The sequence below is a fragment of the Segatella baroniae DSM 16972 = JCM 13447 genome, from assembly GCF_000426585.1.
Lineage (GTDB): Bacteria > Bacteroidota > Bacteroidia > Bacteroidales > Bacteroidaceae > Prevotella > Prevotella baroniae.
The window spans coordinates 288357-346027 of record NZ_AUFQ01000001.1; the positions used below are offsets into that span (position 1 = coordinate 288357).

A 57671-nucleotide genomic window follows, 5' to 3' on the forward strand; every position below is an offset into this window, starting at 1 on the left:
GCTCGTTCGCATCACCACATTAACCTGAAACAGACCTTCATCGCTGCTCCAGCCCACATCCATCTTGCTGATGCGATAGTCGCATGCGGCCAACAACGTTCCACGCCGGGTCTGCGCAATGGCGGGAATGCGGTAGGGCACAGGACTGTCGGCATTGTCAAAGACGACCACTTCTTTTGCGGACAGTCTCTGGCCCGAAGCACCGAGAGGCTGCAACACGCCCAGCCCCGCTACGAATAACATAGAAAAGATTAATTTACAATTCATCTTATTTTGGTTTAAAAGTTAGTATTTCTCTTTTGTTCGCAAGCACAGGATGGCATGCCACCCGTCCTCCCGTCACGCCACGTCAGCTCCACGTTCCATCGACATCTTCATGCCTTCATCTTTCAAATGCCGTGCTTTCAGCCCTCAAAAGCATAGCCGTCAGCCGCTAAAAGCTACCCTTTTGCACACCCAAAGCAGTGCTTTCACCTGCTCAAAGCTATGCTTTTTAAGCGAGGTGGTGGCCCTCACACACGCAACAACAACATAACACATTGATTACCAGTCACTTATTACCCCCCCTATCAACCTTTAAACAGGCTGACACTGCAAAGATAATCAATTTTGTGGCACTTTTACTTGTTGCTTAACGATTATTTTCCTATCTTTGCACAAGGGTGGACGGGAGGTCTATAGAAGGAACAAAATCTCTTGCACAATCGGTTCTCGCCGACTCGTGCCCCCGCACAGAAATCAAGTTAGAAAATGACACATCAATCAATGCATACTGCGGCTGCGAAAGATGCGATCATTGCCATTGGGCGCACTGCGATATCGGGAATAAGTCGTCACGACTGATTATCGATTTACCCCAGTTTTCTCCATAAGACAAAGGCATTATGACTTTTTCCAGCACAGAAACGCACTGGTTTCTCATCTCTCCCAACTATCGGCGAGAGCTGAAAATCAAGCAGCACCTTGAATCGAAAGGGCTGAAATGCTTTGTCCCCATGCAACAGACACTGCGCGTCATCGCCGGCGAAAGGCGTCTGGTGGAAGTGCCCGTCATCTCCAACTACCTGTTTGTCAAATCCAACTACGAGTGCCTGAAGGCCGAAAAGCAGACACTTAAGGCCATCGGCATGCCCTTTAAGTTTCGCATGGACACCACAGACCGAAGCCGCCCCGTCGTCATCGCCGACAAGTTGATGGACAATTTCATCAAGGTGTGTGAAAGCCGGTTCGTGAAATACCTTGGATGCGACAAGCAAGAGAACATCAAGAAAGGCGATTTCGTCGAAATCATGTCGGGGCCCTTCGCCGGCATACAAGGCTACTACGCCCGCCCGTTCAAGGACAAATGCGTCGTGGTGCTCATCGAAAACGTTGCGGCAGCCTGCACAACCTACATTCCACCGTCCGCCCTGCGGCTGGTGGATGGCGCGAAGACGTAGAAACAAACTCATGCTCGAACCTGCATTGCACAATGAAAGGAATAGAAAACACCACCACCACTAATTTTGGTGACATCATAGGAAACAACAGAAAATATGTCGTTCCACTCTTCCAAAGGGACTACTCTTGGGAAGAAGAGCAGTGGGACGATTTATGGCAGGACATCATGGCCATGACAGAAGACCGGAGCGACCACTATATGGGCTATCTGGTACTCCAGTCATCCGAGTCCATTCCTGGCAAATACAAGATTATAGATGGGCAACAGAGGTTTACGACTATAACCCTTATTGTCCTCGCCATCATCAAAGCCATCAAGGCCTTGGGGGAAAGAGGAGTTCATCCCAAGGACAACCAACTCAGATACAGCACTTTGATGCAGACCTATATCGGCCGGCAAGACCCTGTGAGTCTGGAATATGACAACATCCTGGAATTGAACAAGAACGACAATCCATATTATAAGGACTACATTGTCAAATTGGGCGATCTACGCATCCGGGGACTCATAGCCTCTCAGAAACTTCTCAAAAATTGCTTTGAATGGTTTGAAAATAAAGTAAACGCCCTCAAACTGAAAGATGAAGAGTACGCAGAGTTGATTGTCAACATCGTCAACAACCTTTATTTTACGGTCATCACCGTCAATGACGAAATGAACGCGTTCCGTGTCTTTGAAACGCTCAATGCGCGCGGTGTGCAGTTGTCCTCTGCCGATTTGCTGAAAAACTATCTTTTTTCACTTGTTGATGACGGCGGATCAGGAGTTCGATTGGCCAGTTTGGAACATAAATGGAACCAGCTGATTGACAATGTCAAATCAGAGAAGTTGCCCGATTTCATCCGATATTTCTGGAATACACGCAATAAAAACATACGGTCGGCCGAACTTTTCAAGGCCGTGAGGAAACAGATATCAGACGCCTCACAGGTTTTCCGCTTCGTTGACGACATGATGGCCTACAGTGATATCTACATGGCTTTGAAGGATCCTCATGACGCATTGTGGAATCATGACAGGGAAGTCACCGGCAATATTGAACTGCTGAATCTCTTCGGACTCCGTCAGCCCTACTCTTTGCTGATGGTTGCCTACAAGCAGCAGCCATTCGACTTGTTCAAGAGGATACTGAAGAGTATCATCATTGTCAGTTTCCGATATAACGTCATTTGCAGCAAGAATCCCAACGATATAGAGAAGGTATTCAACGATTTGGCTTTAGCTATCAGCAAGGGCTCACAACCAGACTTGTCCCTGCTCAACAAGATTTATATATCCGACAACGAGTTTGAAAATTCCTTTGCCATCAAAAGCTTTTCCGCAACCTCACGGAACACCAAGGTGGTCAGATATATTCTCGGCAAAATAGAAAGTCAAGCTGCCCGCTCGTCCATGCTTGACATTCATGATGACGAAAACTCCATAGAACATATCCTGCCTCAGAATCCCGACTGCCAATGGAATTTTGATGAATACAAGATCGACCAGCTTGTCAATCGGCTCGGCAACCTTTGTCTGCTGAAGAAGTCTGCCAACAAGTCGTTAGGCAATGCTGACTATGAGACCAAGAAAACGATGTATGCACATGCCAACTATCAAACTACGCAAAGCATTCCTGAACATTATAATGAATGGACGGAATCGAGCATCAACAGCAGGCAGTTGAGTATGGCCAAGAAAGCGACGGCCATCTGGAGACTGAATTTCTGACCAACACCATTTCGGCATAGTATCAAGACATAAATAACATAATCAAGACACAGGAAACATGAATATAGTCAAGAAAGTCTGCAACTGGTATTTCTCCAAAGGAGCGCTTCCCTATTGGGGCATTCTTTTCCTGGACTGCTCCGCAGTGTTCTTTTCAGGCCTGACGGTCTACTACTTCCGACACGGCGGCATGGGACTGGCCCAGGACTTCTGGCAAGTGACGAACGGCCTGCTGCTCAGCCTCGTGCTCTATGTGATGGCCTTCTTCGTCTTCCACACGTTCCGTGGCGTGATGCGCTACGCATCGTTTGTAGACCTGCATGGTGTGGTCTACTCCACCGCCACGGCCGGAGCCGCGGTCTGCCTGCTCCATCAGGTCGAAATCCGGTTGGGGCTCACACCATACATCATCATGCCGCGTCTCGAAAGCGCCATCCTCATCTTCATCATTGCCACCATGATGATGTGGGCGTTGCGCATTCTCGTCAGAACTCTGCACGACCTTTACCGCGGTGCCGACGACATTCAAAAGGTATTCGTTTACGGTTGCATGCAAGGCGGCATAGCTCTTGCCAAAAGCATACGCGAAAATACTACCTCCAAATACAGGCTGGGTGGCTTCGTTTCGAGCGACAAGTCGCTCAGCGGAAACTGGCTCTTGGGCGTTCAAATCTATTACGACGACGACAACCTCGTGAGTCTCATGCAGAAGAAGCGGGCCAAGGCCATCTTCGTGTCGCCCTTTGTCGTGGAACATTTCACAAGGCGCACGGCACTCATCGACGAACTTATCAATGCCGACATCAAGATATTCATGATGTCGGACGCCGAAGAATGGGATGGCAAATCCGACCTTTCCCATCACCAATTGCGCGAGGTTGAAATCGAAGACCTCCTTCCTCGCGAGAAAATAGAGGTCGACTTGGTTGCCATCGGCTCGATGCTCCGAGACAAGAGGATTCTCATTACGGGCGCGGCCGGCAGCATTGGCTCGGAAATGGTGCGCCAGATAGCCAAATTCTCACCGGCAGAATTCATTCTGGTAGACCAGGCGGAAACCCCCATGCACGACGTGCGGCGGTATATGGCGCGCAACTATCCCTCACTGAAGGCCTGGACAATCGTAGGCTCCATCACGAACAAAGACCAGATGGAAGAGATTTTCCGTCACCACCATCCCGAATACGTGTTCCACGCGGCAGCCTACAAGCACGTGCCCATGATGGAAGACAACCCTGCGATGGCCGTGCAGAACAACATCTACGGCACACGCGTCATCGCCGACCTGGCCGTCAAGTATGGAACGAAGAAGTTTGTGATGATTTCCACCGACAAGGCCGTGAATCCCACAAACGTCATGGGCTGTTCCAAACGCATTTGCGAAATCTATTGCCAGTCGCTCAACAAGAAACTCGAAGAGGAAGCAAAAGTTACCGGCAAGCCCGCCACCCAGTTTATCACGACCCGCTTCGGCAACGTGCTGGGTTCCAATGGTTCCGTGATACCCATTTTCAAGGAACAAATCAAGAAGGGCGGCCCCGTCATGGTGACACATCCCGACATCATCCGCTATTTCATGCTGATTCCCGAGGCCTGTCGTCTGGTGCTGCAAGCGGGCACGATGGGCAAAGGTGGTGAAATATTCGTATTCGACATGGGGGCTCCTGTCAAGATTGTCGATTTGGCAAAGCGCATGATCAGACTGTCCGGAGCACAAAATATAGAAATCAAGTTTTCAGGATTGCGCGATGGCGAAAAACTGTATGAGGAAGTGCTCAACGACAAGGAGGTGACCAAGGGCACCACCAATCCCAAGATCATGGTGGCCGCCGTCCGCGAATATCCCTACGACCTTGCAGTCCGCAACGAAAAAGAGCTCTACGACCTCTCCTTCACCTTCGACGACATGCAGATTGTCAAGAAAATGAAAGCCATCGTTCCGGAATACAAGAGCCAGCACAGCAAGTATCAGGAACTGGATGAATAAAAGAAGGAAAAAGGGGAAATACTTATACTTGTGATTTTCATAACCAACATATATGACACAACTTGACAAAGACGCCCATGACACCCAGATGGCCGACATGAAGTCGTTTGCGGAAGAGATGCCAGCAATCGGAATCTTCTGGTATGACCCCACAGACAACACTTTCTTTGGTGTTTGCAAATCCGAGCTCACACCCAAGATGGTAGAAGAAGCTGCCAATAAAGGGTTGCTCATAAAAGAAATAAAACATAATTACTATGCGTGAATTTAAAGACATTAAGGTTGCAGTAGCCGGTACAGGCTATGTAGGACTTAGTATCGCTACACTCCTAAGCCAACACCATCACGTGACAGCCGTCGATGTAATTCCCGAGAAAGTAGAGAAACTCAACAACAAGATTTCCACGATTCAAGACGAGTATATTGAAAAGTTCCTTGTGGAAAAGGAACTGAATCTTACCGCTACTCTCGACGGGGCGACAGCCTATAAGGATGCAGACTTCGTGGTCATAGCGGCACCAACCAACTATGACCCAAGCAAGAACTACTTCGACACATCCCATGTGGAAGAAGTCATCGACTTGGTGCTTGAAGTGAATCCCGACGCCGTCATGATCATCAAGAGTACAATCCCCGTGGGATATACACGCAACCTTTACGTGAAGTATGCAGCCAAAGGAATAAGGAAGTTCAATTTGCTTTTCTCGCCGGAGTTCCTTCGTGAGAGCAAGGCTCTTTACGACAATCTTTATCCCAGCAGAATCATCGTGGGCTATCCCAAGATCATTCCGGGCAAAGACGAGGAAAACAAAGCTATCCTGCAAGTTACCGACCCCGACAAGATGAAGGAAGCGGCCAAGACTTTTGCGGCATTGCTTCAGGAAGGTGCCATCAAGGAGAATGTTCCCACCCTCTTCATGGGCATAAAAGAAGCGGAAGCCGTGAAGCTCTTTGCCAACACCTACCTTGCCCTTCGCGTCAGCTACTTCAACGAACTTGACACCTACGCGGAGGTAAAAGGGCTTGATACGCAATCCATCATCAACGGCGTAGGGCTCGACCCGCGTATCGGCTCGCATTATAACAACCCGTCATTTGGTTATGGCGGCTACTGCTTGCCGAAGGACACCAAGCAACTCCTTGCCAACTATGCCGACGTGCCTCAAAACATGATGTCTGCCATCGTCGAAAGCAACCGCACACGCAAGGACTTCATTGCCGACCAGGTTCTTCATAAGGCAGGCTATTACACCGCCAACAGTTCTTGGGACAAAGCTGCAGAGAAAGAAGTCACGGTTGGAATTTTCCGTTTGACGATGAAGAGCAACTCCGACAACTTCCGCCAGTCTGCCATCCAGGGAATCATGAAACGCATCAAGGCCAAGGGCGCAAATGTAATCATCTATGAGCCGACCCTCGAAGATGGCACATCATTTTTCGGCAGCAAGGTCATCAACAATCTCGAAGAGTTCAAGAAACAGAGCAATGCCATCATAGCCAACAGATATGATGCGGTCTTGGATGACGTCAGAGAGAAAGTTTATACAAGAGATTTATTTCAACGCGACTAACCATTCCCTATCGATTCACCCGCATACACGCGCTATGAGGTCGAGAGAAAAATAGCCCAAATAAACTATGAGTAAACAGAACATAGCCCTCATCACGGGCATTACGGGCCAGGATGGTTCATATCTGGCGGAATTATTGTTGGAGAAGGGTTATGATGTACATGGTATCATACGCCGGTCGTCGGTAGACTATCGCGAGCGCATTGCACACCTTGAGGGTAAGCCGCACTTCCATTTGCACTATGCTGACATGGGCGACTCCATGAGCATCGTCGGTGTCGTCGGTGAAGTACGCCCGACGGAAATCTACAATCTTGCGGCACAAAGCCATGTGCAGGTCAGTTTTGATTCGCCGGAATTCACCGCGGATGTAGACGCCGTGGGCGTGTTGCGCATCATCGAGGCCGTTCGCAAGCTCGGACTCACGAACACTTGCCGCATCTATCAGGCTTCCACCTCCGAACTCTATGGCAAGGTGGAAGAGGTTCCACAAAACGAGGACACGCCATTCCACCCGTTCTCTCCTTATGCCGTGGCCAAACAATACGGCTTTTGGATAATGAAGGAGTATCGTGACGCATACGGCATGTTCTGCTGCAACGGCATTCTCTTCAACCATGAGAGCGAACGTCGTGGCGAAACTTTTGTCACCCGCAAGATCACCTTGGCTGCAGCCCGCATCAAACAAGGATTGCAGGAGCGACTCTACTTGGGCAATCTGGATTCATTGCGTGACTGGGGCTATGCTAAAGACTACGTGGAGTGCATGTGGCTGATATTGCAGAACAACAAACCGGACGACTTTGTGATTGCGACAGGTGTCCAACACTCCGTCCGCGAGTTTGCGCAACTCGCTTTCCACTACGTGGGTATAGAACTGAAGTGGGAAGGTAAGGAAGATAAAGAAAGAGGAATCTGCGTATCGGGGCCGGATAATCTTGTCGGAAAGACGCTCGTCGAGGTATCACCCGACTTCTACCGCCCCACCGACGTCGTCAATCTTCTGGGCGATCCGGCCAAAGCCAAAGCCAAACTTGGCTGGAATCCCAACACCACTTCCTTTGAAGAGCTTGTCAAGATCATGGTAGACCACGACATGGCTAAGGTGGCAGCGGAAGGCGCAGCCGCAAAGGTGCGAACAAACCTGGCCGAATACCTCGAAAAAGGTATCGTCAAGTAACACGCTGGCTATGACTGCATTCAAGACCGCTGCCTAAGAACAAAGCAACCCATGCTATCTAGAAAATCAAAAATATACATTGCCGGGCACCACGGGCTCGTAGGCTCGGCCATCTGGAACAACCTCAAGGCTCGCGGCTACAACAATCTGGTGGGGAAAAGCCACAGGGCGCTCGACCTGACCGACCAACAAGCCGTCAAGGCTTTCTTTGATGAAGAGCGGCCCGACGCTGTCGTATTGGCGGCGGCCTTCGTCGGCGGTATCATGGCAAACTCGTTGTATAGAGCCGACTTCATCATGCAGAACATGAAGATGCAGTGCAACGTCATTGAACAGGCCTACCTGCACGGCGTGAAGAAACTGCTGTTCTTGGGTTCGACCTGCATCTACCCCAAAAACGCGCCGCAACCGATGAAGGAAGAGGCCCTTCTCACGTCGCCATTGGAGTACACCAACGAGGAATATGCCATCGCCAAGATAGCCGGACTGAAGATGTGTGAGAGCTACAACCTGCAATATGGCACGAACTATATCGCAGTCATGCCCACCAATCTCTATGGTCCCAACGACAATTTCCACCTTGAGAACTCGCACGTTCTGCCGGCGATGATGCGCAAAATCTATCTGGCCAAACTCATTCATGACCTCAACTGGGAGGCCATCCGCAAGGATATGGACAAGCGTCCCGTGAATCCCACAGACAAACTCCGCGCCATCATTGGCGAAGGGAACGTGGATGGACGGAACCCGGAGGAGCGGATAGCGCAATGCCTGGCCTTCTATGGCATAGAGGACAACAAGGTGACGCTCTGGGGGGACGGCTCTCCCTTGCGCGAGTTCCTATGGAGTGAGGATATGGCCGACGCATCCGTACACGTGTTGTTGAATGTGGATTTCAAGGATATCATCGGCATTGAGAAATATTCAAGCGTTTTCTATGGCGCCAAGAGTGACGGGGCTGTCGACCGCAACAACTCCGAAGGCCGTGGGGGAGCCATCCCAAGCCTTGGCGAAATTCGCAACTGCCACATCAATGTGGGCACGGGCAGAGAGCTGCGCATCAAGGAACTGGCTGAACTTGTCGTGAAGTCGGTCGGCTTCGAGGGCGAACTCTGCTGGGACGACAGCAAGCCCAACGGCACACCACGCAAGTTGATCGATGTCGACAAGCTGCATTCACTCGGATGGACACACAAAGTGGAAATCGAGGAGGGCGTAGAACGATTGTATCAATGGTACCGCGGCACCATTGATTGAATGCCGACAAGAGGTCGGGGAACGACGGTTTAAAATATACCATCCGGCAAAAGGACAACGCCAATCAAGCTGTTCTTTTGCCGGATTTTTGCGTTTATGCCCAACCCGTCGGTTCAGTGGAACTTCGTCATGGTGCATTGCGCCTACTACTGCACGGCGGTTGCTGGCAGAGTACAAGCGGTTGTATGTACAATACACCATGATTATCGCCCAACAATCGCTTTTGGGCAAAAAGACCAAGGCCTTCGGCCTAGATGTCTCTATCACAGGGCTGGCAGGGTAGCTCGCTGCGCTCGCACCCCCGCCCTCTAAAAGAACCAACCGCTACGCGGTTGCAGGCACAATGCACCATGACCATGTCCCCATGAACCATTGGATATAAAGAAATGCCTGTCACAGACCGATCAGGAAGTGAAGCCAGAGGCTTCATCGCTCAATAACCCCTGGTCATCTCTGCAAAGCGGAGTGACCAGGAGATAAAAGACCAAGCGGAAATCGGCCTTGGAAGGGTCGCCCAAAGACAGCCGTGATGACCGTGGGCGACCCTTCCAGGGTCGACGGATGGATGGCGGTCACACCTCCCCCGGTCATCCTGCGGCATGACCGGGGGTTACGGAGAGGTGAAGCCGCCGGCTTCAACACCCGCAGGAAAGCGTCGGATTCCGCCATGCGAGCCTGCCCGCCCGCCATCAAGGGGCAGCCGGCGGCAACCATGACCATCATATCGACCTTGCAGCTCGTGCCTCCGCATGCTTCAAAAACCAACGGGAATTCCGACAGTTCACCCTTTACCCCCGACAACATCCACCACAAACGTAAAAAAGACCAAGACCCTCGGCCTAGTTTCTTTTCGCCGCACACCAGGCAGGGTAGCTCGCTGCGCTCGCACCCCTGCCCTCTAAAAAGACCAACCGCCAAGGCGGTTGCAGGCGGAGTGCAAGCGGTTGTATGTACAATACATCATGATTATCGCCCAACAATCGCTTTTTGGGAAAAAGACCAAGGCCTTCAGCCTAGATCTCTCTATCACAGGGCTGGCAGGGTAGCTCGCTGCGCTCGCAACGCTGCCCTCTAAAAGGACCAACCGCTACGCGGTTGCTGGCAGAATACAAGCGGTTGTATGTACAATACACCATGATCATCGCCCAACGATCGATTCGGGATAAAGATTTGCATTTAAAATGCCAATGGGAGATTTGGCTTTATGCAACAAAGACATTGCCGCCACATTGCAACAAGCCTGCTTTTACACTGCAACAAGCCTGCTTTCTGCCGCTGAAAGCAGTGCTTTCAGCGGCCAATCGCCATGCTTTTGCAAAGTCAAAAGACTGCTTTTACAAGTTTTGAATGTGAAATGAGGAATGAGAAGTGTGAAATGAGGAATGTGAAATGCCCTTTTCCCAGCAAGAAGACGCTGTTTTTGGAGGACAAACGACCAGCGGAGCAAGCCAATCTGCCCAGGCATTCCCACTCGTCCGATGTCTTTCCGTTCACTGATCGGGGTTCTCCACGAAGCCCTGGTACTCCGGCACAAGACCATCCATCACCGCCCGATAGGCCTGCGCCATGGTTTGCTTCTCAAACTCCACACCTTTTCCTTGCGGGGGAATCGGCCGATGGATTGTCAGCGTGAGCGGATGCCAGTTCACCCAACGCATGTCGCACGTGCGAGGCATGACATCGAAAGAGCCGTTGATGGTCAGCGGCACAACCGGCAACTGCAGTTCGTCGGCCAGCATGAAGGCACCGCGACGGAAAAAGCCCATGTGGCCCGTGAACGTCCGCGAACCTTCGGGGAAGACGACCAACGACATGCCTTCGCGAAGTATCTTGCTGGCGTTGGAATAGGTCTGTCGCACCTTGCTCGGCCCCCGCTTGTCCACAAAGATGTGGTGGGCGGCGCGGCAGGCAATGCCAATCAGGGGGATGTTGCCCAACTGTCGCTTCATCATCCATTTGAAATTGCGATTCAGATAGCCGTATATCAGAAAAATGTCGAACGCCCCCTGATGGTTGGACACAAACACATAGGACTGCCCGGCCTGCAAATGCTCACGCCCCTCCACCTTCACGGGCAGAAGGAGCACCTTGGTGATGAGCCAAGCCCAACACTTGCCGGGATAATATCCCCAGAAATGGCCATTGCCGACCAGACTGCCGACAACCGTCACAAGCGAAGTGAGTACCGAAGCCAGCAAGATGACGGGCAGGCAAACCAAAAGCTGATAGACACGATAAAGGAATTTCATTGGGAAGAGTTGCGATGAAGGGTGAATACTACGATTTCGGGAATGGCACCGATGCGAATGGGTACGACACCGCCCAGCCCGGCCGACACATAAAGATAACGTCCCGCCTTTTCAAACAAGCCGTAATCCTCCTTGTAGGTCAGCATGGTCGGGCGAAGGCCCAATATCTTGATTTGCCCGGCATGCGTATGGCCGCTCAAGGTGAGCCGGGCATTGGTGTGGGGCAGTATCGTGCGGTCCCATGACGAAGGGTCGTGCTGGAGCATGATGACAAACGAGCGACGGTCGACGCCCGCCATGGCCCGAGGAAGGTTGATTTTGTGGGGGAAAGGAGCCTCGCCGTCATGATGCGTGCCGACGATGACAATGCTGTCGTTGTCGCGACGGACAACGGCGCTGCTGTCCGTGAGCAACGTCCAGCCAAACTGACGTTGGAGTTCTCGTGTGAACAGCTCGTTCTGATGCTTCACCTCCTCTTTTTCCCCCTTTTGATAAAAGCTGTAGTCATGGTTGCCCAGCACGGAATAAACGCCGTCCTTGGCTTTCAACGATGACAGTTCGCGCCTGAAAGGCAACAGTTCCTGGGGATTCACGTTCTGCAAATCGCCGGTAAAGACTATCATATCAGCACATTGCGCATTGATACTGTCGATGTCGCGCTTCAATATCTTATAGCGCCATCCTCGATAAGTGCCCACATGAAAGTCGGAAAACTGCGTGATTCGAAAGCCGTCGAAAGCCTTGGGCAAGTCGTCCAGATATAAATGAACATGGCGCACCGACAGCTTGGCTTCGCCAAACGTGAAACCATAAAAGAAGAAACCGACACTCACGAGCGACACGAACGGGCCGACAATGTTTCCCCAATTGCGATGGCTGCGGGTCATGATGCACCACAACCAACCCGCGCACGAGCAGACAACAAACAGAAATACGGGCAGGACAACCCACGTCAACAGGATGAAGAACAATTCAATCCACAGGTTGTTGTGCGGCACAAAATCCTTGATGCAGGCCATCCCGACGCAATAGCCTGTCACGACGAGTGCGGGGAGCCAGCACAGCACGCGCTTCCACCACCGCAGACGCAACCGTCGAACCAGGAAGTGGCGGTCGATATAGACCTGGGGCAACAAAATCGCCAACAGTAAAGGTATGATGATGCGAGCTACCATAAAGTTGTTTTACGCATTGAAGAAGCAGACTGAACGGCAGGGACGGCTTATCCGAAGACCAACTGTTTGCCGGCATGACCACCTTCTATCCATCCCCGGCTGTAGACCAGCACGCCGTTGCAAAGCGTATGCGCAACTTCCCAGTGGAAAGTCTCTCCTTCAAGCGGGCTCCATCCGCACTTGCTGAGGATTCCGTCCTTCCTCAAAATCCAAGGATTCGTGGGCCGGACGATTGCCAAGTCGGCCCAATAGCCCTCACGGACAAAGCCGCGCTCATGAATCTTGAACAAGTCGGCCGGATGATGGGACATCAACGCCACGAGACGCTCCAACGAAAGGACGCCCTGACTGACGAGTTCCAGCATGGACAACAAGGAGAATTGCACCATCGGCATGCCCGAAAGCGCCTTGGCCGCCCCACCCTGCTTCTCTTCCCACAGATGGGGGGCATGGTCGGTGGCGACGGTCAGAATCTTTCCGTTTGTCAATCCTTGCCGCAGACTGTCGCGGTCTGCCCGCGTCTTGACTGCAGGATTGCACTTGATGAGCGCCTTCTTGGTGAGATAATCCGCATCGGAGAACAACAAATGGGGAACACAAGCCTCCAACGTAACATGACCACCGACCAATTCCAGTTCACGGGCCGTCGTGACGTGAGCCACATGCAAACGGGTGCCGAAGCGGCGGGCCAACTCCACAGCCAAAGTCGTCGAAGCCAGGCAAGCCTCGGCCGACCTGATTTGCGGATGCAACGTGATGTCGGGGTCTTCACCGTGCACCTCCTTGGCCTGCCGCATGTTGCGGTTGACCATGGCCGTATCCTCACAATGCGTCATCAACGGAAGCCGCAAGTCGTGACAAGCCGCAAAAATCTTTTCAAGCGTTTCGCGCCTGTCAACCAGCATGTTGCCCGTGCTTGCCCCCATAAAGAGCTTGATGCCGGGAATCATCTGTCGCGGCACGGCGGCGAAGACGTCCATGTTCTGATTGGTGGCCCCCAGGAAAAAGCCATAGTTGACGACGCTCTTCTCTCCGGCCAACCGATACTTTGCCACCAATGCCTCCGGGGTTGTTGTCTGCGGCACGGTGTTCGGCATTTCCAAATAGGACGTAACGCCACCGGCGGCCGCCGCCTGGCTCTCCGAGCGGATGTCGGCCTTGGCCGTCAAGCCCGGCTCGCGGAAATGTACATGTTCGTCAATGACACCGGGCAGAACGAAACACCCCGTGATGTCCATCTCTTGCTGACAGGCACCACGGGGCATCGTTCCTCGGTTCGAAATCTCTGCTATGCGACCATTCTCTATGAGGAGATCGCCTTGAAAAGAGCGGCCTTCATTGACGATGACACCACCTTTTATCAATAATCTCATGGGAACGGAAGTATTTTTGTTTTGTTATTTTTGTTCGGGAGCTGGCGCAGAAGGCTGTGCCAGCTGGTTGGGAGTGGGCGCTTCGCCCTGTGGCATGGAAGGAGGAGGCGCCATGGGCTGGCTGCCGGGAACTTCGCGCAGACCGTTCATGATCTGCTCGTTCTCCTGCGCCTTCTTGTAATAGTCTCTTACGTAGGGGTCGTTCTTGAACTTCTCCGTGGCCTTGCTCATGATGTCCTCGATCCATGGCGTGAGTTCGGGATACTGATAGCCAATAGTCACCATGAAAAAGACACCTGGCCCCAGGACATTGTCGAAATTCTCACACACGAAATTGGTCACCAGCTGGTCTTCCTGCTCCGTCAGTCTGTTGGCCTCGTGGCTCAACTGGACGTTGACAACGTCCATATTCTTTCCATTCATGATGGCTTGGTCGTGCTTGTGCACCAATTCGGCCTCCTGACTTTTCAACTGGTTGTATTTGTTGACAAACTTGAAGAGCTTGTCGTTCAGCGGTGTGCCGCTCACCGTTTGCTGCGTATCGTCGATCTTGACCGTAATATCTCCGTCTTCTATCACAATGGGCATTACACTCTCGTCGTCCATGAAGATATTGGCCATCCTTACAGAGTCGTAAGTGCCGCTGAAATGAAACTGTCCATGGACTACATCACAAGAGTCCAAGCTTTTAAATTCGTTGTTTTTCAAGACTTTCAGATACAGTTTTCTTCCATCCAGATTCGAAACATTCGATGTTCCTTGAATGTTATATGAGTTCACACACGAGGTGAAAGCCATCAAAGATAAGAACAGGTATAGAATTTTATTCATAAATGGATTATATTCATTAGCAAAGGTAGCATGTATTATCGACGTTTGTCTGTTTTTTTATGCTATTTAATTGATAGAAGTTCTCTTTTATATTTTTTTTTGGATTCATTTTTTAGCCTTTTGGTCTTTTCCAAGCTCCGAAGAGATTCGATGCGTGGTATAAAGTTCGAGCAAAGCGGCAATCAAGAGCAAGAGAACCCATTTGTTATAGACATAATTCAGATAATCCGTGACATCGGAAAACAAAGGCCGCAACACTCCAAAAGCGTTGTCGACCATGAGCAGTCCTGCCAAAACAAACAATAGATTAGCCAAGTTCATGATTCTCTTCAGACGCTTGACCGTCATGGAAGCTCCCGAGTAGGTCTGCATGAATTGGACGGTGCTGAAAAGAAACGCGCCCAACAGGAATATCCAACCAAACACCTGCTGGTGCCACATAAAGACATAGGTTCCGGCACCGACAACCATCAATGCGCCACCGACAAGAAAAACAATACGCTGTATCAGGGTCAATTCTTTCATCTCATTGAAATTATGCTTTCATACAATAGCAAGCTGTCTGCGATGTCATTTCCGATTGCCGGCCAGACTTTCCTGGTTTTCATCCACCGGCAGCTCGTCGGAACTCAACACGAAGATGTCTTCGTCGTCAGCTTTCATGAAATATCTTTCTCTGGCAATGCGTTCGATCGCCTTTGGATTGCTGCGAATCTCCTGTAATTGCTTGGAATCGGCTTCGTGTTGCTTTTCATACTTTCTGATTTCATCTTTCAAGTCTTCAATCTGCAATTCGAGCCTCACACGTTTCAACACGCTGTCTTCTCCTACTACGCCTATCAGCAGGGTACATACCACGATTACGAGAAAATACTTGTAATGGGATATGAAATTCCACAATATGTTCAGCCTGTTTGCCATGAGTGAATCCATTGCAAAAGTAAATAAAAAAATCGCCATCCCCTTATCGGCCCGCTGAAAATTTAGATTAATTAATAAGACCATATCTGCATTATTGGCTTAATTACAGTAACTTTGCAAGAAGCTACAATATAATAATAATGGAATATATCGTATCTGCACGCAAATACCGCCCTATGAGTTTTGACTCCGTTGTAGGGCAATCAGCACTTACTACTACTCTAAAAAATGCGGTGAAAAGCGGAAAGCTCGCCCACGCCTACCTGTTCTGCGGCCCACGCGGCGTAGGAAAGACGACCTGTGCGCGAATTTTCGCAAAGGCCATCAATTGCCAGAATCCGACCGAAGACGGAGAGGCTTGCAACTGTTGCGAAAGCTGCCAGTCGTTCAATGAGCAGCGGTCGTTCAACATCTTTGAATTGGATGCGGCCAGCAACAACTCCGTGGAAAACATCAAGACGCTGATGGAGCAAACCCGCATTCCGCCACAGGTGGGACGCTACAAGGTTTTCATCATCGACGAGGTACACATGCTTTCGACGGCGGCCTTCAACGCGTTTCTGAAAACGCTGGAAGAACCACCCGCACACGTGATTTTCATCCTGGCCACGACCGAAAAGCACAAGATATTGCCTACCATCTTGTCGCGCTGTCAAATCTACGACTTCGAGAGAATGACTGTCGCCAACACCATCAACCACCTGAAAAAAGTTGCGGAGAAGGAAGGCGTCGCATACGAGGAGCAGGCTTTGGAACTGATTGCGGAGAAGGCAGACGGCGGAATGCGCGACGCGTTGTCCATCTTCGACCAGGCCGCCAGCTTCTGCCAAGGCAACATCACTTACCAGAAGGTCATAGAAGACCTCAACGTTCTCGACTCTGAAAACTATTTCAAAATCATAGACAACGCCTTGGAGAACAAGGTCAGCGACATCATGCTGCTTCTGAACGGCATTCTTGGCAAAGGTTTTGACGGGGGAAACCTCATCAACGGCCTGTCGGGACATGTCCGCAACCTGCTCATGGCAAAGGATCCCGTGACGATACCGTTGCTGGAATGCAGCCAACAGCAGGCACGAAAGTATCAACAACAGGCACAGAAATGCCCTACTCCTTTTCTATACAGGACCTTGAAGATCATGAACCAATGCGACGTCAACTACAAGCAAAGCAGCAGCAAACGCCTGTTAGTGGAACTTACGTTGATTCAAGTCGCCCAGATTACGCAAGCTGACGACAAGGACGTGCCTGTCGCGGGGCGCAGCCCTAAAAGATTGAAATCCCTGTTCAGCCCAATATCCAATTCCCAACCGCATCAGGCTATGCAGGTGGCCGAGGTTGAGAAGAAGGAAGACACCCCTTTGTCGACAAACCAACCAAGCCTTTCAAACCCATCAAAGACGGAGGAAACGGTCGATTCGCCCGCTACGCCCGCCAACAGCTCCGTTCCGCCGCCCCTCAAACCCCAAGAGGAGAGTACGGGTGGCACCCTTTCGTCTCCCAAATTCAAGCTGGGGAGTATCGGTTTCACTTTCAACGACATACGAAGGGGGCCGGAAAAGCCCGCCTACCAGAAAGAGCCGGAGGTCAAAGACCACAAAGCTGCCAGCCAGTTTACGCAGGAAGACTTGGAACTGCAATGGATGTCGATGTGCAATCGCATGCCTCAACAAATGGTAGGCATGGCTTCCAGGCTCAAGAATGTCGTGCCGAAGATAACAAACTACCCGGCCATTGAAGTTATCTTTGACAATCAAATCCTACTCAACCAGGTGGAAAACATCAAAGGCCGCATCAGAGTGACGTTGGCCAACAGCCTTCACAACGCGGCTCTGACACTCGACTTTCGCTTGGCCGAGGCCGAGGAATTCACCAAAATGCTCAGCAAGCGCGAAGTGTTCGACGAGATAAGAAAGGCAAATCCAGCAATAGAGAAACTTCGTTCATTGCTGGATTTGGAAATGGCTTAGATTAGATTCATCCCTGACTCCTCACATTCCCGGCGCATGTCGTCGGGCCATATACTGGCTTGAATCTCGCCAATGTGGGCTTTATGCAGCAAAACCATGCACAATCGGCTTTGTCCTATACCGCCACCAATGCTCAATGGCAGTTTGCCTTGCAGCAACTGCTGATGAAAAAACAGTTTTTCCCGTTCTTCCTTGCCTTCAATCTTCAACTGGCGCACCAGGCTGACATCGTCCACACGGATTCCCATGGAGCTTAACTCTATGGATCGCTCTAAGATTGGATACCAAATCAAGATGTCACCATTCAACCCCACCTTTCCGTTTTCAGCCTTCGTACTCCAGTCATCATAGTCCGGTGCACGGCCGTCGTGCTTTTCTCCGTTGCTCAAAAGCCCGCCAATCCCCTCTATAAAGACTGCGCCAAACTTTTTGCAGATGGCATCTTCACGCTCTTTTGCGGTCATGTCGGGATACATTTGCAGCAATTCCTCACTATGAACGAAGTGGATTTCTTCGGGCAAGAAGGCTTTCAACTCCGGATAAGTCTCACAAGTAAGGTATTCCGTACGCCGGATTGCGGCATAGATTCTTCTGACAACATCCTCCAAAAAGGCAAGCGTTCGTTGCCGCTGGGTAATGACTGCCTCCCAATCCCACTGGTCTACATACAGACTATGCAGGTTGTCCAGCTCCTCATCGGCCCTGATGGCATTCATATCGGTATAGACTCCGTAGCCCGGTTCCACCTCATATTCCGCCAAAGTAAGCCTCTTCCATTTGGCCAAAGAATGTACGACCTCCGCTTCTGCGTCGTTCAAATCCTTGATGGGAAAGGTAACCGGGCGTTCAATGCCATTCAAATCGTCATTGATTCCCAATCCTTTCAACACAAACAAAGGCGCGGTGACACGACGCAGCCGCAATTCCGTCGACAGATTCTGCTGAAAAAACTCCTTGATGAGCTTTATTCCCTGCTCCGTCTGCCGCATATCAAGCAAAGCCCTGTAGCCTTTTGGTTTTATCAATTTCATATAATGAACAATTATAGCTTTCTACATTATTATATATCACGTCCTACATCACACCACACGGCTGGACGAGTTCGCTTCGAACAGCCGTGTCAAGGAGTCCTCCTCCCCCACGACCCAAACGATATCGCCTTTCTCGAAGGTTCTCTTGGGGTCCATCATCGTCAGATTCTCCTGTCCTTCCTCCACGCCGACGACCATACAGCCATATAAGTCCCTTATGCCACTTGCCTTCAAGGTCTTGCCGACCAAGCTGCCACTGCCGCTGACTATCATTTGCCGCAGCTTCATCTCCCGCTTCTCCACTTCCAAATCGGCAGGCACCAACTCCCTCTCTACGCTGTCGCCAAAGAGTTTCAGCTGGTCGTCGTTGCCAATCACCTGCAACTGGTCGCCGGGAAACAAGACCGTCTCGCCGTTGGGAATGTTTATCCGATGGGCGCCCCGCAAAATGCTGCTCACGTGAACTCCGAAGCGGTTGCGCATCTGCAGATTAGAAAGCTTCTTTCCAGCCCACAGGGAATCTTCGGGCAGCTCGAAATGACCTATATGTATGTCGCGATCCAACAAATGCCCCGCATACAACGGCCTTTTGGTACCCTGCACCTGGGCTTGGATGTCCCTTGAGCGCAGATTCAACATGAACTGCCGCTCCATTTTGATGCTTCTCGTCTTTGCCAACCGTGAATACATGATGAGTCCCACGACCGCCGTCCCCATGCAAATCATCAACGCGTTGGTGAAACGAGTCAGGTAATTGATGATGTAGAAGACAAACATCAACGCGACAATGAAACGCACGACGATTGTAAACACCAATGGCGGACGATTGAAATTGCTTTCCACCCAAAGCCGTTTGAACTCGTCGCTGTGATTCTTCTTCATGACCATGGCCCGCAAGAACGGGGCTATCAAGACTATCGTGGCCACACCGGTGATGGCGTTGGCATACCAATGCAATTCCCACCCCGGCAAAAGCCGACGGACGATGGGCAATACAAACGTGAACATGACGGCAATCACCGCTGCCGACAATATGCCATACACGATCGTGTTGAGCGACATTTGGTAGAGCAGCCGCTTCCACTTGTTTTGCTGGGTCGTATGGGGATGACTCATCTGCATGCTGTTGAGCCAGTGAATCAACTTGTCGGGCAAGTGCTTTTCTAATCTACAGTAGACAGGATTCGCCAACTTGATCATATAGGGGGTGAGGAACGTCGTTATCACGCTCACCGCCACCACGACAGGATAGAGGAACTTGCCAATGACCCCTAATCCAAGGCCCATGGAAGCGATGATGAAGCTGAATTCACCAATCTGCGACATGGAGAAGCCGCACTTCATGGCCGACTTCAGCGACTCGCCGGCCAGCATGAAAGCCAATGTTCCGAAGACGGCCTGCCCCAAGACGATGGTCAACACCAGCACGACGATGGGCAAGGCGTACTGGACTATCACGTGCGGATCGACCAGCATGCCTACTGACACGAAGAAGATGGCACCGAAAAGGTTCTTGACAGGCTCCACCAACTTGACGATGCGGTCGGCTTCCACGGTTTCGGCCAAGATACTGCCCATGATGAAGGCGCCGAAAGCTTCACTGAAGCCCACCTCAGTGGAGAACACGGCCATGGCGCAGCACAGACCCAGCGCCACGATGAGCATGGTCTCGTTGTTGACCAGCTTCCGCACGGAGCGCAGCAACATCGGAATGGCATAGATACCCACCACCAGCCACAAGACCAGGAAGAACACAATCTTCATGGCCGACGTCAGCATCGTGCCGCCATTGGCATGTCCCGTAGCCATGGCGCTCAACATCACCATCATGACGATGGCCAGAATGTCTTCCAATATCAGGACACTCATCACCCTTCCGGCAAACTGCTGCTGCCGAAGGCCCAAGTCGTCGAAGGCTTTGTATATGATCGTCGTGGAGCTCATGGCCAACATGCCGCCCAGGAAGATGCAGTCCATCTTCGCCCAACCGAAGGCGTGGCCGACACTTATGCCCAACGCCATCATGCAGAAGATGATGATGGCGGCGGAGATGACGGGCGAGGCGCCCATCTTCAATATCTTCTTAAAAGAAAAATCCAGTCCCAAACTGAACAGCGTGAACATCACGCCGATTTCCGCCCAGGAATGGATATTGGCTTCATCAACCACAGACATCGTGTAAGGCATGTGTGGCGAGACCAGGAATCCCGCCACAAGATAGCCTAACACCAAGGGTTGACGCAGTTTCTTGAAAACGATTGTAGTGACACCCGCTACAATCAGTATCAACGCAAGATCTCTTATCATTAATCTTCAAAATTTCCAGTAATCTCACATATCTTCGCAATCACGCTGACGGCTTTCTCCATCACCTGGATGCTTACGAATTCATGTGGACCATGGAAATTGACGCCGCCCGCGAAGATGTTCGGACACGGCAGTCCCTTGAAGCTCAACTGGGCTCCATCCGTTCCGCCGCGTATCGGCTCCACCTTCGGAGCGACTCCGCTTTCCTGCATGGCGCGCAGAACGATGTCGATGACGTGCATGTTGGGATCGATCTTCTCTTTCATATTATAATACTGATCCTTCATGTCTATCGTCACGGTGCCCTCTCCATACTTGGCGTTCATCTTGTCCACGCACGCCTGCATGAAGTCTTTCCGCTCCTCAAACTTGTCGCGGTCGTGGTCGCGGATGATATAGCTGAGCTTGGCCTCTTCCGTTCGGCTGTCGATATTGAGCAGATGATAGAAGCCTTCGTAACCTTCCGTCGCTTCGGGGATGTCGGTATCGGGTATCATGGCGTTGAACTCGCAGACCAGTCGGTTGGCGTTCACCATCTTGCCCTTGGCATACCCCGTATGCACGCTCACGCCTTTGATGTGCACTTTGGCACCGGCGGCATTGAAATTCTCGTATTCCAAGTCGCCCTCGTCGCCTCCGTCCATGGTGTAGGCCCAGTCGCAGCCGAACTTTTCCACATCGAAATGATGGGCGCCCCTACCGATTTCCTCGTCGGGATTGAACCCCACACGAATGTCTCCGTGCTTGATTTCGTCATGGTCGCGCAGATAGCACATGGCCTGGACAATCTCCGCAATGCCGGCTTTGTCGTCCGCGCCCAGCAATGTGGTGCCGTCGGTCACGATCAAGTCTTCACCCACATGCTCCTTCAGTTCGGGAAACTTCTCCACCGACGTCACGATGCCGTCGCCCAGCACGATGTCCTTGCCGTCGTAATTGCGTATGATGCGGGCCTTGACGTCCTTTCCGCTGGCGTCGGGGCTGGTGTCGTAGTGTGAAATGAAGCCGATGGTCGGCGTTTTCTTTTTCGTATTTGACTTCAACGTGGCGTAGATGTATCCCATCTCGTCCATCTCCACGTCTGCCAAACCTTCGTCCTGAAGCTCCTTGGCAAGGTACTTGGCAAATTCCAACTGCTTGGCTGTACTGGGCACACGCTCCGAATCCTCGCTCGATTGTGTGTCAAACTTGGTGTAATTGATAAATCTTTCCGTAAGATCCATATTCAAAAGCAATATAATTGTTATACTTGCAAATGTACGTAAAAAAACAATCCGAACAAAATACACAAGCCTTGTTTAACATAAAAAGCAATGAAGTCCACGCTCCATTGCTCTCTATCGCTGCATTTGCTTTCATGTCATCGGCCCCTCATCGGGGTTCTTCCACCTTGCCGACCTGCCGGAGTCCATTCACGGGGTTGTTGGTCGTGATGAAATCCACACCGGCTTCGATGAAATGCTTGATGTCATCGGGCTTGTTCACCGTCCACACGTTGACGGTCATGCCCAATTCGTGACACCGGCGAATCCATTCGGGGTGCTGCTTCAGCACCTTGTAGTGGTAGTCAATGCCGTTGCATCCCCACGATTTCACCTCGTCGGGTGTCGCGTCACCGTTCAGATAGGCGATGTTGGCCCCCTTCAGCTTCCCGGCCAACCGCCGGCAGACGTTCTTGCTGAAAGAGATGTAGTCCACGCGGTCGGCTATGCCCGAAGCCTTCACTGCCTTCAGAGCCTCATCCACACAAACGTTCTCGCGCTTCTCCGACTTGTGTCGCTTGATTTCCAACACCAAACGGGTCGTGCAACTCTTGCCGGCTGCCAGATATTCGTGCAACAACGGGCGGCGTTCGCCATTGACCAGCTTGCGGTCGACGATGTCTTTCCACTTGGAGTCCTCGATGACGAGTTCGTCGATAGTATCGTCGTGGTTGACCACCAGCTTGCCGTCGGCCGTCACATGAATGTCGAATTCAGAACCATAAGTATGGATGCTGTCGGCCTTCACCAGCGAAGCGATTGAGTTCTGGGCGCTTCCCGCCACGTCCCAATAGCCCCGGTGGGCGATGATCTTCGGGCCGACGATGGCTCTCAGCGCCTTGGTGTAGGCCTGGGCGTAAATCATCGAACCGATGTCGTTGGGATGAACGCCTTCGATCATGCCGTCTTCGGTCAGGTCGAGCTGGTCGTGTGTCAGCAGATACAGGTTGGCCACGCCCGCTTGCTTCAACTTCCTGTAGGCTTCGCGCAGTGCTTTGTTGCCACGCTCATAGGGCCGGTAGGCTCCGGCGTGCATCACGCTGTCGCTCAGTTCGTGGTTTTCCACCAGCAGGATGGGCGCGGCGGTCTTCCGACGCAGCAGTCTCACGCCTTCCAAAGCCCTGCTTTCGACGGTCGCGGCGTCCAGGCTCCAGGAGTTGGGTATCGGATCTACCACGTAGGCCTCGGCGTCGATCTCGGCAAGGGCCTTGAACAGCTCCGGCTCCATGTAGCAGCTACCCGAGAAACCCAGGTTGACGAAGGGCTTGTGAAGGGCTCGCGCCGCAATGTTGGTGATGGCCAGGCCGGGACGCGATGGCGAAGCGCCCTGGATGATGCTGCTTCCATAGACCACGATGGGCTTCTCCACGGTCTCGGCAGGCGACTTGAACCGCACGACGCAGCCGTCGTCCACACCCACTTCGAGCCATTTCACGATGTTGTAATTCGGCAGATACAGCTCATACTCCATGTTTCCTTTCACGTTCAGGCCCTTGTAGACAGAAGCCAAGGTGTCTTTCGTAGTCTTTCCAAAGGAATAGTTCATGCGGTTGCCTATCCAATGATAGCGATTGTCGACCGTTCGGGCGTAGAGGTCGACACCCGACGTATTGATGTCGGACATGTTGTGCAGGTCTCTCACCTCCGCCAGCCCATACCTTATATATATATTCCTGGCGTCGGTGACAAACCTGACCGAAAGTCCGCTGCTGTTGCGTGCCAACTCCCGGACCGCTTCGGGCACAACCGCCTGCAACCGCTCGGGCAGTCGGTCGTAACGCTTTCCAATCTCCGCGTTCCACGCCCGCCCGAACACGGCGGGAACGTCGCCGCTCATCGGACTGAACCACTTAGTCTGGGCAGACAATGCCGACGATAGGACCAAACCTAAAACAACAAGAATCGTTCGTGTTTTCATTATCATAATGCTTTTAATTGGTGTTTTGTGTCAACGCTGCAAAAATACAATTAATATTTCATTCCGAAAAGGAATCGAATCATTTTGTAACAACAAAGCGTTCTTTCCATTCTTTGCCTGCCACGGCCCTGCCATCGCCCAGCCCCGCCACCCGTCTGCTGCGGTTTACTCTTGCAGGAAACGGCTTGCGACAGGCTTCCGGCAAAGCTTTCCTTCGCTTGCGACGGCCCGCGTGCAGCGCAATGCAGGCCGACCACTTTTCAAAAGCTGCACGATCGGCGTGCAAAAGGACTGCTTTCATCATGCAAAAGGGCCGCTTTTACAATGTAAAAAGGTTGCTTTTCAAAGCCAACGGGGCAGCTTTTCAAAATCCATGGGGTTCATATCAAATAAAAGGCAGACGGCGGGCGGCGGTCTGCCGTTATTTTCCTATCTTCGCAAAAGATACTCGTGGAACGAACCTTGATGGCCCTCGAGAGTTAAAATAAGCAAAAACACGGAAGCGTGTGCAGTCTTTCGAGCCCCCTCCACTCCTTGAATAAAAAGAAAGAGATATCTTGTTGAAATTCACATGATACAGATAGACGCCTGCAAAAGCGGGGACAAGGACGCCCTCGCAGAACTCTACACGACATACGCCCACAGACTTCTGGGCGTATGTCGCAACTATGTAAGGGACGAGGGGGCGGCGGAAGACATCCTGCACGACGCTTTCATCATCATCTTCACGGCAATCGGCGATTTGAAAGACGACTCGAAGCTGGAAGGATGGATGGTGACCATCGTGAGAAACCTGGCCTTGAAGTATCTTCAAAGCACGGAAAAACATGCCGTTCCCTTGTCGAACGTCGACTTGGAAATCCAGGAGAGGGCGGATGAAGAGCGGCAGCGCGTGGAGCTGGGGCTGTTGCTGTCGGCCATCGACCGTCTGCCGGCGGGCAACAGGGAGGTTTTCAAACTCTCGGTCCTTGACGGCCTGTCGCACAAGGAAATCGGCGCGCTGCTCGGCATTCATCCCCACAGCTCCTCTTCGCAGCTGTTCAGGGCAAAGAAAATGCTGCGCGCCATGTTGCGCGACTACTGGACGCTGCTCCTGTTGCCGATGTTGATTCCCTTGTATGTCTATTTCACGAAGAGAAACCGGCATGCGGGCGACTCCGAAGACAAGCTGACGACGGCTGAAGTGCGCAGAAGTCGACCGAAGAAAGCCCGCAAGGCGGACGGCACGCCTGTGGAGCGGCAACCGCAATACGGCGTTCCGGCCGCCACCCGGCGGGTCGGCAGCGGGTCGGCGAGCGTCGAGGGGGGCGTGGCGAAGTACCATCCGCCGGTCGGCGTGGACAGTTTGGGCGGAGAAAGCCTTACGATGGCTTTCAACGCGGACTCCTTGCGGCTGCGCGTGCCCCCCGGCCTCGACACAGAAGACTCGCTGTTCCGCCTGCCACGATTATCCGAAGGCACGCTGACGGCCCTGAACAAGAACGCGATTCCAGGCACAAGCCCCCGAAAGAGCTATCCGTGGACGTTCAATTTCGGTTACGCGTCCAATGCCGGAGCACATGGAGCGTTGGCCAACCTGGACTATCTCTCCGTGGTGGATTACGCCAATGGCGGCGTGGCGGCCAAGCTCTACACCTGGAACGACTACATGGACTACATGAACAGGAACGCCGCCTTGATGGATTCCGTCGAGCGGGCGAAGCTGGCTTATATAGCGAAGAACAACATGACGGATGGCGATAGAGCGTTGAACGAGACCGCGCATCACGACCGCCCGAAGACCTTTGGCCTCGCGCTCAACAAGCAGTTGAGCCGTCATTGGACTTTCGGAACGGGCCTGACATACACCCGCTTGAAGTCGGAGTTTGTGAGTGAGTATCATAAAGCGGAACTTCGGAAAGTCCAGAAGATAGATTATGTGGGCATACCGCTGCGTCTGACCTACCGGCTGTGGGCCAAGGGGCGGCTCAACGCCTACGCCACGGGCGGCATGACCTTTGAACTGCCCGTCCGCAGTTCGCTCCGCAAGAACTATATCGTCACGGCCGACTCGTCATACACGCTGCGGGGCGACGTCAAAGCACGCCACCAGTGGTCTGTCAACTTCGGTGTCGGCGTGCAGTACAAGGTCTTCAAGCCGTTCAGCCTGTATCTGGAGCCGGGCATGTCCTACTACTTCGGCAACGGCAGCGGCCTTGAAACCTATCGCACGGAGCACCCGTTCATGCTGACGGTGCCCTTCGGCCTGCGCATCACGTGGTAGCGGAATGTGGGCGCACGGCAAGAAAGTCGCCCACTCCGTGCAGTCTTTTCATGTTTTTCGTCTCTTTGTGATAAAAGACGAACCTGAAAGATGTACAGTATTTATGACTACATCCACAATGGAATCGTGTTTGTCAACAACATCGTACGCAAACGACACAAGGAACTCACCTCGCTGATGATTTATTCCACGACCAACTGCCAATCGCGTTGCAAGCACTGTTCCATTTGGAAGAAGCCGAAGGAGAATTTAAGTTTGAGTGATATCATCCATATAATGGGCAGCAAGTGCGTCACAAGGCGCACGATGGTCGGGCTGGAGGGCGGAGAATTCATCCTGCATCCCGAATCCGAAGCGATATTGGGATGGTTTGATGCCCATCATCCCAACTATACGCTGCTGTCCAACTGCCTTGCGGCGGACAAGGTGATTGCTTCCGTGCGACGCCACCGGCCCAAACATCTGTATGTTTCGCTTGACGGCGACAGGCAAACCTATCGCCACATGCGTGGAAGGGATGGGTATGACAAGGTCATCAAGGTGGTGGAAGCGTGCAAGGACATCGTGCCCACTTCGCTGATGTTCTGCCTTTCGCCCTGGAACTCGTTCGCGGACATGGAACATGTGATAGCCATTGCGGAGAAATATCACATCGACGTGCGCATCGGCATTTACAGCACGATGTCGTTTTTCGACACGACAAAGGGATTGATGGCGGCCGACGACACGGACTTCATTCGACGGATACCCGCCTCCATCCATCGGACGGACGAGAATTTCGACTTCGTCGCCCTGTATGACGAGTGGAAGAACGGCAGACTGAGGCTGCGGTGTCACAGTATTTTCAGCGAGTTGGTCATCCACTCGAATGGTGACGTGCCGCTATGTCAGAACTTGGACGTGGTCTTGGGCAACATTCATGAGCACACGCTTGATGAGATTTTCAATTCAAAGAAGGCCTGTAAAGTTCAATGTAGCCATTCCAAGGAGTGCAACCGGTGCTGGATCAACTATCATCGGAAGTACGACATCATCCTGTTGAGGAACCTGGAGAAAGCCATTCCCAAACGTTTGATAGAGTTGTTCTACGGCAAATACCAGTGGACAGACGACCGTCGCACCACCTACAGGAAGCATTTCAAGCACATAACCGCATAACTAAACATCATGGGACAATTGGACAACGTCATCGGCAGATATAAGAGGATGCGCAACATGAGGGATTTGAGCCTCATCTATACGCGTCAGTACGCGCTTGTGGGCATCGGCAGCCACTGTGTCGCCAACTTGTTGCCGGTCATCCACCATCTTCAGCTGCCACTGAAATACATCGGTTGTACGTCGGAGCGGAAGGCCGAACTGATTTCCGGCAAGTACAAGGGAGTCAAAGGCACCGCTTCCTTGCAGGAAATACTGGACGACGACACGGTGTCGGGCGTCTTTGTGGCCGCCAACCCGCACGCGCATTTCCTGCTGGCGAGCGAAGTGGTCAAAGCCGGCAAGTCCCTGTTCGTCGAGAAACCGCCTTGCCGGGACGAAAGGGAGTTGCGGTTGCTGGCGGACGCCGTCAAGTTGTATGGCCCAAGGCATGTGCTGGTGGGACTGCAAAGGCGCTTTGCGCCTGCCACCCGGATTCTTCAAGAGCGGCTGAAGGGTGCTGGCAGGCGGCATTACCACTACCGCTATCTGACAGGATTGTACCCGGAGGGCGACGCTTTGCTCGACCTGTTCATCCATCCGCTCGACTATGTCACCTTCCTCTTTGGCGAGGCAAGGGTGAAAACGGCTGACATGGTCGGCAGCAAGGACGGCGGCCGGACTTTGTTCCTCATCTTGGAACACCGCGATATGACCGGTATGCTGGAACTGTCGACGGACTATTCCTGGCAGAACGCGCAGGAACAGTTGAGCGTCAGCACGGACAAAGGCTTGTATGTATTGGACGGAATGGAGCAACTTGATTTCTTTCCACGACGCTCGGCGGTGTTCGGGATTCCGTTGGAGAAGGTCTTTCGACGCGATGTCGCCGCTGTCCATCTATATGGGAGAAACGCTTTTGTTCCGACATTGGGCAACAACCAACTTGTCTCGCAGGGCTTCTTCTCCGAAATCAAGACCTTTGCCGACAGGGTCGAAGGCAGGTGTGAGGACGACAACGCCTTCGGCTTTGAAAGCGTCGGGCCTGTCTATTCGCTCATGTCGATGATAAAAGAGAAATGTATGGGCAAGAAATGACTTGCAATCACGTTTATATAAATGACAACATACCAAATTCTTGTGTTTATGAAAAAGATGTTTTATTGTCTGACATGCCTCTTGGGCTTGTCCGCCTGCTCGTCGGAGAACATTGCGCTCGACGCGATGAAGGTGTATGATGTGGCCAATTCCACTTGCAAGGTGACGCTTTCTCCAACGGAAACACGCCCTGATTTCTATTTGGAAAACAGCATGGGGCCGGCAAGCCTCGGCATGGAGCTGGGCAAAGACGGCGTCGTGCGCTGCACGCTTGAAGATGTGGAAGCCAATTGTGCCGTCAGAAAGATTCATGTAGACATTGCGCATCAGGGCAATCAGATTGTCCTTGTCGTGTATCACAACCCTCTTGACGCGCTTGCCGATTGCTTCTGCAAGTATGATGTCAGCTTCAAGATGAGCCGACTGACGCCCGGCAGCTACAGCCTGCAAGTCTATTATGCCGACCCGGCCATGAAATATGACAAGACCGGATTGGTATACAAGGGCGAAGTAGAGGTCGCTTTGGGAAAGACCGTCCGCGTTTCGCTGAAGCCGGGGGCTGTTCTTCCGGAGTCATGACCGCCCTACATCCTTCCCACCGCCCTTCATCCAAGAATAAACCGATTTGATTCTCTAAACAAAATGACAATGAAAACCTTTCTTAAAGATTGCTTGCTCTTGTGTCTGCCGCTGTGTCTGTCCGTAGGTTGTACGGGGAGTGACGAAGAAAAGTCAACACCCAACGACGACCGCATGCAAATGGGTATCACGGCGGAGAACTTTCCCATTATCGACGGCTCCGATTCGACGACTCCCTTGCGTACCATGCTCGTATGTCGGCTCTTCGGTTTGGACTACAGTTGGGAGCGTCGCCCCTTTACTCCCAACCCCAACGAAGACCTGAAGATGGTCTGTCCGCGATGGAGTGACGAACAAGGCGTCATGCGGAGCCTGCTGCTGCAGAAAATGAAGACCAACAACACCCACGAATCTTTCATGAATCTCATCGACAATTCGGTGGAACTCATCGTCACGGCACGTGGCATTTCGCGCGACGAACAGGCCTATGCGCGGCAGAAAGGGGTCGAACTGGTGCAAAAGGCCGTTGCGCAAGACGCGCTCGTCTTCCTTGTCAATCCGAAAAACGTGGTGAAGACGCTCACCAAAGAGCAGGTACGGAACATCTATACCGGGCAGATTGTCAACTGGAAAGAGGTGGGAGGCGCAGACGCACCCATCCAACCGTATGTCAGAAACGCCAATTCAGGCAGTCAGGAGAAGTTCGAGACCATGGTCATGACAGGGCTTCAAGTCAAGAACTTCCCTGAAATGCAAGTCGGACGGACCATGCTTTCGCCCTATCAACAGCTCAAGGACGACGTAAACGGCATAGGATTCACGCCTTATTACTACTATCATGTCATCGTAGACAACCATACCACCCGCGCCATAGGCATTGATGGCGTCCAACCCAACGGCGAAACCATCCTCAACCACGCTTATCCTTACCATACTTATGTATATGTGGCGGTTCGGGCCGACCTGGACAGGCAGTCCAAGGCATACCGGTTGTTCGAGTATCTCACGTCTCCGAAAGGTCAAAACATCGTGGTGGAAAGCGGATACCAGCCCCTTCCGCCGAAGGCCGTCGAATGACGCGGGCGCAACGCCACCCTTGGAATGTCCAAGGGCGCCGCTCATGCGATGAAAGGAAATGAAAAAGGCAACCGGCTGCATGCCGATTGCCTTTGAGCCTCTTGTCGGATTCGAACCAACGACCCCGAGATTACAAATCACGTGCTCTGGCCAACTGAGCTAAAGAGGCGGGGTGGGCAAGCGATTCATATCGCGCCGCTACAACCAAGTACCCTTGCTATGTTCCCATCCTGGGGGATTCCGAGGGAGCTGGCCGTATGAGACTTGCCCGTCTGTAAGGTCTTTCATTGCTGAAAGCGGGTGCAAAGTTAGTGAAAAGTTTGAATTTACGCCCCGGGAGCCATGCTTTTGACCTGTTTTTAATATAATTTTAGATTTTAATTCCTTATATATGCCGCTTCCCCCGTAACTTTGCAACCATGATTTTGAGTATCTTGATCATCGTCGTCAGTATCGTTGCTGTCATTTATGGGGCAGACAAACTGACAGAAGGCTCGGTCGGAATCGCTGAACGGATGGGCTTGCCGCAGCTTGTCATCGGGCTTACCATCGTGGCCATGGGCACTTCCATGCCCGAATTTTGCATATCACTGATTTCTTCTCTCAAAGGAACCGCCGACCTGGCGGTGGGCAATGTCGTCGGATCGAACATCTTCAACGCCATGCTCATCGTGGGGTGCGCGGCCTTGGTGTCGCCGATGGTCATCTTGCCGACCACCGTCAGAAAGGACATCCCTTTCGCGTTGGTGGCGTCGGTGGTGCTCTTGCTGGTGAGCATGGATGGCGACGTGTCGAGATTGGACGCCGCTGTGCTGATGGCCATGTTCTTCCTGTTCATGTATTTCACACTGCGTGGCGCCCGGATGAACACGGTTGAAGTTGTGGCGTCAAGCGACGGCGACAAGAAACCTTTGCCGGCGTGGAAAGCCCTTGGGCTCGTTCTCTTCGGACTGACGGCCTTGATTTTCGGTTCCAACTTCTTTGTAGACCATGCCACGGCTGTAGCCAGGAGCCTGGGGGTGAGCGACGCCGTCATCGGACTGACCATCGTGGCCGGCGGAACGTCACTGCCCGAGTTGGCGACAAGCATTGTGGCGGCCCGAAAGGGCAACAGCGGCATTGCCATCGGCAACGTCTTGGGCTCCAATGTCTTCAACATTCTCTTCATCTTGGGGGCCACGGGTCTGGTGTCGCCCATGCGACTGGAGGGAATCACGTCGACGGACATGACCGTCCTCATCGTTTCGATGATTCTGCTGTGGCTGTTCTCCTTCACCAAATACACCATCCAACGGTGGGAAGGGGCGTTGCTGGTGGCCGGGTTCGCAGCCTACATGTCCTATCTGCTGTCCATGGCGTGAGCAGTAATGCAGCGAAACATTTGCGAAAGCCGATTTGTTTTCGTAATTTTGCGGCCGCAATTCAAACAACAGAGTGCTTGATACCTCTCAAAAAACAAGGCAGAGTTCTTGAAACCTCTTTAAAAACAAGGGATAGAGTGCTTGACAAACCTCTTTAAAAACAAGAAAATGAAACAAAAAACTCAATCAGTGAGTGTGCTGTTCATGCTTTTCAGCATACTCTTCTGCGTTTGCCTCATTGCGGCAAACCTGTTGGAAACAAAGCAAATCGCAGCAGGCCCGATCAGCTTGACGGGCGGTCTCATCGTCTTTCCCGTCTCCTACATCATCAACGATTGTGTTTGCGAGGTGTGGGGCTATCGCAAGGCCCGGTTGCTGATATGGACCGGCTTTGCCATGAACTTCTTCTTCGTGATTGTCGGTGCCATCTGCGACGCGATTCCCGGTGCTCCTTATTGGACGAACGAGGCCGGTTTCCACGCCATCTTCGGCCTGGCGCCCCGCATTGCGGCCGCTTCGTTCATCGCATTCCTCTTCGGCAGCTTCATCAACGCCTATGTCATGAGCAAGATGAAGCTGCGCGACGGAAAGCGTAGGTTCTCGGCGCGCGCCATTCTCAGCACAATCTTCGGCGAAAGCGCGGACAGCATCATCTTCTTTCCGCTGGCCTTGGGCGGCGTCGTGCCCATGGAGGCGTTGCCGGGAATGATGGTCGGCCAGGTGATATTGAAGACCTTGTACGAGGTGGTGGCCCTGCCTGTGACCATCCGTGTGGTGAAAGCCCTGAAACGCCATGAGGGTGAAGACGTCTACGACGAGGGAATCAGCTATAATGTGTTGAAAGTATTTCAATTGTAAGCCACATGTCAGAGAACAGAAAGGCCGACGGGCTGCAGGCCCTGGGGGCCAAGACGCGCTATCGGATGGATTACGCGCCCGAAGTCCTGGAGACTTTCGAGAACAAACATCCCGAGAACGACTATTGGGTGCAGTTCAACTGCCCCGAGTTCACATCCCTCTGCCCGATTACGGGACAGCCCGACTTCGCGGAAATAAGAATCAGTTATGTGCCGGCGGAGAAGATGGTGGAGAGCAAGAGCTTGAAACTTTATCTGTTCAGCTTCCGCAATCATGGCGATTTCCACGAGGATTGCGTGAACGTCATCATGAAAGACCTGGTCAAACTGATGGCTCCCAAGTACATAGAGGTGACCGGCTATTTCACGCCACGTGGTGGAATCAGCATTTATCCCTACGCCAATTATGGCAGGCCGGGCACTGAATTTGAACAGTTGGCCCGTCACCGCTTCATGAATCATGGCATGAATCGGTGACAGCCGCCGCCTTTTCACATCCGCCTTTCCACCCTTCCACCTTCCCGTCTTTTCACTTCCGGCGCGCGACAGCAGTGCTTTTGCCTTCCAAGAGCACTGCTTTCGCACGCCAAAAGGACTGCTTTCGCACGCTGAAAGAGCTGCTTTAAGGAGCTGAAAGGACTGCTGTTGGAAATGACTTAAGCGTTTTCACACCGAAAACGCTTGGAAAACACGACCTCCCCACGCCGCGGCGACTCACTCCTTCGTCGTTTGTCGGAAAGCCTTGGCCCTCAGTTCGGCCGCAATGCGCTTGGCCTTGACGTTGACATCGTTGATGTCGTTCTTCCTGTAGTAGCTCCGGCTGCCCCAACTGTCGGTCAACACCAATGAGTCTTCGCCCAGATAGTCGATGCTGCACGTGTCGTATCTCAGGTCGACGACGGACATCTTGTTGTCTGTCTTCGACAGTTTGGGCGTTCCACTGCTGATGATGAGCTTGCCGTTCCATACGCGCCACTCGGTGAAGTAGCCGAGTTGGGGGTAGACAACGGGACTTTCGTCCTCCAGCGAGCTGGCTTCGCTGACGTAGCCCACGCTTTGGCACTCCCAGTTGCGCTTCATCCAGAACCCATACTCGCGCGGTATCATGTAGGTGGCCTTTGCCGAGTCGGACATGGTGCGCTCAATCCGCTTTTGCAACGTCTCGCTCATGTGCTCCCAATCGCGCATCTTGGGCATTACCACGTAGCACCAAATACCTTTGAGCTGGTCGATGTTGACGACCAAGTCCACCTTTCTCTTGTCCAGCCTGTTGAGTATGACGCCTATCCGGTCGCCGACGGCAGGCTTGCCGATGACCTTGTGGTTCTGCGAAGCTTCGTAGCAATTGTATCGCACGGGGTCGCTGCCGTCGCTGGGAAGCAGGATGACGACGGAGTCGTTGCAGCCTTCGCAGGCCAGTCCATACACGGTGCTGTCGCCCTTGAGGCGCACTTGTTCCATGTTCGTCCCCTTCGATTGCCGTTCGTGAAGTCTGTTTGAGGAATGATGGCAGGCGGTCGACAGGATGGCCGCCCATGAAAAAGCCCATATCCACTTTGCTTTCATATCGTTACAAGTTGCGATTTAGAGGTTGCAAATGTACGAATTAATCGCTGGTTGGGCAAATGTCACCTTATATATATTAATCAAAAAACACTAAAAAACACAGCCGTGGAAAGATAATTCGGATTTTTTATATAATTTTGCGTTTCGATTGTTGCGCATGAAGCGGCAACGAACAAACGATCATTAATAGCTTGAATAAATATGAAGAAGAAGATTCAGTTCAGTCTCGTCTATCGAGACATGTGGCAAAGCTCGGGTAAGTTCCAGCCTCGCAAAGACCAGCTGGAGCGCATCGCCCCCGTCTTTATAGAAATGGGCTGCTTTGCTCGTGTTGAAACCAATGGTGGAGCCTTCGAACAGGTAAATCTTTTGGCCGGAGAGAACCCGAACGACGCGGTGCGGGCTTTCTGCAAGCCGCTGAACGAGGCCGGTATCAAGACCCACATGCTGGACCGTGGCCTGAACGCGCTCCGCATGTATCCGGTTCCTGACGACGTCCGCAGGCTGATGTACAAGGTGAAGCACGCGCAAGGAACCAACATCACGCGCATCTTCGACGGCCTGAACGACGTCCGCAATATCATCCCGTCAATCAAATGGGCCAAGGAAGCCGGCATGACCGCGCAGGGAACGCTGTGCATCACCACGTCGCCCGTGCACACCTTGGAGTACTATACGAAGATTGCCGACCAACTGATAGAGGCCGGTGCTGAGGAAATCTGCCTGAAGGACATGGCCGGTATTGGCCAGCCCGCACTCCTGGGCAAGCTGACCAAGGCCATCAAGGACAAGCATCCTGACATTTTGATTGAATATCACGGCCATTCCGGCCCCGGACTCTCCATGGCTTCCGTCCTGGAAGTGTGCAACAACGGCGCCGACATCATCGACACGGCCATCGAACCGCTCTCTTGGGGAAAGGTTCACCCAGACATCATCTCCGTGTTGAGCATGTTGAAGAACGAAGGCTTCGACGTTCCTGAAATCAACATGGGCGCCTACATGAAGGCACGGGCCCTGACACAGGAGTTCATCGACGAGTGGCTCGGTTATTTCATCAACCCCGCCAACAAGATCATGTCGTCTTTGCTGCTGGGCTGCGGCCTTCCGGGCGGCATGATGGGCAGCATGATGGCCGACCTCGGCGGCATTCGCCAGACCATCAACAACCTGCGCAAGAAGAAGGGCGAGGAAGAGTTGTCCATGGACGACATGCTCGTGAAGCTCTTCAACGAAGTGGAATACGTCTGGCCGCGCGTGGGTTATCCTCCATTGGTCACTCCGTTCAGCCAATATACCAAGAACATCGCCTTGATGAACCTGCTGACCATGGAGCAGGGCAAGGGCCGCTTCGTCATGATGGACGAATCGATGTGGGGCATGATACTCGGCAAGAGCGGCAAGATTCCGGGCGAAATCGATTCCGAACTCGTTGAACTGGCCAAGAAGCAGGGCCGTGAGTTCACCGACGCCGACCCGCACACGCTGCTGACCGACGCGCTGGACGACTTCAGAAAGGAAATGGACGAGAATGGATGGGGCTACGGCAAAGACGACGAAGAGTTGTTTGAGCTGGCCATGCACCCCGAACAGTATCGCAACTACAAGAGCGGACAGGCCAAGAAGAACTTCCTGGCCGACCTGCAGAAGGCAAAGGACGCCAAGCTCGGCGCCCAGGTGAGTCCGGAACAGGCCGCAGCCTTCAAGCACGCCAAGGCCGACGCCATCGTGGCACCGGTCAAGGGACAGCTGTTCTGGGAGTTCCAGGGCGACGCGGAGGCCGTGGCTGCCGTGGAACCGTTCATCGGCAAGGAATACAAAGAGGGCGAAGCGTTCTGCTACATCTGCACGCCGTGGGGCGAGTTCGAGACGGTTCCCGCCGCATTGGGCGGACAACTCGTCGAAATCAATGCCAAACAAGGCGCCAAGGTCAACCGCGGTGACGTGATAGCCTATATCCAGAGAAATGAAGAATGACACCGATACTTCCTCCATGTTGTGGAAAGAAGTATTCAAACATTATTATCCGGAGGATGACGGATTGCGTAGAATCCTCCTGCAACATAGCCAATCTGTAGCGATCAAGTCGCTACAGATTGTTTCTTTACACCCCGAACTGCGTCTGGAGAGGGACTTTATCATCAACGCCTGCATGCTCCATGACATCGGAATCATGAAATGTAACGCGCCGGGAATATGCTGTCATGGCGACAAACCTTATATACAGCATGGCATTCTGGGCGCGGAAATGCTGCGGGAGTTGGGTGTCGACGAGGCATTCGCCCGTATATGTGAGCGACATACGGGGGCGGGTATCACGTTGCAGGACATTGAAAGGCAGAAGCTTCCTTTGCCGCCGGCCGACCTGGTTCCCGAAACGACGGCGGAACAGCTTGTCTGCTATGCCGACAAGTTCTACAGCAAAAGCCATCTCGACGCAGAGAAGACAATCGAACAGGCCAGAAACAGCCTTCTGCGGTTCAGCGACGAGGGTTTGAAACGCTTCGACAAGTGGGTGAAAATGTTTGAATAGAAAAGTTAAAAAAGTGATGAACGCGTCAAAATCTCATGCAACTGGCCATGCGTATGTCATCTTTTTACTATTTTTGCACTTCACATGAGAAGGAAAACGTTCACTCTTCTGTTGTCCATGGCCTTTGTTTATGTGTTGGCCAGCGTCAATATGCCTCTTTTCAAGTCGTTGAAAAAGAAGCATGCCGTTGGTTCTTTGGCAACGAAAGATTCCTTGTTTCCAGACTCCACCAAGGCAAATGCCGTCGATACGACGAAGATGGACTCGTTGCAACTGGCCATTTACCGACACAACAAGCAGATTGACGACTCCATCCGACTGGATTCCCTGAACCGTCAGCGGTCCACCGGTATCGAAGCCCCTGTCGTTTTCTCGGCGGAAGACTCCATGATTTACGATGCGCAACGCAAGACCGCGCACCTCTTCGGCTCTTCGAGCGTGAAATACACGGCCATGGACTTGAAGAGCGAGAAGATTTACATGAGTCTGGACAGCGACATTGTCCACGCAACAGGGGCGTTTGCGGACTCTACAAGGACAAAATTGTCGGGCACTCCGGTCTTCAAGATGGGGTCGGACTCCTACGAGAGCGACACGATGGCTTTCAATTTCAAGACGAAGAAGGGCCTGATTCAGAACGTATATACCCAGCAGGAGGAAGGATTCCTGCGCAGCAAACTGTCCAAACGCAACGACAATGGCGACGTTTATCTGCAACATGGCCGCTACACCACGTGCGATGCGCCGCATCCCGACTTCTATATCTCGATATCGCGGGCCAAGTTGCGCCCCGGAAAAGACGTCGTCTTCGGGCCGGCATACTTTGTCGTGGCCGACGTTCCGCTGCCTTTGGCGATTCCCTACGGTTTCTTTCCCTTTACCAAGAGCTATTCGAGCGGCTTCATCATGCCTACATACGGCGATGAAAGCGACCGCGGTTTCTATCTCAGAGATGGCGGATACTACTTCGCCATGAGCGACAAGTGGGACTTGAAGCTGCTGGGTGAAATCTATACGAAAGGCTCCTGGGGCTTGAGCGCTGCGACGAATTATCGGAAACGGTACCGCTACAACGGCAGTTTCTACGTGAGTTATCAGGACACGCGCACAGGGGACAAGGGACTGCCGGACTACACCAAGCAGCAGAGTTTCAAGGTTCAATGGAGTCATCGTCAGGACGCGAAGGCCAATCCGTACAACTCTTTGTCGGCAAGCGTCAACTTCGCGTCGTCCAGTTATGAGCGAAACAACTTGAACAGTCTCTACAATCCCCAGACACTCACACAGTCGACCAGAACCTCTTCGGTCAACTGGAGCACGACGTTTTCAAGCATTGGAATGACCCTAAGCTCAACGGCCAACCTCTCGCAGAACATGCGTGATTCGAGCATTGCCATGACATTGCCCGATTTGAACATATCCATCTCGCGCTTCTACCCATTCAAAAGGAAGCATGGAGTGGGCTCACAGAGGTGGTATGAGAAGATTTCGATGAGCTATACAGGCCAGTTGAGCAATTCCATCTCCACCAAAGAGGACAAACTCATGCGCTCCAACCTCATCAAGGACTGGCGAAACGGCATGCAACATCAGATTCCCGTGAGTGGAAGTTTCACGCTTTTGAACTATATCAACGTGAATCCTTCCTTCAATTTCACCGATCGGATGTACACCAACAAGGTAAGATACTCGTGGAACAGCGCCACCCAGCGCGAGGAAGCGGACACGACATACGGATTCCACAATGTATATAATTGGAACCTAAGTCTGAGCGCCAGCTCCAAGGTTTACGTCTTCTATACGCCAATCCGCAAACTTTTCGGTGATAAAATCCAAACCATCCGCCATGTCATCACGCCGACAGTCTCCTTCTCTTACGCCCCCGACTTCGGCTCATCCCGCTACGGCTACTATGATACCTACCAAAAAACGAATGCCGACGGCACTGTGGAACTGGTGGAATACTCGCCTTTTCGCAACTCGCTTTACGGTGTTCCGGGCCGGGGAAAGACAGGAAGTATCAGTTTCGGAATCAACAACAACATTGAAATGAAGGTGAAGTCAGACGAAGACTCGACCGGTTTCAAGAAACTATCCCTAATCGACAATCTCGGTTTCAACATGTCCTACAATATGGCCGCCAAGGAAAAGCCGTGGAGTGACTTGTCCATGAACATCCGATTGAAGTGGTGGAAGAACTATACTTTCAACATGAACGCGGTCTTTGCCAGCTATGCTTACGAGCTGGACGCCAACGGCAATCCCTATGTAGGCAACCACACCTACTGGGGAATGGGCAAGTGGGGCCGCTTCCAGGGCATGTCCCAGAACATATCCTACACCTTGACGCCGGAAAAGATACGCAAATTCTTCGGCGGAGAGGACGAAGGGAAGAAGGATGACAAGAAAAAGAAAAGCGACGAGGGCATTGACACCGATATAGAGAGCAACGTAGACGAGGACATGGTCGACGCCCAGCATGCCGCAAAGGCCCGCCAAGGCGGCGGAAAGGCCGAGACCGACGCCGACGGCTTCATGAAATTCTCCATGCCTTGGTCCATAACGTTCGGCTATGGCATTACCATGCGCGAGAACATGGATGTCAAGAAGTTCAACAAGAAGACCATGCGCTATCCCTACAAGTTCACGCAGACCCTTAACATGAGTGGCAACATCCGCATCAGCGACGGCTGGAACATCAGTTTCTCTTCAGGCTACGACTTTGAAAACCACGCGATGAGCATGACGACCGCCAGCCTTCAGCGCGACCTGCACTGCTTCAACATGAGTTGTTCGGTGGTGTTGGCGCCCTACACGAGCTACAACTTCACCTTCCGGGCCAACGCCAGCACGCTGACCGACGCGTTGAAATACGACAAGCGAAGCGGTTACAGCAATGCCGTGCAGTGGTATTGAACACCTTCCGCGAAGCCGCAATGGTGCCGGAATCCCCTTTTCGTTTGCAATACTACAGGTGTATTTGGCTAAAAATACACCTTTCTTTTTGGTCAGTTTATTATTTTGTTGTACATTTGCACCTGTCAACGGTCCCGTAGCTTAGCTGAATAGAGCGTCAGATTCCGGTTCTGAAGGTCTTGGGTTTGAATCCCAACGGGATCACAACATGGAAAAGCGGAAATCCCATCGCATGGGACTTCCGCTTTTTCGTGTTTCCAAGCACCTGTTCGGGCGTTTGCCATGGCCCATCAAGCCGTATGTGCCGTTTCATTTCCTTGCAAACAGCTTCGTCTGGCTTACCTTGAACAATGTTCCCAAGGGGCATACAAACCGGCAATAGGGCCTCATGACGACGGTGGAGAGCAGCGTGAACGCCACAGCGATGGCGATGACGACCCACGAAGCCGACCGGAAGATGAATGCCGAGAAGGGTTCGTAGTCCACCCAGCCCGCCCACGCGCCGGTCCACAGGCAAAGCATGAGCACCCCCCACAGCACTTTTCTGAAACGGTTGAGCCTTCCGACGGTCTTCGAGCTTATTTTCAGGTTCTTCTTCACACTTTTGCCAGCCAGTTCCTGCAAGCATCCCAGCGGACACACATTGTTGCAATAATGGTTTTTCTTGCCAAACAGCGGATAGATGAAGGCCATGACGAGCATGAGCAGCGGCGTAAGCAGTGCCAGAAGGTTCATGCCGTTGGACATGAAGCCGATGATGGCGGAATAGGAAAGGAACGTTCCGCACCAGAAGCCCAGCACGACGATGTTCAGCACCTGCTGAACCAGGCGGTAACGCTTGCTTTTATAGACCAAAGGAACGATGGCGGCCATCAGCGCCACCAGCAGACCGGCCAGCGTCTTCCAACTCATGTCCAGTTGCTCCCACCACTTTTTCGTTGCGGTCGCCTTGCCGGCATATTGCAGTCCACGCTCCATATTGTCGATGATGGCCTTCGACGAGAACGTAGCCCCCGACACCGCGTCCACCTGCATGGCCGCAGCCTCCTCCACGGTCTTGCCGTTCCATCGGGTCAGAAGTCGACGGGCCTGGTCGAAGAAGTCAGGTGTCTCGGCGTTGCGCAGCGCTTTCACGCCCATGACTCTACCTTCTTTGATGGTTATTTCCAGCGGCACAGGGCCACCATAGCCGATGATGTCCTTGCCCAACGGGGTCGTATTGATGACATAAGCGCCGTCCGCCGTCATCCTGATTGTATCGCCGGCCTGCGATTTGACGGCTGTGACGGCAGTCTCCCCCACTTCCCGTCCCAGCAGTCTGCCGTCCCTCCGAATCGAAACCACGGCAATGAGGACGATGCAGACCAGTAGGCTCGCCAGTCGTGCAAGCCTGTCGTTCCATTTTTTCATCTTGTTCATTCTCTATAAAACGTGTGTGAACATTCTTCTTCCGTATGAAGATGCGTCGACAGGGCGCAGGTTTATACCGGCAAGGCGCTTTTAACAATCTTTGTCGAGGCGTCTGCGTGGCCATGCGGCCCTGTTCGGCTATGAGCAAGGCCCGTCGCCGTTCCACAGGTAGAGGCCGCTTGCTATTTCGGCAAGCTCCTCGATGGCCGCTTCATACCCCTGGTCGGCGGCAAGCCTGAACCAATGGACGGCCTTCTGCATGTCCTTGGGGACACTCTCTCCATTATAATAGCACACGCCGAGGTTGTATTGTCCGCAATCGTTCCCTTGTTGGGCGGAGAGCTGGTAGCATTCAAAGGCTTTCGCCGCGCTTCTGGCCACTCCGTTGCCGTTTATATAGCACGTGCCCAAGGCTGCCAGGGCGTCGGCGTCGCCTTGTTCGGCGGCCAGCTTGTAATACTTGACAGCCTGCGCGTAGCTTTGTTCGACGCCTTCGCCGTTTTCATAGCACAAAGCCAGGTTGTATAGTCCGGCGGGCCAGCCTTGTTCGGCGGAGAGTTCAAAGTACTTGACGGCCTTCCCCATGTCCTTGGGCACCCCAGCAGCGTAGAGATAGCATTCGCCCAGGTTGTTCTGGGCCACGCAGTCGCCTTGCGCGGCGGCCTTCTTGAAGAACCGGGTGGCCATCTTGCTGTCTTTCTCGACGCCGCAGCCCTCTATGTAGAACACACCCAGGTTGCATTGCGCCTCGGGGTCGCCCTGTTCTGCGGCCAACCGATAGTATTCTATGGCCTTGGCGAAGTCCTTCTCCACCCCCACTCCATTCTCGTAGCAGAGAGCGAGGTTGAATTGCGCGTCGACATGTCCCTGGTCGGCCGCCATCTTGTAGTATTTGGCCGCCAGTCTGTCACTTTTCCTGATGTTGGAGCCCAGCTCGTAGCATACGCCCAGGTCAAACTGCGCCTCCATGTTGCCTGCGTCGGCCTCCTTTTTCAGCGTCGGGCTGTACAAAACTTCATTGTTGTCGATCATCGTTGCGTGTCTGTTTGCAAATCAATGCAAAAATACGGATTTTACATCAGTCGGCAAAACATGTGCGCATGATATTCGATGAATGGGAAATGAATGGGGAATTTGAAATGAGAAGTGTGAAGTTTGAAATGAGAAATGGGAAGTGAGGAATGGGAAGTGACATGCAAAGGAGATGCGGTAGCTGACCTTTCTACTTGCAGAAGCTGACTTTTGAGCTTACAAAAGCTACCCTTTGACAAAGCAAAAGCTGCCCTTTGAGCTGCTGAAAGCACGGCCGTTGCACGGCAAAAGCTGCCCTTTGACCCGCTGTTCAGCGTGCTCGCTCAAATCAAAGCGCATTCTGCATCCCCTGACACCAGCCGTTCAACGCTTGCGCTCGCCGACAACCGTCCTTCATTCTTTTGCCGTTTTTTTCTTATTTTTGCACCACGACATCAAAAAACATCATCAAGGGTTAGGAAAACGCATTTTCATGTGTATCTGAAGTGTTATGATACAAAAAACAAGAATAGAACGACTGTTTCGCCACCACTACCGGGACATGTATCGACTGGCCATCATACTGCTCCACGACGACGCCGAAAGCAAGGACGTCATCAGTGAGGTCTTCGCCCGGTTGGCGGCCAGGGAGGACGACTTGGAGGAGGGAAAGGAACGTGCTTTCCTGATGACGAGCGTCCGCAACCGGTGCCTCAACGTCATCCGCAACCGCAACCTGCGCCAGAAAATACAAAGAATGTATCTCCTGGATGTGGAGAACGACATCCGCCCCGTCGAGGCCATGGAGGATGAACTCGCCCGAATCAACAGCCTGATTGCCACCGTGCTCACGGAACAAGACCGCAACATCCTGCTGCTCCACTACCGCTCGCGCCTCAAGTACAGGGAAATAGCCGAACGGGAAGGTATCAGCGAGGTGGCCGTCTACAAGCACCTGCGCAAAGCCATCGAAACAATTCGCAATCACTTTCAAACGGAACAAACGACATGGAAAAGATAGAACAACTCATACAGATGATGGAGCACCCCGAGAAGTATTCGGAAGACCAATGGAAGGACATTCTCTGCGACGACGAATGCCGTGCCTGCTACCAGCTGATGTCGAAGACCGACAGCGCATTGGGCCACAAGGACATCGACGACGAGGCCATCGAAGAGGAGTGGCGGCGGTTCGAACACGCGCACTATGGCCGCTCCCGCATGCTGCCGCGCCGCAAGATTGCGGCCGCCTGCATTGGTTTTGCCCTGATTTCAGGTATCGCCTTCGCAGCCATCAAGGGCGGATGGTTCGCAACCCGACACGCCGCGCCGCGGCAACCGGCTGTCCAAGTAGAGGCAACGGCGCCGCATCTTGACAAGGAAAGGGCCGACACGCTCGTGCGGAAGTCCGACACCACCGTCAAGACATACGACAACGTCATGCTCCGAGACATACTGAACGACCTAGCAACGCACTATCGGATGACGGTGAACTTCAAGAACACGAAGGCCGCCGACCTGCGCCTGTTCTATCAATGGGACCCCGCCTGCGGCATAGAGACCGTGACGGAACAGCTGAACAACTTCGAACGGTTCCACATCGTGCTCACCAACAAGGAACTCATCGTAGAATAACCTCACGAAAACACATGAAGAAACTTCACATCCTCCTATTGGCCGTCCTTCTCTCGGCAACGGCCGGCGCGCAGAAAATCAACCACGACTTCCATCAGGTTTCACTCTCCGACGCCCTGCGCTACATCATCGCCCACCAGCAGCAATACAACATCAGTTTCATCTACAACGAACTGGAGGACTTTCGGGTCACGGCCGACGTGCGCAACCAGAACGTGACCGAAGCTATCAACCAGCTGATAGGCTTCTATCCCGTGAGCGCAAAGGTGAAGCGGAACGTCACCGACGCGGAAGGCAGGCCCATGCCCGACGAAATCTATGTGGAATGTATTCAGAAAGAGCGCCGGAAGGTCATCGGAAGGGTGGTCGACGGCGACGGACAGCCCATGGGATTCGTCAACATATCACTGCTCCATGCCGCCGACTCCACCTTCGTCAACGGCGGCGTGAGCACCGAGGCGGGCGACTTCGTCATCCCTTGTGCCGAAAAGGACTTGCTGATCAAGCTGTCATACGTGGGCTACAAGACCATCATCCGCCGCATCGAAGGCCTTCGGGTGGGCACCGTCACCATGCGCCCCGACGCCTACAACCTCAAGGGAGTGACGGTGCGGGGCCATCACAAGATGGACTATGTGGACCATTCCACCTACACTTTCACCGACGAACAGGTCAGGAACGCCCGCCAAAGCCAAGACTTGATAGCCACGTTGCCGGGCCTTCGCGTCGACGCCATGACCGGCAAGCTGGCCAGTCTCTTCGACAAGTCGCTGAAAATCCTCATCAACGGCGTGGAAGCCACCGACAACGACCTGAAGGGTATCGAGCCGGACAAGATCAAGAACGTGGAGTATTACACCATTCCGCCGGCTCGCTACGCGGGCGCGGGCACGCTCATCAACATCCACACCCGCCGGTTGGACAACGGTTATGCGGTAGGCTTCGACACGAAGCAGGCCGTCAGCCACGGATTCAACGACACCAACGTATATGCCAAATACACCAAAGGCAACTCGCAGCTGGCCTTCGACTACAACCTGAACTATCGCAACGCGGCCAACTGCCGGGAAGAGAACGCCTACAAGATGACCGACAACGCGAAGACGGCCACCTATACCTATAACGGCGACTACCACTTCGGCTATGCCAACCAGAACTTCAACCTGAGATATCTCTACAGTATCGACGACAGCATCGTGTTTCAAACCCGCTTCACGCCCAACATCTTCACGTGGTTCTGGCGCGACCGATTCGACATAAAGGCCTCCGGGAACGATTTGTGGCAGAACGGACACAGCCTACAGAACCGAACCGTCAGGAGTTTCGGCCCGTCGCTCGACCTCTATTTCAGCCGTAAGATGAAGGGCGGACAGCAGCTTGTGGCCGACGTCGTGGGCACCTACTTCCACAACAAGCAGGGAAACGCCAACCACCAGTTCGACGAAAACAACGCCGAAGTGCTCTACGACGACATGCGCCAACGCAACAACAAGTATTCCATCATCGGCGAACTGGCCTATACCAAGGCTTGGGGAAAGAAGCAATTCTCGGCGGGTTACAAGGCGACGTTGGCCAAGTCGGACTTCGAAATCAGCAACGTGCTGTCCGACTACGCGACTTACGACTACCATGCCACCAACGACAACCATTATGCCTACGCGCAACTGGGCGGCAGCCTGGCCAAACTCAGCTATCGGCTGAGCCTCGGCGCCACCTATATCCACACTGCCAACGACGACACCCGATACAACAAACTCTATTTCACGCCGCAATTGCTCCTGAGCTATCCGGTCAAGAACGGGCGGTTCGGCCTGCGGTTTTATTCCGAACCGGTTCTGCCAGGTATCTCGCAGTTGAGCAACAATTCCACCATCGAGATTCCCGGACTCTACAAACGGGGCAATCCCATGCTCCGAAGCGGCAACGACAAGGCCCTGCAACTGCAATACAGCCTGAACAACCCCTACGTGAACCTACAGACAACCTTGGTCTACAACCACATCTCCGCCCCCATCAACCAATATTTCCGATGGGAGAACATCAACGGCCAGCGCGTCATTGTCCGTTCGCCGCTGAACGGCGATTACCAAACCACCGTGGGCGGCACCTATTTCATTCAGATAAAACCTTTCAAGAGCGAACTCCTTGCCGTCGAGTTCCAAGGCGGATTTTGGAGACAGACCGAGAAAAACGCCTACATGGGCAAGCACCGCCACAACTACACGCCGTTCACCATCTACATGAGTTCGCGCTGGAAAGAGTTCGGTGGCAGCTTCTTTTGGAGACGGGCAGACATGTATCTCGACGGATCCTACCTGCAATCGGACGAAAACTCCTGCGCCATGAACTTCTTTTATCAGCACAAGCAACTGCGGCTGTCGGTCGTCTGCGTCTTCCCTTTCACCACGCCGACTTACAAAAGCGAAACGCTCGACAACAACATCCTGTCCTATCACCACGAAAACAGGATTCCAAGCCAGCGCACCATGTTCACCCTCGGCGTGAGCTACAACCTCTTTTCGGGCAAACAAAAGAACATCCGCAAGCAGATCGACAACCACGACGGCGACAAAGGTACGTTCTGACGGGCAGGAAAAGCTCCCTGACAAGGTCGAAAAACAAGGGGGGACGAAAACAAATCAAGGCTGTCTCACGACAGCCTTGATTCTGAAATTTTCTTTAACTAACTTATTATCAACTATTCATTACTCTATAGTTGTATGCAAAGCTACGGATTTTTTTGCTAACACAAAACGATTTAACGGTTTTTCGTACTAAAAGCCCGCATAAACGGCCTTTTTCCAGCTTTTGGAGTTACATTCCATGCAGTTGTCGGAAACATTCCAACCATCCGAATTACACGTTATGTCATGCTTGTAAACATAACATCGGCACCGTATCGCTGCTCGATTGTAACTTTGCAAGCGTAAAACGATTTTCATAAATGACTACTTCGGTGGCCGACAACCATCGACATCAAGCAAACAAATCAGAAAGAGCCTCCCTGCGGGCAGGCTGCATGCACAAAGTAAAGGTTGGTTGCTTTTTCGGCTGTGACAGTTTTGAAAGCGCGGAATCACAGAACAAGACGGCTTCGACCCGTCGGGAAGTTGGTAAATATGAATAAAAATGAACTCGGCAACACGGATAAGACGACATGGACTTATCGGTTGCCGAGTTTTTTGCCGTCGGGCTTCTTGCCGACATTGCAAAACCATCACGTTTTCCAGGCCAAGGGACTTTGCGTCTTGCGCCTTTCCAGACGTGCAAACTGAAGTTTCGCAAGCGCACAGGATGACGGACGTGGAGCTTGCGAAACTTCAATGGCTATTTGACAGTCACAGAAATGACGCCGGTCTTTTTCTTGCTGTCGCTGACGGTCACCGTCGTGCTTCCTTTCTTGACGCCCTTGATGGTCACCTTGTCGTCTTTTACGCTGGCTGTGGCTGTGCCTGCGTCTTTTACAGTGGCAGTGTATGGCTTGTCACCGGACTTGACCGTAACAGTAGCTTCTTGTCCGACAGTCACTTCCACCGCAGCTTTGTCGAAAGAAAGAGGGGCTACGACCATGAACGGAAGCGTTCCCATAAGTTTGTTTTTGTCGGTAACCATGATGGTTCCCTTTCCTTCCTTGACTCCCGTCACCGTGAGAACATTCTTGTCAACCGTGACTTTTGCCAATTTTTCGTCGCTCGACTTCACCGTGAAAGGTTGGGTTCCATTGCCGATCGTTACATTTGCCGTGCCCGTCGGAATGACCTCCACCTTCGCAACATTGAACTTCAAACCTTTTTGTTTGTTGTCATCATCCTTGCTGCAAGACGCAAACATGACGGCACTCAGGCAACAAACCATCCATACTATTGAATTAAAAACACTTTTCTTTTTCATTGTTTTTGGATTTAAAATACGTTACTTGTTAATTAATGAGTTAATCGCGATTCGTATATTAAATGCCAAACCTTAGAAAAACTTGCTTGCGAAAACAACAAAAAGATGTTAAAACGCCCCTTTGAAAGGATAATTCACACAACGGAAGCCACAGAAGGACAGGGAGATATGCCCGTTAAGAAGCATTTATTGTTAAAATATGTCAACACATGCGCTTTGCCATGGTTTACAGAAACAGGCGTGCCGAAAACTCGCTAACTTTGTATCAGTTAATCCCCGAAGAGCTGAAGCTGATGAAAAGACGGCAATTTACCTTTTTATATCTCTTGTTTCATGCCGTGGTTTGCATGGCGTTGCCCGTACAAAACAAAGTGGCGTTCCACCGCTTGGGCACACACGACGGACTGTCGAACGGCCAGGTGAACTGTATTTTGAAAGACCGAACAGGCTATTTGTGGTTCGGTACGCAGAGCGGACTGGACCGGTTTGACGGCTTCAGGTTCAAGACCTTCCTGAGCAAGGCCAACGACAGAACGTCGCTACCCAACAACCTGGTGGAGGAAATACAGGAGAATGCGGCAGGAAACCTGTGGATTCGCACGGTCATAGGCTATTGCATCTATTCGCCACAGACGGAGACTTTCGACACGGCGTTGCCCGATTGGATGAAAAAACATGGCATGCAGGGCGTGCCCGACAAGGTTTTCATCGACGCGGAGAAGAACATGTGGCTTGCGGTGAATGGCCGTGGACTTTACTTTTATGACGTAAAGCGGGGACAAGCCTTTCTTTTTGCCCGCCGCGGCAGCGGGAAGGCGGCACTCGACAACGACGTCATCACCCACATTTCGCCCTACGGCCGACAGGTTCTGGTGTCGCTGAACGACGGCAGGTTGGCTTGTCTGGACGGGCATTTGCGCCGCATCGTCTGGCGCGACGACACGGTTTACCGACGAAACAGCGGTGCCAAGAAAGATTATAAGGCACTGGCCGACGGCGTGGGAAATATCTGGTACACTTTTTCCGGAAAGACGATTTGTCGAAGCCGGCGGCAACATCGCTGGTTTGATTCGGCTTCGGAGTTTCTTCATTCCGAAGGTTGCCGACTGCCGCTGACCGACTTTGTGGTGAAAGCCATCGTCTCGGACCGGAAGAACGTGGTGTGGATTGCGACAGATCACCATGGCTTGGTGCAGGCCGACTTCGGCAACCGCGTCTTCACTTCCTATCAGTTCGACCCTCTCGACGCGCTCAGCCTGCCCGACAACACCATCCAAAGCCTGTATGTCGACAATCAGAATGCGCTCTGGTTGGGCGGCTACAAGAACGGCCTGGCCTATTGCTCGCCGGCCACATCCAAGTTTTCCACCATTCCGTTGGGCGACGTCTGCACTATTGTGGAAGACCGGAACGGCACCTACTGGTGCGGCACCAACGACCGCGGCATTGTGGCCTATCATCCGGCGACGGGTTCCATCCGTCGGTTTGGCATGGCCCAGACCCATCTGGGCAGCGATGTCATCGTCAGCAGTGTGGCCGACAAGGATGGTTCGCTGTGGTTCGGCTCCTTCAACGGCGGCCTGGCCCATTACAAGCAAGGCGTCTTCAAGGCCTACCGGGCCGGCGACGGTTCGGGATTGGCCAGCGACAACATCTGGTCCCTGGCCGTGGAGGAGTCCACCGGCAGGCTGGTCGTCGCCACGCTGGGCGGCGGCTTGCAGCTGCTGGACCACGAGAGCGGGCGTTTTACCACCTTCAACACGCGCAACTCGAAGCTGCCGACCGACTATCTGTCGTCGTTGTCGTTCGACATCAACGGCAACCTGGTCATCGGCAACGCCACCGATTTCTCCGTCATGAACATGGACAACCATCGTGTGGCCACCTATTCGGGCACCCGCTCGGGGCAGGTGTTCGTCTCGTCCTCGGTCAATCAGGTCTATGCCGACAGCCGCGGACTCATCTGGAACGCCACGGCGTCGGGCGTGACGGTCTACGACCCCAAGACCGACCAGCTCGAAACGCTCGACCTCTCGGCCGGTTTGCTGGGCGCGATGGCCTGTTCGGTGGTAGAAGACCTGGCCCATGGCATGTGGATAGCCAGCGACCACGGCATGTCTCATGTGACGGTGGCCAGAGAGGACGGACAGTGGAGCTTCTTCGTGACAAGCTACAGCGACATCGACGGGCTGCAAAGCCGACAGTTCAACCTGCGGGCCATCTGTCTGGCGGCCAACGGAAACATCATCGTGGGCGGCCAGGATGGCATCAACATCATCCCGCCCCAGAAGGCGATGACCATGAAACGTCAGCCCCGAGCACTCTTTTCAGGGCTCATGCTCTTCGACCATGTGCTGTCGGTGGGCGAAGCCTACCGCGGCAGAATCGTGCTGAAAGAAGCTTTGACAGATGGAAGTGAACTGACATTGACCGCCAAAGAGAACGCATTCACGATTCTGCTGGCTGGCGACGAGGTCATGATTCCCGAGAAGAGCAGGTTCCTCTATCGCCTGAAGGGGTTCAGCGACAAGTGGCTGATGACGCAAGTGGGGCAGCCGAGCGTGACGTTTACGAACCTGGGGGCCAAAACCTACACGCTGGAAGTGAAGGTCGTGAATCGCGACGGACGGGTGAGCGACCGCGTCAGCAGGCTCACCATCAAGGTCGACCCACCTTTTTATCTGTCGAATTGGGCCTTTGGAGCCTACTTCCTCCTCGTTCTGGGCGCGCTCTATCTGGCCAAGTGGCTTGTAGAAAGGCGCCAGCGGGCGAAGTATCACTTGGAACAGGTGGAGTTTGAGGCCGCCCAGAAGCACCGACTGGACGAGCTGAAACTGAATTTCTTCACCAATGTCAGCCACGAACTGCGCACCCCGCTGACACTGATCATCTCGCCGCTGGAAGACTTGCTGCGCAAGGAGACCGACTCGGAACGACATGGAAAGTTGCAACTCATCCATCGCAACGCCCTTCGCTTGCTGGATATGGTGAACGAAATACTCGATTTCCGTAAGGCCGACAAGCAGCAGCAACGCCTGCACTTGCTTTCGGGCAACATCGTCGAGTTTGTCGAGAACATCTGTTCCGGCTTCCGCGAGCTGGCCGGACGTCGGATTTCGCTCACATTCCATTCATCGGTCAAGACGCTGGTGATGCGCTTCGACGAAGACAAGGTGCGCAAGGTGATGAACAACCTGCTTTCCAACGCGTTCAAGTTCACCGACGACGACGGACGCGTCGACGTGTCCCTGCGCGTCATCACGCATCAAACGGGCGGCGCGTCGTCAGAAGAACAGCTGGAAATCAAGGTCAGCGACACCGGCGTCGGTATCAACGACGAGGACAAACGGCACATCTTCGACCGCTTCTATCAGGCCGAGCATACCCGGGAGACGCCCTATGGCGGCACAGGAATAGGCCTGAACCTGGTCAAGAGCTTTGTAGAGCTGCACGACGGGCAGGTTTCCGTGGCCGACAATCCGGGCGGCGGGACGGTGTTTGTGGTGATGATTCCCATTCGTCAAGACGCCGCAGCGGCCACGGCGACGCCATCTCAGCACGCAAACGGCGACCCACAGCAGCGTCACGACGTGCTGGTGGTGGATGATTCCGACGATTTCAGACAGTTCATGGCCGGCGTCCTTGCCGACAAGTACACGGTGAGGGAGGCCGTGAACGGCAAGGACGCGCTGCGCCAGATTGCGCGGAAGAAGCCCGACATCATCCTGAGCGACGTCATGATGCCCGAAATGGACGGCAAGGAGTTGTGCCATCAGGTGAAAGCCGACCCGTCGACCCGCGACATTCCGTTCGTCCTGCTGACGGCGCGGGTGGCCCGAGAGCAGGAGATAGAAGGCATGGAACTGGGTGCCGACGACTATATCACGAAGCCGTTCAACCTGGACTTGCTGCATCTGCGCATCGCCAATCTCATCAAATGGCGCGACGGAGGAAGCCATTCGTCCAAAATCCAACCGAAAATCAGGCAGGAGGAAATCACGTCGCTCGATGAAAAGCTCGTCCAAAACGCCACGAACTATGTGGAGAAGAACCTCGCCAACAGCGACATCTCGGTCGAGACGATGAGCAGCGAACTGGGAATGTCGCGGGTGCAACTCTACAAGAAACTCGTCGCCATCACCGGAACGACTCCTTCCGAGTTCATCCGTCTCATCCGTTTGAAGCACGCGGAGCAACTGTTGCGGCAAAGCCAGCTGAGCGTCAGTGAGGTCGCGTATCGTGTCGGCTTCAATAGTCCACGCTATTTCTCGAAGTATTTCATCGACATGTATGGACTTACACCATCTCAATACAAACGGAAGTTTGAGCAAAGGTAACATTTCATACACCTTTTGGAAACATTTTGAAAGACCGCGAGGGCTTTCCCTCCCCATCCATTAACATGCGGTAGGCCGTGAAAGGCGGATTTCATGTACTTTTGCGATGTTGAATCACAAACAAGCTACAACATGAAATTCGCCAAAAACTTATTCGTCATCTTCCTGTGTGCCGTCGGTCTGGCGGCCTCAGCCCGTTCGTATCAGCAGCAGGGCAACCTGATTACGGTGCAGGTGAAGCACAAGACGCCCACCGGAGCACGTCTCGTTCGGCTCCAAGTCATCAATCAGGACATCATTCGGGTGGAAGCCACGCCCGAAGCCGCCATCCCCCGGAAGCAGAGTCTGATTGTCGTTCCACAGCAACCCTTCACCGACTACACGGTCAGCGAAGGCAAGACTTTCGTGGAAGTCAGGACAAGGAACGTCACGGCCACGGTCGACAAGGCCGACGGAAAGGTGGCTTTCCATGACGCGTCGGGCAAGTTGCTGCTCCGCGAGGCTGCCAATGGTGGCAAGACGTTCAAGCGCTACACCGTGCCGGAGCGTGAAATCGGCGTCGACGGCAAGCTGACGGAAGCCCAAAGACACGGCTGGACGTGGCACGCGCTCTTCGACAGCCCTGCCGACGAGGCCTTCTACGGGCTGGGGCAGCACCAGTCGGAAGAACTGAACATGAAGGGAAAGAATGAAGAATTGTTCCAATACAACACGAAAGTCAGCGTTCCTTTCGTCGTCAGCAACCGCAATTACGGCATACTGTGGGACAGTTACAGCTATGGCCGCTTTGGAAATCCCGACGACTACCTGCAACTGCACCGGGCGTTCAAGCTCTATGACAAACTGGGAAAGCCCGGTTCGCTCACAGGCACCTATATAGAGAAAGGTGGAAAGAAGGTCGTTCGCGCCGAGGACAGCCTCTATTATGAGTTCGCTCTGCCCGACCTGGCCAAGGCAAAGGCCGGCCGCGACCTGGGCGTGGACAATCTTCCGAAAGGATTCAAGTTCAACGGCTCCCACGTCACCTACGAAGGTTACATCGAGGCGCCGACCGACGCGCAGTATCAGTTCATCCTTTATTACGCCGGCTACACCCGGATAGAGCTCGACGGCAAGGAAGTCGTGCCCACCCGCTGGCGAACGGCATGGAACCCCAACAGCTACAAGTTCGCGTTCAACCTGCGCAAGGGCGTCAAGACCAAGCTCTTGGTCGACTGGCTGCCCGATGGAGACGTCAGCTACTGCGGCCTGCGCGCGGCCGCCCCACGCAGCGAACAGGAGCGCGGACGGCTGAGTATATGGAGCGAAATGAGCCGCGACATGGACTATTATTTCATCGCCGGGCGCAACACGGACGAGGTCATCTCGGGCTACCGCACGCTGACGGGCAAGGCCCAGGTCTATCCCAAGTGGACACTCGGCTTCTGGCAGAGCCGCGAACGCTACAAGACGAGCGATGAAATCGAATCGACACTGGCCGAATTTCGCCGCCGCCACATCCCCATCGACAACATCGTGCAGGACTGGAACTACTGGAAACTGGACTCCTGGGGCGACCACACCTTCGAGGCGGCGCGCTATCCCGACCCTCAGGCCATGCTCGACAGCGTGCATGCCATGCACGGCCGGTTCATGATCTCGGTGTGGCCCAAATTCTACAACACCGTGAAGAACTACAAGGAGCTTGACGCCAAGGGCTGGATATACCATCAGGCCGTGGCCGACAGCATACACGACTGGCTCGGCTTCATGGGTTCGTTCTACGACGCCTACCATCCGGAGGCCCGCAAGATGTTCTGGCGGCAGATGGACGAGAACCTCTACAGCAAGTATCGCTACGGCATAGACGCCTGGTGGATGGACGCCAGCGAACCGAACGTGCGCGACTGCACGCCGATGTGGTATCGCAAGGCCCTCAGCGGGCCTACGGCCTTGGGCAGTTCCACCGAATATTTCAACGCCTACTCCATCGTCAACGCCGACGCCATCTATCATGGACAGCGCGGAGTGAACCCCAACCAACGCGTATTTCTGCTGACCCGCAGCGGCTTTGCGGGCGAACAACGCTACTCGACGGCCACCTGGAGCGGCGACATCGGCACCCGCTGGGAGGACATGCGCGCCCAGATGACGGCCGGCATGAACTACAGCGTCAGCGGACTGCCCTTCTGGGGCATGGACCAGGGGGGCTTCTGCGTGGAAAACCGCTATGTGGAGGCCCAGCAACACTATGACGCGACGGGCGAAGAGAACGAAGACTTGAAGGAATGGCGGGAGCTTCAGACCCGCTGGAACCAGTTCGGCTGCTTCATCCCGCTGTACAGGGCACACGGCCAATGGCCCCTGCGCGAGGTGTGGAACATCGCTCCCGACTCCCATCCGGCCTACCAGACCATCGTGGCCTACGACCGTCTGCGCTACCGGCTCATGCCCTATCTCTACAGCATGGCCGGCGCCGTACACTTCAAGGACTACACGATGATGCGCCCGCTCGTGATGGATTTCAACGGCGACAAGCAGGTCTACGACATCAAAGACCAATGGATGTTCGGCCCGTCGCTGATGGCCTGCCCCGTGGGTCACTACAAAGCCCGCAGCCGTCAGGTGTACCTGCCCGAGGCATGCGGCTGGTATGATCTCTACACCAACCGCTTCCACAAAGGCGGCCAGACCATTACGGCCGACGCCCCGCTGGAGAAGATTCCCGTATTCGTTCCGCAAGGGGCCATCATTCCTTTCGGCCCGATGATGGAATGGAGCGACGAACGGCCGGCCAATACGATCCAACTGTTCGTCTATGCGGGCCGAGACGGCCGCTTCACGCTCTACGAGGACGAAGGCACCAACTACAATTATGAGAAAGGCCGATACGCTATCATCGACTTCAGCTACGACGAGGAGACGCGCACCCTGACCATAGGACGGCGTCAAGGCTCATTCGACGGAATGCTGGAGCACAGGAAGTTCAACATCGTCTACAAGACACCGCAGGCCACCACGCGCGACCTGAATGTAGACGAGGCTGGCAGGCTCGTCGACTATGACGGCAATGAACTGAAGATAAGGCTGTGACCAAGCCGGTTTGCACAATCGTTTGCCATGCAGAATGTGGCGTTTAGCGGCGTTTTGCATGGCCCGATTGCCGAATCATCCTATCTTTGCAACAGAATTAAGGCAATCCTGTCGAGAGGCAGGCTACAAGAAACGACAGGTGATTGGTTTCCAGCAAATGGATTGTTTTCAGAGAACGCATAGAAATTGAGGATTTAAATGTTTGGGTAATTTAGTTAGTATTTTGATAGATTGAATTTGAAGAATCCCTAACGAAGGATTAAATAAAGTTTTTGTTGATTTAGTGGAAGAGCCGTTGCAGCGATGTAATGGCTTTTTTGTGCGTTTTACTTTCAAAGGGTGTTTTCCGGCACAAAAAAATCGGAGGGGAAAATCCCGCCCGACCGCTGGGTTCGCACCTCACGGTGCTCCCCTTTGTTTCATCTAATCGTTAACCTGAAAATCTTTTAACTCTACCTTGAAACTAATACTTATTCCTGAATAATCTTTAACCTAATAACTAAAACCTAAACAAAATCTATTACTACTAACCTAAACAATCTATTAACCTTTTGATGATGCAAAGGTAGTGATTGTGTGCGTACACACCAAGTGTTTTGAAGAATAGTTTTCACTGAAAAGCGATTTATTGATTTACGTCAAACAATTGACTTCCGTCAAGTCCGCAAAGGCCCATGGAAAGCAAAACGGCCCAAGATGGCATTGCGGAAGGACAGCGATGGCAGGACAACCGCGCAACTTTCAGCTGGCAAACGTGCTGCTTTCAGACGCCAAACGCACTGCTTTCAGACTCCAACCGCACTGCTTTCTGCGGCTGAAAGCAATGCTTTTGAAACGGCATGGGGCGACGGCTGCGAAAGGCCTGCATTTCAGGCTCATCCCGAAAAGCGTGTAAAGTAAACGGTGTCAGAGTCGGTTTGTAGGAGCATAGCCAAGGCGGTAGTGCGCAGTGCACCATGACTATGCTCCTACAAACCGACTCTGACACAGTTTACTTTACACGCTTCATCCCGAAAGCGGACACGCGGCGGACAGGCAGGGCTTGGCCTCCGCGCCACTTAGGTGCAACAATTGTTAACAGTCCAGGCTTTTTCAGGGCAAGGTGGCTGGTGTAAGCGGATTTATATTTACCTTTGCGAGGACTAACAATGCGTATTTATGCGACAGATAATCACTCATTTTACGGACGACGACCTCTACAAGTTCTCCATGTGCTGCGCGGTGATCGACAATTATCCGCGGGCCCACGTGCAGTATTCCTTCGTCGACCGCGACGACACGGTCTATCCCGACGGCTTTGCCGAGGCTTTGACGGAACAGATAGCCATGTTGGAGAGCGTCGTCATCACGGACGAGGAGATCGGTTTCATGCGCAGCCGCTGCGGATACATCCCCGATTGGTTCTACACCTACCTGAAAGGCTATCGCTATCGTCGCGAGTGGGTGAAGGTGTGGCAGGACGAGCGCAACCATCTGCACATCGAGTTCGAGGGCAACTGGTCGGACACGATTCTGCTGGAGGTCAAGGTCTTGGCCATCATTTCCGAACTCTATTACATGATGACGGGGCAGGTGGAGCAGCTGGACTACGAGGGCTATTACGCCAAGTCGTATCACAAAGCCGAGAAACTGCTGGCCGCCGGCTGTGTCTACAGTGACTTCGGGACGCGCCGCAGGGCTTCGCGGCAGGCCGAGGACATCGTGGTGAGGGCGATGAGCGACTGCTACAGGTCGCGGGAGTGGCCCGGGCGCTTCGTAGGAACGAGCAACGTGTATCTCGCCATGAAGTATAGCGTGCAGCCTGTGGGCACGATGGCGCACGAGTTCGTGTGTGCCATCGGCGGCATGTATGGCCCGCAGATGGCCAACCACATCGCCATGAACAACTGGCGGTGCACCTTCAGAGGTGCATTGGGCACCTATCTGTACGACAGTTTCGGGTGGGACATCTTCAACAAGAACTTCTCCGAAGACTTTGCCAACCTATTCAAGGGCTTGCGTGTGGACAGCGGTGACAACTACGAACAGCTGCAAAAGATAACGGCCAAATACCGTTCGCTGGGCATTGACCCGAAGACCAAGCAGGTGATTTTCAGCAATGCGCTCAATACCGACGAAGCCATTGAGATACAGAAATACGCGAAAGACCTGTGCCTGCCTTCATACGGTATCGGCACTCACTTCACGAATGACTTTGAAGGGGTGAAGCCGATGAACATCGTCATCAAGCTGGTGGGGGCCAAGATCACCGAGGCGTGGGACTTCTACAATGATACTTGCAAGTTGTCGGAGGACGACGGCAAGCATACGGGCAAGCCCGAGGTGATTCGGCGGTTCATGGAGTGCCTGCATTTTCAGGAGAAAGCGCGGACAGAAGCGTGACGGAGGCTATCGTCGCTCTTTGCTTTCGTCATGGAATCTGACCTGGACGAAAGTGAATCCCATGGCCGTCAGCAGGCGGTCGAACTGTCTGCCGGCGTTTTCCTCTGCGCTGCGGATGTTGGCCGGCGTCATGCAACGCTTCAACATGGCGCGGTAGGCTTTGTCGTAAAGCCGTCCGCGGGCCCGCTCGTCCCATGTTCCGCTTTCATGGAAGGGGCGCGTCTTGGCCTCGTCGATGAAGTCTTTGTCGAGCAGCCGGATGGGCGGCAGCGTGGCCTTGATGGTGTCATGGTCGACCTTGAGCCATCCGGGAGCGGCGTCTTTCAGGTCGAAGCCGAGGCGAAGGGTGCCATAGTAGATTCT

43 protein-coding genes and 2 tRNA genes (2 of these 45 cut by a window edge) are annotated in these 57671 nt (G+C 53.2%); 28 read left to right on the forward strand and 17 right to left on the reverse strand.

The window, feature by feature from the left end; translation table 11 throughout:
- Positions 1-243, reverse strand: partial view of a sialidase family protein gene (locus tag K334_RS13220; RefSeq protein WP_036889718.1) — the 5' end (the start) only. Its footprint begins 1014 nt before the window's first position; only the first 243 of its 1257 coding nucleotides appear in the window; its start codon is at positions 241-243; the stop codon falls past the left edge of the window.
- Between the two features lie 641 nt (positions 244-884).
- On the opposite strand from K334_RS13220, the gene K334_RS0101245 reads away from it, so the two are divergent.
- From K334_RS0101245 to K334_RS14675, 8 genes are all read left to right on the forward strand, one after another.
- Positions 885-1439 (forward strand): UpxY family transcription antiterminator, encoded by a 555-nt coding sequence (locus K334_RS0101245; protein ID WP_021590450.1) that lies wholly within the window; start codon positions 885-887, stop codon positions 1437-1439.
- A 32-nt stretch (positions 1440-1471) separates the two neighbouring features.
- A complete protein-coding gene (locus K334_RS0101250; RefSeq protein ID WP_027444386.1) occupies positions 1472-3151 on the forward strand; it encodes a DUF262 domain-containing protein in 1680 nt (559 codons plus the stop codon).
- A 58-nt stretch (positions 3152-3209) separates the two neighbouring features.
- Complete coding sequence (locus K334_RS0101255; RefSeq protein WP_025881272.1) at positions 3210-5138, forward strand: polysaccharide biosynthesis protein; 1929 nt, start codon at positions 3210-3212, stop codon at positions 5136-5138.
- A gap of 52 nt (positions 5139-5190) precedes the next feature.
- Positions 5191-5403 (forward strand): hypothetical protein, encoded by a 213-nt coding sequence (locus K334_RS0101260; RefSeq protein WP_025881270.1) that lies wholly within the window; start codon positions 5191-5193, stop codon positions 5401-5403.
- Entirely contained in the window at positions 5396-6709 is a 1314-nt protein-coding gene (locus K334_RS0101265) for a nucleotide sugar dehydrogenase (RefSeq protein ID WP_027444387.1), read from the forward strand. Before K334_RS0101260 ends, K334_RS0101265 begins: the two co-directional genes overlap by 8 nt.
- A 67-nt stretch (positions 6710-6776) precedes the next feature.
- On the forward strand, positions 6777-7889 hold the full coding sequence (gmd, locus tag K334_RS13225; RefSeq protein ID WP_025881268.1) for a GDP-mannose 4,6-dehydratase: 1113 nt from the start codon (positions 6777-6779) through the stop codon (positions 7887-7889).
- 51 nt (positions 7890-7940) lie between these two features.
- On the forward strand, positions 7941-9146 hold the full coding sequence (locus K334_RS0101275) for a GDP-L-fucose synthase family protein (RefSeq protein ID WP_025881266.1): 1206 nt from the start codon (positions 7941-7943) through the stop codon (positions 9144-9146).
- Between the two features lie 1134 nt (positions 9147-10280).
- Positions 10281-10493: a hypothetical protein gene (locus tag K334_RS14675; protein ID WP_154655513.1), complete on the forward strand. Its 213-nt coding sequence runs from the start codon at positions 10281-10283 to the stop codon at positions 10491-10493.
- Between the two features lie 143 nt (positions 10494-10636).
- Here K334_RS14675 and K334_RS0101290 read toward each other — a convergent pair whose 3' ends face one another.
- The 6 genes from K334_RS0101290 to K334_RS0101315 all read right to left on the reverse strand — a co-directional run bounded on the left by K334_RS0101290 (position 10637) and on the right by K334_RS0101315 (position 15695).
- Positions 10637-11395: a lysophospholipid acyltransferase family protein gene (locus tag K334_RS0101290; RefSeq protein ID WP_025882208.1), complete on the reverse strand. Its 759-nt coding sequence runs from the start codon at positions 11393-11395 to the stop codon at positions 10637-10639.
- Positions 11392-12570: a metallophosphoesterase gene (locus tag K334_RS0101295; RefSeq protein WP_025882209.1), complete on the reverse strand. Its 1179-nt coding sequence runs from the start codon at positions 12568-12570 to the stop codon at positions 11392-11394. The genes K334_RS0101290 and K334_RS0101295 overlap by 4 nt, the downstream gene beginning before the upstream one ends.
- Before the next feature lie 47 nt (positions 12571-12617).
- Complete coding sequence (locus K334_RS0101300; protein WP_025882211.1) at positions 12618-13943, reverse strand: dihydroorotase; 1326 nt, start codon at positions 13941-13943, stop codon at positions 12618-12620.
- Positions 13944-13967: 24 nt separating this feature from the next.
- Positions 13968-14774: a DUF4369 domain-containing protein gene (locus K334_RS0101305; protein WP_021590443.1), complete on the reverse strand. Its 807-nt coding sequence runs from the start codon at positions 14772-14774 to the stop codon at positions 13968-13970.
- Positions 14775-14879: 105 nt separating this feature from the next.
- Positions 14880-15299, reverse strand: coding sequence for a hypothetical protein (locus K334_RS0101310; RefSeq protein WP_025882213.1), 420 nt, complete (start codon positions 15297-15299; stop codon positions 14880-14882).
- Between the two features lie 45 nt (positions 15300-15344).
- On the reverse strand, positions 15345-15695 hold the full coding sequence (locus K334_RS0101315; protein WP_025882214.1) for an FtsB family cell division protein: 351 nt from the start codon (positions 15693-15695) through the stop codon (positions 15345-15347).
- A 137-nt stretch (positions 15696-15832) separates the two neighbouring features.
- On the opposite strand from K334_RS0101315, the gene K334_RS0101320 reads away from it, so the two are divergent.
- Entirely contained in the window at positions 15833-17665 is a 1833-nt protein-coding gene (locus K334_RS0101320; protein WP_027444389.1) for a DNA polymerase III subunit gamma/tau, read from the forward strand.
- Here K334_RS0101320 and asnA read toward each other — a convergent pair.
- The 4 genes from asnA to K334_RS14300 all read right to left on the reverse strand — a co-directional run bounded on the left by asnA (position 17662) and on the right by K334_RS14300 (position 24189).
- Positions 17662-18696, reverse strand: a complete 1035-nt coding sequence (asnA, locus tag K334_RS0101325; RefSeq protein WP_036889720.1) for an aspartate--ammonia ligase — start codon at positions 18694-18696, stop codon at positions 17662-17664. The two genes, K334_RS0101320 and asnA, sit on opposite strands and share 4 nt — an antisense overlap.
- A 48-nt stretch (positions 18697-18744) precedes the next feature.
- Entirely contained in the window at positions 18745-21003 is a 2259-nt protein-coding gene (locus K334_RS0101330; protein ID WP_027444391.1) for a cation:proton antiporter, read from the reverse strand.
- Positions 21003-22226, reverse strand: a complete 1224-nt coding sequence (gene pepT, locus K334_RS0101335; protein ID WP_025882218.1) for a peptidase T — start codon at positions 22224-22226, stop codon at positions 21003-21005. The genes K334_RS0101330 and pepT overlap by 1 nt, the downstream gene beginning before the upstream one ends.
- A gap of 148 nt (positions 22227-22374) precedes the next feature.
- Positions 22375-24189: an SGNH/GDSL hydrolase family protein gene (locus tag K334_RS14300; RefSeq protein ID WP_081657997.1), complete on the reverse strand. Its 1815-nt coding sequence runs from the start codon at positions 24187-24189 to the stop codon at positions 22375-22377.
- Position 24190: 1 nt separating this feature from the next.
- On the opposite strand from K334_RS14300, the gene K334_RS14680 reads away from it, so the two are divergent.
- The 6 genes from K334_RS14680 to K334_RS13235 all read left to right on the forward strand — a co-directional run bounded on the left by K334_RS14680 (position 24191) and on the right by K334_RS13235 (position 30337).
- The gene (locus K334_RS14680) at positions 24191-24649 is read left to right on the forward strand and encodes a hypothetical protein (RefSeq protein WP_154655514.1); all 459 of its coding nucleotides are present in this window, start codon (positions 24191-24193) and stop codon (positions 24647-24649) included.
- Positions 24650-24754: 105 nt separating this feature from the next.
- Positions 24755-26446 carry a sigma-70 family RNA polymerase sigma factor gene (locus tag K334_RS0101355; RefSeq protein WP_027444393.1) on the forward strand — a complete coding sequence of 564 codons (1692 nt, stop codon included), beginning with the start codon at positions 24755-24757 and terminating at the stop codon, positions 26444-26446.
- Between the two features lie 90 nt (positions 26447-26536).
- Entirely contained in the window at positions 26537-27604 is a 1068-nt protein-coding gene (locus tag K334_RS0101360; RefSeq protein WP_027444394.1) for a radical SAM/SPASM domain-containing protein, read from the forward strand.
- A gap of 9 nt (positions 27605-27613) precedes the next feature.
- Positions 27614-28681 (forward strand): Gfo/Idh/MocA family protein, encoded by a 1068-nt coding sequence (locus K334_RS0101365; RefSeq protein ID WP_025880833.1) that lies wholly within the window; start codon positions 27614-27616, stop codon positions 28679-28681.
- Between the two features lie 48 nt (positions 28682-28729).
- Positions 28730-29260, forward strand: coding sequence for a hypothetical protein (locus K334_RS0101370; RefSeq protein WP_025880834.1), 531 nt, complete (start codon positions 28730-28732; stop codon positions 29258-29260).
- A 69-nt stretch (positions 29261-29329) separates the two neighbouring features.
- Positions 29330-30337 carry a PstS family phosphate ABC transporter substrate-binding protein gene (locus K334_RS13235; RefSeq protein WP_161625368.1) on the forward strand — a complete coding sequence of 336 codons (1008 nt, stop codon included), beginning with the start codon at positions 29330-29332 and terminating at the stop codon, positions 30335-30337.
- A gap of 95 nt (positions 30338-30432) precedes the next feature.
- Here K334_RS13235 and K334_RS0101380 read toward each other — a convergent pair.
- Positions 30433-30506 (reverse strand) — tRNA-Thr (locus K334_RS0101380).
- Between the two features lie 250 nt (positions 30507-30756).
- On the opposite strand from K334_RS0101380, the gene K334_RS0101385 reads away from it, so the two are divergent.
- The 3 genes from K334_RS0101385 to queF all read left to right on the forward strand — a co-directional run bounded on the left by K334_RS0101385 (position 30757) and on the right by queF (position 33032).
- Positions 30757-31698 carry a calcium/sodium antiporter gene (locus tag K334_RS0101385; protein WP_021590452.1) on the forward strand — a complete coding sequence of 314 codons (942 nt, stop codon included), beginning with the start codon at positions 30757-30759 and terminating at the stop codon, positions 31696-31698.
- A gap of 168 nt (positions 31699-31866) precedes the next feature.
- A complete protein-coding gene (locus K334_RS0101390; protein ID WP_027444395.1) occupies positions 31867-32556 on the forward strand; it encodes a queuosine precursor transporter in 690 nt (229 codons plus the stop codon).
- A gap of 5 nt (positions 32557-32561) precedes the next feature.
- Positions 32562-33032 (forward strand): preQ(1) synthase, encoded by a 471-nt coding sequence (gene queF, locus K334_RS0101395; protein ID WP_021590534.1) that lies wholly within the window; start codon positions 32562-32564, stop codon positions 33030-33032.
- A 237-nt stretch (positions 33033-33269) separates the two neighbouring features.
- Here the strand turns inward: queF and K334_RS0101400 are convergent, their stop codons facing one another.
- Positions 33270-34121, reverse strand: coding sequence for a hypothetical protein (locus K334_RS0101400; protein ID WP_021590436.1), 852 nt, complete (start codon positions 34119-34121; stop codon positions 33270-33272).
- A 201-nt stretch (positions 34122-34322) separates the two neighbouring features.
- Here K334_RS0101400 and K334_RS0101405 point away from each other — a divergent pair, with 201 nt between their 5' ends.
- From K334_RS0101405 to K334_RS0101420, 4 genes are all read left to right on the forward strand, one after another.
- On the forward strand, positions 34323-36098 hold the full coding sequence (locus K334_RS0101405; protein WP_021590505.1) for a hydroxymethylglutaryl-CoA lyase-like TIM-barrel protein: 1776 nt from the start codon (positions 34323-34325) through the stop codon (positions 36096-36098).
- Positions 36088-36654: an HDIG domain-containing metalloprotein gene (locus K334_RS0101410; protein ID WP_373277787.1), complete on the forward strand. Its 567-nt coding sequence runs from the start codon at positions 36088-36090 to the stop codon at positions 36652-36654. The genes K334_RS0101405 and K334_RS0101410 overlap by 11 nt, the downstream gene beginning before the upstream one ends.
- Positions 36655-36738: 84 nt before the next feature.
- Positions 36739-39570: a putative LPS assembly protein LptD gene (locus tag K334_RS0101415; RefSeq protein ID WP_027444396.1), complete on the forward strand. Its 2832-nt coding sequence runs from the start codon at positions 36739-36741 to the stop codon at positions 39568-39570.
- 130 nt (positions 39571-39700) lie between these two features.
- Positions 39701-39774 (forward strand) — tRNA-Arg (locus K334_RS0101420).
- Positions 39775-39879: 105 nt separating this feature from the next.
- On the opposite strand, the gene K334_RS0101425 is transcribed toward K334_RS0101420, so the two are convergent.
- Both K334_RS0101425 and K334_RS13240 read right to left on the reverse strand, forming a co-directional pair.
- Entirely contained in the window at positions 39880-40989 is a 1110-nt protein-coding gene (locus K334_RS0101425; RefSeq protein WP_373277788.1) for an FMN-binding protein, read from the reverse strand.
- 129 nt (positions 40990-41118) lie between these two features.
- The gene (locus tag K334_RS13240) at positions 41119-42012 is read right to left on the reverse strand and encodes an SEL1-like repeat protein (protein ID WP_051218614.1); all 894 of its coding nucleotides are present in this window, start codon (positions 42010-42012) and stop codon (positions 41119-41121) included.
- A gap of 490 nt (positions 42013-42502) precedes the next feature.
- On the opposite strand from K334_RS13240, the gene K334_RS0101440 reads away from it, so the two are divergent.
- From K334_RS0101440 to K334_RS0101450, 3 genes are read left to right on the forward strand one after another with little or no spacing between them, the layout of a single operon-like run.
- Positions 42503-43012 carry a sigma-70 family RNA polymerase sigma factor gene (locus K334_RS0101440; RefSeq protein ID WP_025880838.1) on the forward strand — a complete coding sequence of 170 codons (510 nt, stop codon included), beginning with the start codon at positions 42503-42505 and terminating at the stop codon, positions 43010-43012.
- The gene (locus tag K334_RS0101445; RefSeq protein ID WP_025880839.1) at positions 43000-43626 is read left to right on the forward strand and encodes a hypothetical protein; all 627 of its coding nucleotides are present in this window, start codon (positions 43000-43002) and stop codon (positions 43624-43626) included. The genes K334_RS0101440 and K334_RS0101445 overlap by 13 nt, the downstream gene beginning before the upstream one ends.
- A gap of 14 nt (positions 43627-43640) precedes the next feature.
- Complete coding sequence (locus K334_RS0101450) at positions 43641-46211, forward strand: TonB-dependent receptor (protein ID WP_025880840.1); 2571 nt, start codon at positions 43641-43643, stop codon at positions 46209-46211.
- A 742-nt stretch (positions 46212-46953) separates the two neighbouring features.
- On the opposite strand, the gene K334_RS0101455 is transcribed toward K334_RS0101450, so the two are convergent.
- Complete coding sequence (locus K334_RS0101455) at positions 46954-47517, reverse strand: Ig-like domain-containing protein (RefSeq protein WP_021590532.1); 564 nt, start codon at positions 47515-47517, stop codon at positions 46954-46956.
- A 260-nt stretch (positions 47518-47777) separates the two neighbouring features.
- On the opposite strand from K334_RS0101455, the gene K334_RS0101460 reads away from it, so the two are divergent.
- The 3 genes from K334_RS0101460 (at position 47778) to pncB (ending at position 57308) form a co-directional block, all read left to right on the forward strand.
- Positions 47778-51854: an ATP-binding protein gene (locus tag K334_RS0101460; protein ID WP_248623494.1), complete on the forward strand. Its 4077-nt coding sequence runs from the start codon at positions 47778-47780 to the stop codon at positions 51852-51854.
- 132 nt (positions 51855-51986) lie between these two features.
- Entirely contained in the window at positions 51987-54926 is a 2940-nt protein-coding gene (locus tag K334_RS0101465) for a TIM-barrel domain-containing protein (protein WP_051218616.1), read from the forward strand.
- 1158 nt (positions 54927-56084) lie between these two features.
- On the forward strand, positions 56085-57308 hold the full coding sequence (gene pncB, locus K334_RS0101475) for a nicotinate phosphoribosyltransferase (protein ID WP_027444399.1): 1224 nt from the start codon (positions 56085-56087) through the stop codon (positions 57306-57308).
- Between the two features lie 6 nt (positions 57309-57314).
- On the opposite strand, the gene K334_RS0101480 is transcribed toward pncB, so the two are convergent.
- A protein-coding gene (locus K334_RS0101480; protein ID WP_025880841.1) for a DUF4230 domain-containing protein crosses the window boundary here: on the reverse strand, positions 57315-57671 show its 3' portion. Its footprint extends 288 nt past the window's final position; only the last 357 of its 645 coding nucleotides appear in the window; the start codon falls outside the window, past its right edge — the gene reads right to left on this strand; its stop codon occupies positions 57315-57317.

Bases quoted from the DNA above. Each gene is read 5' to 3' on its own strand.
- K334_RS0101445 (WP_025880839.1), top strand. From the start codon at position 43,000: ATGGAAAAGATAGAACAACTCATACAGATGATGGAGCACCCCGAGAAG.
- K334_RS0101385 (WP_021590452.1), top strand. From the start codon at position 30,757: ATGATTTTGAGTATCTTGATCATCGTCGTCAGTATCGTTGCTGTCATT.
- K334_RS0101455 (WP_021590532.1), bottom strand. From the start codon at position 47,517: ATGAAAAAGAAAAGTGTTTTTAATTCAATAGTATGGATGGTTTGTTGC.
- K334_RS0101465 (WP_051218616.1), top strand. From the start codon at position 51,987: ATGAAATTCGCCAAAAACTTATTCGTCATCTTCCTGTGTGCCGTCGGT.
- K334_RS14300 (WP_081657997.1), bottom strand. From the start codon at position 24,189: ATGATAATGAAAACACGAACGATTCTTGTTGTTTTAGGTTTGGTCCTA.
- K334_RS0101390 (WP_027444395.1), top strand. From the start codon at position 31,867: ATGAAACAAAAAACTCAATCAGTGAGTGTGCTGTTCATGCTTTTCAGC.
- K334_RS13240 (WP_051218614.1), bottom strand. From the start codon at position 42,012: ATGATCGACAACAATGAAGTTTTGTACAGCCCGACGCTGAAAAAGGAG.
- K334_RS0101330 (WP_027444391.1), bottom strand. From the start codon at position 21,003: ATGATAAGAGATCTTGCGTTGATACTGATTGTAGCGGGTGTCACTACA.
- K334_RS0101355 (WP_027444393.1), top strand. From the start codon at position 24,755: ATGATACAGATAGACGCCTGCAAAAGCGGGGACAAGGACGCCCTCGCA.
- K334_RS0101295 (WP_025882209.1), bottom strand. From the start codon at position 12,570: ATGGTAGCTCGCATCATCATACCTTTACTGTTGGCGATTTTGTTGCCC.
- K334_RS0101405 (WP_021590505.1), top strand. From the start codon at position 34,323: ATGAAGAAGAAGATTCAGTTCAGTCTCGTCTATCGAGACATGTGGCAA.
- K334_RS13235 (WP_161625368.1), top strand. From the start codon at position 29,330: ATGAAAACCTTTCTTAAAGATTGCTTGCTCTTGTGTCTGCCGCTGTGT.
- K334_RS0101400 (WP_021590436.1), bottom strand. From the start codon at position 34,121: ATGAAAGCAAAGTGGATATGGGCTTTTTCATGGGCGGCCATCCTGTCG.
- asnA (WP_036889720.1), bottom strand. From the start codon at position 18,696: ATGAAATTGATAAAACCAAAAGGCTACAGGGCTTTGCTTGATATGCGG.
- K334_RS0101255 (WP_025881272.1), top strand. From the start codon at position 3,210: ATGAATATAGTCAAGAAAGTCTGCAACTGGTATTTCTCCAAAGGAGCG.
- K334_RS14675 (WP_154655513.1), top strand. From the start codon at position 10,281: ATGATCATCGCCCAACGATCGATTCGGGATAAAGATTTGCATTTAAAA.
- queF (WP_021590534.1), top strand. From the start codon at position 32,562: ATGTCAGAGAACAGAAAGGCCGACGGGCTGCAGGCCCTGGGGGCCAAG.
- K334_RS0101250 (WP_027444386.1), top strand. From the start codon at position 1,472: ATGAAAGGAATAGAAAACACCACCACCACTAATTTTGGTGACATCATA.
- K334_RS0101425 (WP_373277788.1), bottom strand. From the start codon at position 40,989: ATGAACAAGATGAAAAAATGGAACGACAGGCTTGCACGACTGGCGAGC.
- pncB (WP_027444399.1), top strand. From the start codon at position 56,085: ATGCGACAGATAATCACTCATTTTACGGACGACGACCTCTACAAGTTC.
- gmd (WP_025881268.1), top strand. From the start codon at position 6,777: ATGAGTAAACAGAACATAGCCCTCATCACGGGCATTACGGGCCAGGAT.
- K334_RS0101315 (WP_025882214.1), bottom strand. From the start codon at position 15,695: ATGGCAAACAGGCTGAACATATTGTGGAATTTCATATCCCATTACAAG.
- K334_RS0101370 (WP_025880834.1), top strand. From the start codon at position 28,730: ATGAAAAAGATGTTTTATTGTCTGACATGCCTCTTGGGCTTGTCCGCC.
- pepT (WP_025882218.1), bottom strand. From the start codon at position 22,226: ATGGATCTTACGGAAAGATTTATCAATTACACCAAGTTTGACACACAA.
- K334_RS0101265 (WP_027444387.1), top strand. From the start codon at position 5,396: ATGCGTGAATTTAAAGACATTAAGGTTGCAGTAGCCGGTACAGGCTAT.
- K334_RS0101300 (WP_025882211.1), bottom strand. From the start codon at position 13,943: ATGAGATTATTGATAAAAGGTGGTGTCATCGTCAATGAAGGCCGCTCT.
- K334_RS14680 (WP_154655514.1), top strand. From the start codon at position 24,191: ATGCTTTTAATTGGTGTTTTGTGTCAACGCTGCAAAAATACAATTAAT.
- K334_RS0101415 (WP_027444396.1), top strand. From the start codon at position 36,739: ATGAGAAGGAAAACGTTCACTCTTCTGTTGTCCATGGCCTTTGTTTAT.
- K334_RS0101365 (WP_025880833.1), top strand. From the start codon at position 27,614: ATGGGACAATTGGACAACGTCATCGGCAGATATAAGAGGATGCGCAAC.
- K334_RS0101305 (WP_021590443.1), bottom strand. From the start codon at position 14,774: ATGAATAAAATTCTATACCTGTTCTTATCTTTGATGGCTTTCACCTCG.
- K334_RS0101245 (WP_021590450.1), top strand. From the start codon at position 885: ATGACTTTTTCCAGCACAGAAACGCACTGGTTTCTCATCTCTCCCAAC.
- K334_RS0101410 (WP_373277787.1), top strand. From the start codon at position 36,088: ATGAAGAATGACACCGATACTTCCTCCATGTTGTGGAAAGAAGTATTC.
- K334_RS0101290 (WP_025882208.1), bottom strand. From the start codon at position 11,395: ATGAAATTCCTTTATCGTGTCTATCAGCTTTTGGTTTGCCTGCCCGTC.
- K334_RS0101260 (WP_025881270.1), top strand. From the start codon at position 5,191: ATGACACAACTTGACAAAGACGCCCATGACACCCAGATGGCCGACATG.
- K334_RS0101440 (WP_025880838.1), top strand. From the start codon at position 42,503: ATGATACAAAAAACAAGAATAGAACGACTGTTTCGCCACCACTACCGG.
- K334_RS0101310 (WP_025882213.1), bottom strand. From the start codon at position 15,299: ATGAAAGAATTGACCCTGATACAGCGTATTGTTTTTCTTGTCGGTGGC.
- K334_RS0101360 (WP_027444394.1), top strand. From the start codon at position 26,537: ATGTACAGTATTTATGACTACATCCACAATGGAATCGTGTTTGTCAAC.
- K334_RS0101450 (WP_025880840.1), top strand. From the start codon at position 43,641: ATGAAGAAACTTCACATCCTCCTATTGGCCGTCCTTCTCTCGGCAACG.
- K334_RS0101275 (WP_025881266.1), top strand. From the start codon at position 7,941: ATGCTATCTAGAAAATCAAAAATATACATTGCCGGGCACCACGGGCTC.